Here is a 56,687-nt window from a genome sequence, read left to right on the forward strand (position 1 = left end):
GGGAGCGGCGCTTTCTGGTGTTGCTGGGCATCATCTGCCTGGCGTTGATCGGCGGGGCGCTGTACATGCAGGTGGTGCTCGGCGAGGCGCCGTGCCCGCTGTGCATTCTGCAGCGCTACGCTTTGCTGTTGATCGCGATCTTTGCCTTTATCGGCGCCGCCATGCGCACCAAGGGCGCCATCACGTTTTTCGAAGGCCTGGTGGTCCTCAGCGCCTTGGGTGGGGTGGCCGCCGCCGGGCATCATGTGTACACCCAGTTCTTCCCGCAGGTCAGTTGCGGCGTCGATGTGCTGCAACCGATTGTCGACGATCTGCCGCTGGCCAAGGTTTTCCCCTTGGGCTTCCAGGTCGATGGCTTCTGCAGCACGCCTTACCCGCCGATCCTGGGTCTGTCCCTGGCCCAATGGGCGCTGGTGGCATTTGTGCTGACCGTGATCCTGGTGCCGCTGGGCATCTATCGCAATCGTCGACGCAACGCCTGAACCGATGGTTGAAAACGCCCCGTTCTTCTTCACCGAAGGCCGGGGCTTTTTTTGCAGCTGGCCTTTTGTGAAGACGACGTGACGTCGGACAATTTTAGGTGCGCACAGTGTGCGACATGTTGTCACACGGAAGTCGCCGCAGGACGTTTCTGACCCGCCACAGCCTCGCTTAAATTTGCACCAAACCGCCAAAATGTGCTGTCACTTCATCGTTTGGCCGACGCCAAGAATCACGCGCGGCGCGCAGCATTGGGTGATGTCCGAATGCCTTGTTTTATGGGGACTTGCAACGGTTTACCAAACCCTTGCACAGGGTAAGGGCTGTGGCGGTTTGCCCTATAACACGGCAATTTTTGTGGTTTTTGTGGCGAATTGAACGCGATAAGATCCCCGACCTTTGCAATTTTGGTGAAGGATTATTGCTGCTTTCGATAAAAATTATTTCTTTATAAGACATGGTTTATACATCGCTAGCTAACTACAATCGCCCGCACTGAATGTCCGGTGCTGTTCAATATTTGAGCATTGGAGCGGTCGAGGGGCAGATGGATGGCTCTGTGCGACCCCAGGTTCCGGCAGCCTTTCAACTATCCGCACCAAATGGAATTGGTCTGTAACAAGGCCTTTAGCCACGAAATCGAATAAGAACTCACCGCAGGTTCGCAAATCGTCCAGTGATGGCGTGCGAGCAGGCTCTTATTCAATCGAAGAGAAATGCCAACCCTTGGCAGGGTGAAGTGTTGGCGATCAAAACCCAACTGCATTGCGCAAGCTGCTTTAGAGGTCGTGAGATGAGTAAAAACAGGTACCCCCGATTACTAGGCTTTTTGCCGCTGCTTGGCATGATGTTAATGCTGGGAGGCTGCAAGTGGACCTTGCTCGACCCAAAAGGACAGGTCGGTCTGGATGAACGAAACCTGATCATCACCGCCACCCTGCTGATGCTGCTGGTCGTGGTCCCTGTGATCATCATGACCTTCGCCTTCGCCTGGAAATACCGCGCGTCGAACACCAGCGCCACCTACGCGCCGAAGTGGTCGCACTCCACCAAGATCGAAATCGCGGTGTGGCTGGTTCCGATCCTCATCATCATTGCCCTGGGTTATGTGACCTACAAGTCCACCCACGCGCTGGACCCGTACCGTCCGCTGGAATCGGATGCCAAGCCGATCAATATCGAAGTGGTCGCGCTGGACTGGAAGTGGCTGTTCATCTACCCGGACCTGGGTATCGCCACGGTTAACCAGATCCGCTTCCCGGAGCACACTCCGCTGAACTTCAAGATCACCTCCGACGCCGTGATGAACTCGTTCTTCATCCCAGCCCTGGGCGGCCAGATCTACGCGATGGCAGGCATGCAGACCAAGCTGCACCTGATCGCCAACCAGAAAGCTGAAATGGAAGGCATCTCCGCCAACTACAGCGGCGCTGGCTTTACCGGCATGAAATTCAAAGCGATCTCGACGAGCCAGGAAGACTTCAACGCCTGGGTAGCCGAAGTCAAGGCCGCACCTAAACAGCTTGATCAAGCTGAATACGACGCCCTGGCCAAACCAAGCCAGAACAACCCTGTCGCGCTGTACTCCTCGTACGAGCCGAACCTGTTTCAGAAAATCGTCGACAAGTACGAAGGTATGAAGCCAGGCAAGCCGGTCAAGCACGAGAAGAAAGAAGTGGCCGTGGTTGAAGGTTCTGAGACGGGCGCGCATTCAACTGCTGGGGCAGAGGAGTAAACGATGTTTGGTAAATTAAGTTGGGATGCGGTCCCGTTCCACGAGCCGATCGTAATGGTGACCATCGCCATGATCGCGTTGGGTGGTCTGGCACTGTTCGCGGGTATCACTTACTTCAAGAAGTGGACCTACCTGTGGACCGAGTGGTTGACCTCGGTCGACCACAAGAAAATCGGCGTGATGTACATCATCGTCGCCATGGTCATGCTGCTGCGCGGTTTTGCCGACGCCATTATGATGCGTACCCAGTTGGCCATGGCCACCGAGGGTTCGCCTGGCTACCTGCCACCTGAACACTATGACCAGATCTTCACCGCCCACGGTGTGATCATGATCATCTTCATGGCGATGCCATTCTTCACCGGCCTGATGAACCTGGCAGTGCCGCTGCAGATCGGCGCGCGTGACGTGGCCTACCCGTTCCTGAACTCCCTGAGCTTCTGGCTGCTGGTTTCCGGCGTGGTGCTGATCAACGTGTCCCTGGGCGTCGGCGAATTCGCCAAGACCGGTTGGGTTGCTTATCCGCCGCTGTCGGGCATTCAGTACAGCCCTGGCGTGGGGGTGGACTACTACATCTGGGCTCTACAGTTATCAGGGCTCGGGACGACGCTTACGGGGGTCAACTTCCTGGCCACCGTCCTGAAAATGCGCGCCCCTGGCATGAAACTGATGGACATGCCGATCTTCACCTGGACCTGCACCTGGGCCAACGTCCTGATCGTGGCTTCGTTCCCGATCCTGGCCGCTACCATGGCGCTGCTGTCGCTTGACCGTTACCTGGATTTCCACATTTTCACCAATGAACTTGGTGGCAATCCAATGATGTACGTGAACCTGTTCTGGGCATGGGGTCACCCTGAGGTGTACATCCTGATCCTGCCAGCGTTCGGTATCTTCTCCGAAGTGATCTCGACCTTTACCGGCAAGCGCCTGTTCGGTCACCACTCGATGGTCTACGCATCGGGCGCAATTTCGGTACTGGGCTTCATGGTGTGGCTGCACCACTTCTTCACCATGGGTTCGGGGGCCAGCGTCAACGCCTTCTTCGGCCTGGCGACGATGCTGATTTCCATCCCGACGGGGGTGAAGCTATTCAACTGGCTGTTCACCATCTACCACGGTCGTCTGCGCATGACCAGCCAGGTTCTGTGGACCCTGGGCTTTATGGTGACCTTCGCCATCGGCGGCATGACCGGCGTACTGCTGGCCATCCCGGGTGCTGACTTCGTGCTGCACAACAGCCTGTTCGTGATCGCGCACTTCCACAACGTGATCATCGGTGGTGCGGTATTCGGTTACATCGCCGGTTTCAGCTTCTACTTCCCGAAAGCGTTCGGCTTCAAGCTGCACGAAGGTTGGGGCAAGGCTGCATTCTGGTTCTGGATCTCGGGCTTCTTCGTCGCGTTCATGCCGCTCTATGCACTGGGCTTCATGGGCATGACCCGTCGTCTGAACGCCACCACCAACCCTGAGTGGGTGCCGTACCTGTACGTCGCCATGTTCGGTGCGGTGATGATTGCGGTGGGTATCGCCTGCCAGCTGATCCAGCTGTATGTCAGCGTGCGTGATCGCAAGCAGAACATGTGCGAATCCGGCGACCCATGGAACGGCCACACCCTGGAATGGTCGACCTCGTCGCCACCACCGTTCTACAACTTCGCCGTGATCCCGACTGCGAACACCATCGATGCGTTCACCGAAGCCAAGGAAGACGGTACTGCGTACCAGAAGCCTAAGCACTACGAACCGATCCACATGCCAAGCAACACCGCCACTGGCGTGGTGATGGGTGGGCTGTTGACCGTATTCGGTTTCGCGATGATCTGGCACATCTGGTGGCTGGCGATCGTGAGCCTGGTGGGTACCATCGGTTACTTCATCGTCCACGCCGCACGTGATGATCAAGGCTACATGGTGCCGGTCGAAACGATCGAACGCATCGAAGCCGAGCAGCACGCTCGCCTGGTCGCCGAGAAGAAAATCCCGGCCAACCGTGTAGAAACCTCGTTGGAACAGGCTTAAACCATGTCGAACTTAGTGACCAATGCTGGACACGCCCATGTCGATGACCATGGGCACGATGACCATCACCACGACTCGGGGCCAATGACCGTCTTCGGTTTCTGGCTCTACCTGATGACCGACTGCATCTTGTTTGCGTCGATCTTCGCGGTGTACGCGGTACTGGTAAACAACGTAGCGGGTGGCCCGTCGGGCCACGACATCTTCGAACTGCCTTACGTGCTCGGCGAAACCGCCTTGCTGTTGTTCAGTTCGATCACCTACGGCTTCGCCATGTTGGCCTTCTACAAGGGCAACAAGAAAGGCGTACTGAGCTGGTTGGCCCTGACCTTCCTGTTCGGCCTGGGCTTTATCGGCATGGAGATCAACGAGTTCCACCTGCTGATCTCCGAAGGCTACGGTCCGCACCGCAGCGGTTTCCTGTCGGCGTTCTTCACGCTGGTCGGCACCCACGGTCTGCACGTCTCGGCCGGTCTGCTGTGGATGGCGGTGATGATGTATCAGGTCAATAAGCACGGCCTGACCAACACCAACAAGACTCGCCTGAGCTGCCTGAGCCTGTTCTGGCACTTCCTGGATGTGGTCTGGATCTGCGTATTCACCGTCGTCTACTTGATGGGGACTCTGTAATGGCTAATGCACACTCCCATGACAGCCACGATGCAAGCCACGGCAGCGTAAAGTCTTACGCGATCGGCTTCATCCTGTCGGTCATCCTGACCCTGATCCCGTTCGGCCTGGTGATGTACCCCACCCTGCCGAAGTCGATCACGTTGATGATTGTCCTGGCGTTCGCGGTTATCCAGGTGCTGGTGCACCTGGTGTACTTCCTGCACCTGGACCGCTCCGAAGCCCAGCGCGAGAACGTGATTGCGTTCGTGTTCGCCGGCCTGGTGATCGTTCTGCTGGTTGGCCTGTCGCTGTGGATCATGTTCAGCATCCACACCTACATGATGGCGAAGTGAGGTAAGACCCGATGTCGCTTAAGCACTTTATCCAAATCACCAAACCGGGGATCATTTTCGGTAACGTGCTTTCTGTGGCGGGCGGTTTCTTCCTGGCCTCCAAGGGACATGTCGATCTGGCCATCTTCCTGGCTGCAATGATCGGCACGTCCCTGGTGGTAGCTTCCGGTTGTGTGTTCAACAACTGCATCGACCGTGACATCGATATCAAGATGGAACGCACCAAGAATCGCGTGCTGGTCCAGGGCCTTATCTCCCTGAAGCTGGCGCTGATTTTCGCGACCGTCCTGGGTGTTGCGGGCGTGGTGTTGCTGTACAAGGTGGCCAACCCGTTGGCGGCGCTGTTTGCCGTGATCGGCTTTGTCATCTACGTCGGCCTCTACAGCCTGTACCTCAAGCGCAAGTCGGTTCACGGCACGCTGGTGGGCAGTCTATCGGGGGCGATGCCGCCGGTGATTGGTTATGTGGCTGTAACCAATAGCTTCGACATGGCCGCGCTGGTGCTGCTGGTGATGTTCAGCCTGTGGCAGATGCCGCATTCCTACGCCATCGCGATTTTCCGCTTCAATGACTACCTGGCTGCGTCGATTCCGGTCCTGCCGGTAAAACGCGGCATCCAGGTGGCCAAGAAACACATCCTGCTCTACATCCTGGCCTTCCTTGTGGCGACCTTGATGTTGACCTTCAGTGGCTACGCCGGCATGAGCTACCTCGCCGTCGCCGCCGCCATGGGCATGTACTGGTTGTACATGGCCTGGACCGGCTACAAGGCGGTGGATGACACCGTCTGGGCGCGTAAGCTGTTCGTGTTCTCGATCTTCACCATCACCGCGCTGAGCGTGATGATGTCCCTGGATTTCCAAGTGCCGAAAGAGCTGTTGCTGACCTACGCCCACTGAGTGGTCCGAGCAGTAAAAGGCCCCGCCTTCGCAAGAAGCGCGGGGTTTTTTATGGCATGGCCTTTAAACTATCCCCCATTCCACGCATCCAGGAAGCACAGCGATGAGTAAAAAAGCCGTAATGGTGTTCAGCGGCGGGCAGGACTCGACGACCTGCCTGATCCAGGCACTGGCGCTGTATGACGAAGTGCACTGCATTACGTTCGATTATGGCCAGCGCCATGTCGCCGAAATCGAAGTGGCCCGCCGGCTCGCCACGCAATTGGGCGCCACGGTGCACAAAGTGATGGATGTGTCCTTGCTCAACGAGTTGGCCATCAGCAGCCTGACTCGCGACAACATTCCGGTGCCCAGCGTGAACAGCTCCGGCGATGGCCTGCCGAGCACTTTTGTGCCAGGGCGCAATATTCTGTTCCTGACTTTGGCGGCGATTTACGCGTATCAGGTCAAGGCCGAGACCGTCATTACCGGGGTGTGCGAAACCGACTTCTCGGGCTACCCCGACTGTCGCGATGAGTTCGTCAAAGCCCTGAATCAGGCGCTCAAGCTGGGCATGGAGTACGACGTACGCCTGGACACCCCGCTGATGTGGCTGAACAAAGCCGAAACCTGGGCGCTGGCCGATTACCACCACCAACTCGAGCTGGTGCGCGAACAGACGCTGACCTGCTACAACGGCGTGATCGGCACGGGCTGCGGCCAATGCGATGCCTGCAATCTGCGCGCCCGAGGCTTGAATGACTACCTGCAGAACAAGGCGCAGGTCATGCACAGCCTCAAGCACAAGTTACAGCTCCAATAGGCCCGATCCGGCTCCGTTGCGGGAGAGGGCGCCCACGGCTCCCTCGACCGGCGCCCCCCAGTGATGCGCGGTTATCGCGCGCCGGGTTAAATCTGCCCACGCTTATCTCGTCATACCCCTCTGTACGCACTGTGCGAATCCATCACCCGCCTACAAGGAGTAGTCACCATGGTCAGCGTGAGTCGTCGATCCCTTCTCGCCTTGAGCGCCGCCCTGCCATTGCTGGGACGCCTGGACTGGGCGCTCGCCGCGACGCCGCAGGCCAAGGCCGATAAGGTCCGGCTCAACTACAACGAAAGCCCCTACGGTCCGGCCCTGGCCGCCCGCGAAGCCATGCAGCGTGGCATCGCCACTACCGGGCGCTACCCCTACAACCACATGTACGCCCTGGCGGCGCTGTTCGCACGGCAGCAGGGCATTGCCGAAGAACAGGTGGCGGTGTTCTCAGGTTCCATGGCGGCGTTGCGTTATGCGGTGCTGGCGTTCACCGGCGATACCCGTGGGTTGGTGATGGCCACGCCGTCCTATGAAGTACCACGCCAGGCCGCCGAAGCGCACAAGGCGCCGGTGCGGGAGGTGAGCCTCGACGCCCATCATGCCCACGATATCCGCGCCATGCTCGCCGCCGACCCTCAGGCCGGCATGCTTTATCTGTGCAACCCCAACAACCCTACCGGCACCCTCACCCCGACCCAGGCCATCCGCGACGCGTTGGCGAATAAACCCAAAGGCAGCGTGCTGGTAGTGGACGAAGCCTATATCGACTTCGCCGACGCCCCCAGCGTGGTCAGCTGGGTCAAGGACCACGACGACCTGCTGGTGCTGCGCACCTTCTCGAAGATCTACGGCATGGCCGGCGCACGCCTGGGCCTGGCCATCGGCCACCCGGCGCTGCTGGAGCGGCTGGCGGTGTTTGGCGGCGACAATGTGCCGGCGGGTCCCTCGCTGCTTGGCGGCCTTGCCAGCCTGGAAGACGTCAAAGTGCTGCCCCAGCGCAAGGCGCTCAATGCGCGGTTGCGCGATGAAACCGTGGCTTGGCTCAAGGGCCGTGGCTACACCTGCACCGCCTCGCAGAGCAACTGCTTCATGATCGACGTCAGGCAGCCCGCGCAGCAGGTGATCGAAAAGCTCGCCGCCGAGGGCGTGCTGATCGGCCGGGTGTGGCAGAACTGGCCGCAATGGGTGCGGGTGACGGTGGGGAGCAAGCAGGAGATGGCGCGCTTTCGCGAGGTGTTTGCCGCGCGGGTCTAGCGCAAGCCCCACGAGGGAAGGGCGGTGCTCCTTCCCTCACTGAGGTGAAGGGTTATTGCTGCGCGATGCTGTACCCATCAAACGCCGTCTTCTGCTGCAGGGCGCTCACCACGTTTTTGCGGGTGACCGGCAACTCGGCGCCGTTGTTGTCGGTGAACGACTCGCTTTGCAGCTCGGCCTCGTCCCCTTCCCCCACAAAGCTGAACCCCAGGAACTCGAACGCTTCACGGTCCACGTTCAGTCTGGAGCGGGGCGTGCGCAGTGGCAGGGTGACGCTGGCGCCGTCCTTGCTGATCACGAACACGTCGGCGTCTTTCTTGGCGCGTGCCGCCTTGCCCTTGCCGGCGCTCGGGTTGCTGATGGCCTGGTGCGTCTGGTTCAACACCTTGAGGGCCAGGCCGTAGACCAGCTCCTGGAACTCGGGATCGTCCTTGAAGCTGGACAGGATGCGGCTGATGGAGAATTTGCTGCTCAAGTCTTCCAAGGCCAGGTTGTCGGCGGCTTCGGCGTCCTTGAGTTGTTTGAGCTGGCCCATCAGGTCGTAGGCCTTGTCGTCGTCGAACGCGTCGTGGGCCTGGCGGATGGCGACGCGCAGTTCGCGGATCTGGTCGCTCTCCTTGGAGGTGTGGAACGCATCCAGCACCATCTCGCTGATGGATTTGGCCGCTGGCACATGCTGTGAAAGATTGATGGCGTTTTCGTATTCAGCTTTGGAGGCCAAGGCGGCCACGGATTCTGCGGTGTAGGAATCGGACATTAAAATTTCACTACTTCAATAAACGAGGACAAAAAAGCGTCGCGCATTTTCAAGGGGTGGGGGAGTCAGGTCAAGGCAGCACAACGCCGTTATCGCGACGAAAGGCTGCCGACCGTGTGGGATCAATCCAATTGCTTGAAGCAGGCTTCAAGGACAGTCAGCCCTTCCTCCAGCACGTGCGGCTCAGTGGTCAGCGGTGCCAGCAGGCGGATGATGTGCCGCGCTTTGCCGCTGGGCATCAGCAGCAGCCCGGCGTCCCGCGCCAGGCCGAGCAGTTGCGTCAATTGCCGGGGCGCCGGTGTGCCGTCGACGTTGGCCAGTTCGATACCGCGCATGGCGCCGATGCCGGTCAGGCGCCCGAGGTAGGGCGACAGCGCTTGCGCACGCCAGGCGCTGTAGCGGCTCACAATCGCCGCCTCCTGCTGCGCGCCCCAGGCCTGCAGATGTGCGTCCGTCATCACCTCCAGGGTGGCGAGCGCCGCCGCGCAGGCGATGGGGTTGCCGGAGTACGTGCCGCCCAGGCCGCCCTTGGGCAGGTTGTCCATCAGTGCCTTGCGTCCGACCACCGCCCCCAGCGGCACGCCACCGGCGATGCTTTTACCCAGCAGAATCAGGTCCGGTTCGATGCCCAGGCGCGTAAAGGCAAAGCGCTGGCCGGTGCGGCCAAACCCGGATTGGATTTCGTCAGCGATCAACAGAATCCGCTTCTCATCGCAGAAACGTCGCAGGGCCTGGGCGAACTCGCGGTCCAGAGCCAGGAAACCACCCTCGCCCTGCACCGGCTCGATGATGAAACAGGCGACATCATCCACGTCGATTTCCACGCTGAACAGGCGGTCCATGGCCTTCAGCGCTTCGGCGCAGGTCACGCCGTTGTCGGCGCTGGGGTAGGGCAGGTGATACACAGGGCCAGGCAATACGCCGACTTTTTGCTTGTAGGGCGCCACCTTGCCATTGAGGTTCAAAGTCGCCAGCGTGCGGCCGTGGAATGCCCCGTCGAATGCGATCACGGCGCTGCGGCCGGTGGCTCCGCGCACGATCTTCAAGGCGTTCTCCGCAGCTTCCGCACCGCTGTTGGTGAGCATGCCGCTGACCGGGTAGCTCACCGGGATGAACTCACTCAGGCGCGCCATCAGCTCAATGTAAGGCGTGTGCGGCGCGGCGTTGAAGGCGTAGTGCGTGAGTCTGGTCGCCTGCTCGCGAATCGCCTCCACCACGTGCGGGTGGCAATGGCCGAGGTTAAGCACGCCGATACCGCCGACAAAGTCGATATAGCGTTTGCCCGTGGTGTCCCACACTTCGGCGTTCCTGCCGTGGCTGAGGCTGATGGGGTGGACGATGGAAATCGACTGGCTGATGCTGGCGTGGCTCATGAATCCGGGACTCGACAAAGGCGGGTGTTTTTTATCTAAGCCGCCAGCCCGGGTCTGTCGCAAACGAAATAAAGTCTTCGGGTCATTCCAAATCGGAAGGAGCCCTGCCGCGCGGCGGCGTTAGGTCGATACCCCGTCCTTCCCTGCAGCCTTGGCGCGATACAACGCCTGGTCGGCACGCTCCATCAGCGCCGCAGGCGACTCATCCAGCTGACGCTCGGCCACGCCCAGGCTCAGGGTGATGACGAAGTCGGCGGGTGCCGTGATCGCACGCACCTGGCGGCGGATCTGCTCGGCCTGTGCCGTGGCGGTGACCAGCGTGCTGTCGGGCAGGGTCATCATGAACTCATCGCCGCCCCAGCGAGCCAGCAGGTCGCCGGGGCGGGTGCAGCGTTCCAGGCATTGCGCTACGCGCACCAGCGTCTGGTCGCCCACGCTGTGGCCATAGCGATCGTTGATCGGTTTGAAACCGTCGATGTCCATTGCGATCAGGCACAGCGGCCGGCGAAAACGCTGGGCGCGCTCGCATTCGCGCAGCAGGGTTTTTTCCAGGCGATAGCGGTTGGCGACCAGGGTCAGGGCATCGCGTTCGGCCAGGGCGCGGTTTTCATCCAACTGCAATTGCAGTTGCTGATTGACCCGCGACAGCTCCTGCGTGCGCTCGGCCACCAGCGCTTCCAGAGACTGGTTGCGCTGTTGCAGTTGAACGACTGAATACTTGCGTGCCTGAATGTCCCGATGCGCCCCGATCATCCGTGCCACCGAGCCGTCGTCGTTACGGGCGATGACATAGCCGCGGTCTTCGATCCACAGGTAGCTGCCATCTTTTCGACGGCAGCGGTATTCGGCCTGGTAGTAGGGAGCCCGGCGGTTGATGTAGTCATCGAACAGGGTCATCACCTGGGCGTAATCATCCGGGTGGATCACGTTTTCCCACGTGAACAGCGTATTTTCCAAGGCGTTGCGTGGGTGACCGAGCATTTCGTACCAGCCTGGGCTGCGGTAGACGAACCCGGTGTTGGCATTCCAGTCCCATATCCCGTCGCTGACCAGTTCCAGAATGGTGTGCAGCATATCGGCGTTGAGGTGTGAGAAATCCTGATGCTGGGGGTTGCCGCCTGACCTGTCGTCCACGTGCTGCTCCTTGCCTGGGGCCGCGCGCTACTGCTCAGGCGCCACCATCCTGGTGCGAGGCTTACCATTCGCGTTGTGTTGAAAGATCGCGTCCGGTTGGCCCTGTTCGTTGAAAAATACCTGCCCTATGCCCGCCGAATTCCATAACCGTTCGCCGGCCTCGGCATGTTCCGGAATATAGGGCACCACCTGCATGGTGCGCCGACGAGTGAACCCGTTGAGCGGCGAGCGGGGTGAGTATAGCCAGCGGTTGAGACGGTCGAACCATTCCAGCAGGCGCGGTGGAAATTCATTCTTGATGCCGCTGCTGGTGATCTGCCAGATGCGCGGGCCGGCGTTGCGATGACGGATCAACACCGAATACACGAACGAATAGTGCACATCGCCCGACAGAATCACGTAGTTACCCGGCGTGCGCGAGTGGCGGAAAATATTGAGGATCACTTGGGCCGCACCCCGATGTGCCATCCAGTTTTCCGCGTCCACCAGCAAGGGGTGGCCGCACCAACTGAAGACTTTCTGCACCGTCTCGATCAACTTCACACCGAAGATCGGCGCGGGCGAGACGATGATCGCCGAGGGATGGTCCAGCAATGCCTGTTGCAGCTCGCTCAAGGCTTCCCAATCCAGCAGGCCGGAGGGTTGTTTGAGGGTGAACTCGCTGCGCCAACGCCGGGTGCGGGTGTCGAGCACAATCAGGGCGGGCGTGGTGGGCAGTACGTAATGCCATTGTTGGAAGTTGAACAACTGCGCGAGCAAGGCATCCTGCGCGGTGGCATCGAGGTGGTTGTCGTGCACCGCAGCGGCGAGGCTCCGGGTTTGCTGCAACAGGCCGGCGAAGGCGTCCGGGTGGTTGCCCCAGCCCTGGCACAGCAGGTAAGCGAGCAGCGCATTGCCGATGATGCGCTTGGAAAACGGGTGCCCGTAGGCGGTCTCTTCCCACTGGGCACTGAGGTTCCAGTCGTCGGTGATGTCGTGATCGTCGAAGATCATCAAGGTGGACAAGTGCGCGAGGACCCGCGCAACCCCAGGCAAGCCACTGCAAAATCGCTCGATCTGCAGGCGTTCGCGGGCATAGCGCGCCAGGTCGTGCGCACTTAACTGCGGCGGTTGGGGAGCGATCAGGCCCCAGGGCGTAGGCGACCACACCAGCAGGTACATGGCCATGACTTCGGCGAAAGTCACCAGATGGTTGTCGGCGCTGCTACTGGTGAAAATCGGTTTTTTCACCCCGCCGAAAAAGCGCTCGCGCAGGGTCTCGTTGCTGTCCAGTGCCGGCAGCAGGTCCGCGCGGTGATAGTAGCTGGCGCGATGCCCGTAGAGGCTGGCGCTGTCGTCCACCACCGCACCGTCCAAATACTCGTCGAACAACCCCAGCCGCGCAGTCAGGGCATGGATCGCCCGCAGCATTGGCCCGGCCACGTCGTCGGCGTACACCTGATCGCCGCTCATTATGAGCAGGGCCGGGCGTTCATCCGGTGCGCGCGCATCGGCAAGCAGGCGATCGACGCAGAGCAAACCGTCGTCGGCGTGATGATGGGGTTTACGGCAGGAGCCATGCACCAATTGGTGGAGGCGGCTGTGCAGGATGAAATTCGGCGATAGTGCCTCGCCATACACCAGGTGCGATGCCCAGTGGGCGATGCCGAGGCCGTCAACCAGCAAGTCGTAGTCGATGACCACGTCCTGGGGTAACGCCTGGTCCAGCGGCACATCGATCAGGTGGACGAAGGCGTGGCGCCCTATGGGCACGACCTGACACTGGCCTTGATCCAGCGGGATGTGCAGGACCTGGTCGGCCCACTGCAGCGTCAGGCTCAGGTCCAGCATGCGGCTGCCTGCCAGCCACAGCACCAGCCGCCGAGGCTCCAGGCGACGCAGTAAAGGGCCGGCGAGCACGGCGGGCAGGTTATCGGGGGGCAGCATCCAGGGAAACACTCCAGCCAGGCTTGAACCGGCAAGGTTAGCGCAGGAAATGTCAGCGTTTTGTTAAAGCAGAGGGGGGACGCAGGGCCGCATATTGCCCTGCGTACACCGGTTTAGAGCAGGTTGCCCTTGCCCAGGCTGTCCAACGTGCCCTGGCGGCGTCGGGAGGTGCGTGAGGAACCGTCGCACGCCTCAGGCACAAGGGTTGATAGGCGCTCATCAAGGCTGCGTTTTTTACGCGGCAGGCCTGCTGCCTCGTCTTGCTGCGCGGTGGGGTAATGAGCGTTGCCAAATGTGGAATGAATGGTGCCGAGCATAGTCACTCTCCTTCTGTCAGTGGGTGAGCCTCGCGATCGCGAAGCCGGACCCAACTTAGAGAGAAACGAGGCGGTGAATATATAAACGCCTCGTGGCAGAGTGTGACTGCGCACCCTTGAACCCACGCATTGGCCTGCTCAGGTATGCGAATCGCCGATCACTTTCGGCACCGTGAACCGGAACTCGCTGCCACGCCCCACTTCGCTTTCAGCCACGATCTCGCCGCCGTGGGCCTGGACAATGCCCTGGGTGATATACAGCCCCAGTCCACTGCCGGTGGGATTGTTTTCGGTCTGTGTCCAGTAACGATCGAACACATAAGGCAACTGTTCGGGGGCAATGCCTTCGCCGGAGTCGCGCACCGAAAATACGATTTCCTCGCCGTTGCTCATGGCACTGATGCCGATATTGCCCTGGCGCGGGGTGAATTTGATGGCGTTGCCGATCAGGTTAGACAGCACCTGGAACAAACGCTCCGGGTCGCCATTGATCTGCAGGCCCGGCTCGGCGTTGAACGACAGGTCAATGCCTTTTTCCATGGCCAACGGCGCAAGCAAGGAGTAGGCCTCCTCGAACATCTGGCTCACATCCAGCGCCACCGGCTTGACCACGTAGCGCCCGGCCTCGATTTTGGAGGTGTCGAGCAGGTCTTCCAGCAGCACATTCATGCGCCCGGCTGCCTGTTGCATGGTGTCGATGGCCGTGGAAATTCGCCGCGAAGTGTGTGGGCCCTCGGAGCTGAAGGCTTTTTGCATCATGCCGCAGAGCATGGAGATGACCGTCATGGGATTGCGCAGGTCGTGGGACACCACCGCCACCAGGTCATCACGGGCGCGCACGGCCTGTTGCTCACGCTTGACCTGGCGAGCCAGGTCGTTCTCAAGCGCTGAGCGACGCAGGTCATTGGCGGCGAACAGGTCGCCATGGCTCCATTTAGTCGAGATACCGGCCATCTCCACTTTCCAGATCTCAAAAGACGTGCGCGGACGCAGGCGCATACCGGCGTCGGAGTTTTCCAGGTCCAGCGGTTTTTTCGGGTCGCCGCTCCAGTTGATGTTTTCTTTGACTTCGGGGCGGAACCACAGCACGCCGTTGTCCACCGGCTTGGGCAGGGCCATGGCCAAGACTCCGCTGGCCACCTGCTGGAACTCGGCCGCCGGCGGGTACACCGCCGCCAGGTTATGGCTGGCAAACACCGGCTCGCCGCTTGCCTGCAGCCATTTGTGCAAGGCACGGATCTGTGCCGGCTCCGGGCAATTGCCGTAGCGGTGCAGCTGTTTGTCTTCGATGATCGCCACGCCGCCCGCCAGAGTGAGGTCCATCAGCACTTGCGGCTGTTGGGCCAGGCCGTCGAACACATTGTTGTCCGTGGCTTTCATCGCCTTGTCCAGCCGCGCCAGGGCTTCGACTTTTTCTTCGCGCTGGTGGCTCAGGTCCAGGGCTTCCATGGCGCTGATCTGCAACGAAAGCACCTGGCCGATGGTCTGGCAGGCGGTACGCAGCTCGTTCGGCACCAGCAGCGGCGTGCGATTGCCGCAACTGATCAGCCCCCACAGCTTGTCGCCCTTCATCAGCGAGATGCTCATGGAAGACAACACGCCCATGTTCTTCATGTATTGGCAGTGAATCGGCGACACGCTGCGCAGGGTGGCGAAGCTCAAGTCCAGCGGCTCTCCGGTGTCCGGGCGCAGCTTGGGTACCAGAGGCACCGGCTCATAATCGGCGTTCGGGATAATGCGCAACCAGTTGGTGCGGTACAGCTCGCGGGCCTGCTCGGGGATGTCAGACGCGGGGAAGAACAGCCCGTTGAACAGTTCCATGGATGGTGCGGATGCTTCGGCGATTACCTGGCCGTGACCTTCTTCTTCGAAGCGATAAATGAGTACGCGGTCGTAACCGGTCATGGCCTGGATTTCGGTCACGCTGATGTCGTACAGCGCCGCCAGGGTTTTTGCCGACTGCAAGCGGCGCAGCATCTTGCCCAAATCACTGGTGCGACCGTTCAGGGCGCGTGGCTGGAAATCCTTGAGACGCGGTTCGAATTCCAGGACCAGCACGTTTTGATGGCGGTGCAGCAAGCCTTCGAATTGCGCGCCGTTAAGCGTGACGTGCAACGGCGGCGCATCGACAAAGGTGTTGTGTTCAGCCATGGCCTGCACGGCCTGGGCATGCTCGGCGCCGAGCAGGCTGTGCAGCGGCTGGCCCAACAGCGTTTCGGGTGCGTGGTTGAACAGCGTGGCGACGTTGGCGCTGGCCTGGATGATCTTCAGGTCCGGCTCAGACAAGGTCAGCAGCACACCATGAGGCTGGATCGCCCCTGGGAAACGAATGGGTTCGTCAGCGCAGTTGGCGAGCAGCTCTTCAAAATCGTCGGGTTTCATAGCAGTACCTCCTGGCTGTCGAGCCATCGCTCGAAGCAGCTGAATGTCGAACGCGCGGCGTCAACCGCGCGCTGTCGGGCCTTGGCGTCCAGCGCCTGGTTGCCCAGATAGTCGAGAAAATCTTTCCAGCGTCGGCCCGTCTCGGCGCCGTACACATCCAGAAACGCGCCACCGTTATCGGCGTCGATGCCCAGGCGACGAGCCATTTCCCGGCGCAGCACCTGGCCGCCCAGGGTTGCGCCTTCGAGTACGTAGAGCGTGCCGAGACAGGCCGCCGGGGTATCCAGGCGAGGCAGCGCGGTGCAATACGGCAGGGCGTGGATGGCGGCGTCGTTCAGGCCCAATGCGTGCAGATCAGAAAGCAGTGTCGGGGTTTTCACACGCGAGGCGGCATCAAATCCGTTAGGAATACGGGCGCTGGCATACAGCGCCGCTTCCATCGGCGCGTAAAACCCGTGATAGGCCTGCAGCAGGCGCTGATACCAGTCGGCGTCGAGGCGCTCGGAAAAAAACGGCATGCGCTTCTCCAGCGCCACATGCAGCAGGGCAGTGCCTGTGCGTAACGCGTCAAGCAAGGAGGGCGCACCAACGTCATGGGCCTGAGAAAGCATGCAATAAGCTCGAACTGTGGGCCTGCCGGCCATGAATGACGCGTGGAAATGGGCGACGATTCTACACAAGTCATGGCCATTGACTGTACGCGCAAGGCGAAAAGCCTGACCAGCGGATCAGAAGAGTCGCTCCCTGCCTCATGACTGACCGTAAGGCGTACCGGTAAGTTCGGTTTAGGTGATATTGCAACGCTATCAGTGCAGCGACGAACCCTGCTGGGTCAGCGCCGTTTGCACACATTCGATCAGATGCTCGGTGCTCCATGGCTTGGGCAGGAAACGCACGGAACCGCCCAGTTCTTCCGCCATTTTTGTATTACCCGACGTCAGTACCACGCGCACCGAAGGCCACCGATGGGCAACCACGCGGCTCAAGTCATAACCATTGAGCAACCCTGGCATTTGAATATCGCTGACTATCAGGTCCACAGGGTCGTTCTCGCGTTCGAGGTAAATCATCCCTTCATCGGCTGAAGGAAACGACGTCACAATCGCGCCGAAATCCTCCAGCACATCCACCATCAACGCCCGAATGATTTCGTCGTCTTCCAATACTAAAATCGATGGCTGAGCCATGATCCTTACTCCACCATCAGGGTTCAGTTAGGTGGAGTGGAGCGCAGCGGTATAGGTTCGATTGGATGTGTCCCAAGCGATGGGTGGTCGTCCAGGGCGTCTAGGTTGGGGGTTCATGCCGAGGCAATTGCAGCACAGCGATAATCCGGATGGGTGTGCATGGCTGACAAACAGGCATAATCGCTTGCAACCGCCGATGTGGAGTCGCCCATGAAGTACGCCTTTCTGACCCTCGCCCTGATCCTCAACAGCGCCCCGGCCTTCGCCGCCGGGGATGCCGAAGCCGGCGGCAGACTCTTCACGAAAACCTGCGGCGGCTGCCACAGCATCGGCGAAGGCGCGCGTGGCGGTTTCGGCCCACAGCTCAATGGCATCATCGGCCGCCCCGCCGGCACCACTGAGGACTACCAGTACTCCGACGCGATGAAAAACTCCGGCGTGGTCTGGACCCGCGAAAAACTCGCCGCGTACATCGAGAACCCCAAGAAGGTGGTAAGCGGTACGCGGATGATTTTCTGGGGCATCAGCGATCAGGAGAAGATAGAAAATATCCTGGCGTATCTTGAGACGTTTCAGCCCAAGTAGGCATTTGTGCGGTCACACCGTGGGTGCGGGTGTTGACGGAGCGGTAGAGGAGGGTTTTTTTCATCGTCGTCCTTGGGCTGCTTTATAAGTGGCAATGAGCTGAGTAAGTAAAAACGTCAACATTGCGCATCGCACGCCAAATACAGCGATGCATTTCGTGGAAGCATCAACGAGGTGTGCTTACTGCGGTCAAGCGCGCTCGCACAAGAGCGCTGTTACTGGACCGCTTTGAGGTAATGCCTGAGTGCGTCGAGCGGGGCGTCGAGCTCCTCCAGTGTCGAGGCTTTTCGGGTGTCGACGGCCAATCGTTCCAACTCCCGTCCCAACACCGTCTCCTTTCCGCCCAGCGCCACCAGCGCCTGCGCCACGCATTCGTCCAGCTTAGTTTGAATCGCACGAAGATCACCCTGGCGCATCAGCAGACCGAACACTTCACGCTCATACGTAGCCATCACCGGGTCGTCGCGCACTATCGGGCTGCCGTCGTCGGTTTCGTGCACCAGCTTGAGGGCGAAGAGCGCAACAGCTTCCAGCGTCAATTCCATGGTGGGGCTTCCTCGGTGTTCGGGCGGAGCGCGATGATCACTGTTCTGACGCTGAAAAAAAAGATCCAGACGTTTGAGTGACACGGCCTCCAAGGAACGATATTAATTAGCCATGTTCCAAACCGCCGTGCCAAGCTCGCGCAGCCATAAATGGACCGGTGCGAAGTTGAACCGGCGCACTTCATTCACTTACAGGGACGCAAATACTCATGCAGTCATCCTCCACTCCTGCTTCGTCCGACACGGGCGAGCTGATCGCGAGCTTTCGCCACGGCAAGGGTTTTCTGATTTTCAGCCTGATATTCGGCGTGGCGCTGTTGGCGCTCGCCGCGTTCGTGCTGTACCTGGGCACGATCCTGCCGCCGGGCAATGAAGGCCCTGTCGGCATTACGACGTCACGGGGCATGACGATGAACTTCAGCAGCGCGCAATCGGTGATCAACTTCACCAGTGGCCTTCTGGCCATTCTTGGGCTGTGCGTGTTCGGCCTCTACGCTTGGCACAAGAAATTGCGCAGTACCTCTTACGAGGTGTACGAGCATGGCATTGCGCGCATCAACCAAGGCCAGCGCGAATACACTCCGTTTGTAGAGATCCAGGACCTGTACCTGTTCAGCTCCGGGCAAACGGTGATGACGGGCTTGATCACTAACCTGGCCTACCGCCGCACGGCCGCCGAGCCCTTCCATCGCGTGATTGAAAGTCTCAAGGGCTTCCAGGAATTCCAGCAGATGGTGCGCGAGCTGCACGTACGTGCGCGCATGCCGGGTGTGCTGAGCACGCTGGAATCGGGCGAGGCGGTGAGGTTCAATTGCATCAGCTCCGGGCAGGTGTGGGGCAAGCGCATGAGCGGCAATTTCCTCAAGATCACCACGGCGCCCATCCTGGTGAGTGCGCAGTGCCTGGAATACCAGGGGAGCAAGGTGCCGATGTCGACACTGCGCAGCGTCGACCTCAACGCCTGGACCGAAAAAGTGGTGGTCAAGGACGAAAACGGCAAGTCGGTCCTGTCGACCATCGCCACCGGCATCCTCAGCCACGACCTGTTCCTGCATACGCTCGACGCAGTGTTTACCAAAGAGGCTCAAGCGCGCGAGTTGGCGTAAGCCAGTCGCGTGGTCATTGATTGTGAATAAAGGGATTAAACGATGATTTATCGTGGTGCAGGCTGGCTGACGTTGTTCACTCCGGTGGCGATGATTTTATTGCTGATGTGGTTGTGGCCCGACCCCAGCGTCAAGCCCGGCAACACCTCCTTGATGCAACTGTTGGTGGGCGCGGGGATCGGCTCGGCCATCAACGCCGTGCTGGGTTTTGTGCTGAATCGGGAGGTTCATGAAGATGGCGTGCGCCACCACTTCTTTTTCCTGCCCATGCAGTGGCCGGCGCTGGTGTTAATGGTCGTCTGCGTGGTGATTGCGCTGTTCAAGTAAAATTACCGGCCGCTCGGTAAGGGCGGTCGGGTTTCAACTGGTTCGAGGCTCACGCGATACGTGGTGTCACGATCAGGTCCGCTCCCGCCGCTCGGTAGTGCCAGCCCGGCACGCTTGCGACGTGGAGCAACGCCGCATGGCCCGCCTTACCTAGAAATTCGCCAGCATCATTACAGTGAGTAAACCTGCGTTAAATGCTTGCCGTCACTCTTCAACTTGCTCTAACCAGGTTTTGAATTCGAGGGTTTGATCGTCGTGAGTTAAGGCCGCAAGCCCAGGGCGAGCAGCGTGCCAGGGCTTTCAAGCCGCAGGTAGACGATGACACCGATCATCATCACGCAGAACAGCCATTGCAACCTACTCAGGCCGGCGATCCGATAAATCGCCTGCAGCGGCCTGCGCCAGCGGTATTCGCGTTCGGCGGGCACAGCACTTTCCGGCTGCAACACGCCAATCAGCCCGGTGATCGCATAAGTGCCCAGCCCGAGCCACCCGAGCCATTGCCAAATCACAAAGCCAAGCCCCAGTAACGGACCGCTGTTACGAATCAGCAAATCGCGACGGTCCGAGGTCAGGTTGTGGCGCACACACCAGCGGCTGAGGCGTTGGTCGACGTCATGCAGGCTTTGCGCAATGGCCGCCCAGTAGGTGAGCAGCCATTTGCCGACCTGCGCCATCACGTAACCGCCGAGCGTATACAACGGTAGCATCAGCAGCAGGGGAACCAGGCTGGACTCGCTGGAAAGTTGGCTGAGCGCCAGGCAGATTGCCAAAACACAGGCCGCGCGTTTGACGCCATGGCGCAACGGGCGATGGCCGACAAGTTCTTGCCAGAACCATGAATTGTGATTGGGAAACAGCCCCAGCAGATCGCCAAAGTGCGTGGAGAATGCCGTTGACAACTGCTCACACGCCAACCAATCGGCCTCGCCGAAGGTCGCCGCCAGCTGCGCTTGCCGTGCAGGCTCCGCCGACATCAGAAACAACGCCGCCGCGTTGGCCGCCGCGCTGGGGTGTAGCTCACGTTGCTGCGCCAGGGTCTGCAGCTGGTGCAACCAATCCTGTTGCTCGCAGCGCCTGACCAAGGCTCGCCACTGCGCCGTGTCGATAGGGACGGACGCGCCTTCAGCGTCCCAGGCGAACAGCCGGCACACGCGCTGGAAGAGTTGCGGCGACCAACGCTCATGGCTCATGAACAAGTTCAGCACGTGCACCTGCAATCCCTGGCGATGCTCGAAATCCAGCAACCAGCCCTGCCGACTGGCACGCTCCAGATGCGAATAGAAAAACGCCTGCTCGCCCGGCTTCATCAGTTGTTCAAGCGCGTCGTACAGCGCTGTGGTCAACGCATGTACCAACCGCTGATGGGGGAAGCCACCGCTGTTGATCTGCTGCCACGGGGTGAGCCATTGACGCTGCTCCACGCCCCAGGTCAGCAACCCCAAATGCCCGCTCGGCGCATCGACACAACGCTGGAACAACATCTGTTCGAACTCGGCGGCACAACCTTGAGCCTGGGCTCGGGACCAGTAGTCGTCCACACGGGAGTCGTCGAAGTCGGATAACAGTGCGAAGGCGTGTTCCAGGGAGGAGGGCGTCGGGCCGGGCGCAAGGTGCGTGGCAAACCGCGACGACATCATGTCCTCGGTTTGAACGGGGGCGGATGCTCTGGCGCGTACGCTGTTGAGTGCCTGCTCGTAAGCCTCGCGTAGGCGCTGGAAGGCGACGGGGTCGTCATCCGGGCGCGTTAGCTTGAGTAACTTGGCGTAGTGGTGTTTGAGGGTGCGCTCGTCGGTGTGCGGGGGCAGGTTGAGGAACTGCCAGCAGTCGGGGGTGGGCATGCACACGGTCGTCATTGAGGCTGGGGTGAGTGATGATAGCGGGTCGGGGTGTGGCGAGGCTTTATGTATCTACACAAATCCTAAGGGCTGGCACATCACTCTGTAGTGAGCAGGCTTGCCCCGCGCTGGGCTGCGCAGCGGCCCTAAAACTACACGCTGAGTACTAACAGAAAAATCCCGGTGCCTTTAATTGGGGCTGCTTCGCAGCCCAGCGCAGGGCAAGCCTGCTCACCACAAAACCTTAGTTTCTCGGGTAATGTTTTCAGCGCAGATGTCTGGGTAGGCTATGGTAGTCGCAGGCAAGCCAGCTCACGCAGTGGATCGTGTTTTCGGCTGGCGTGAGCGGTGAATCGGCCGGCCCGCACTTTTCGACAGGCGAAAAAAAAGACCTTGAATTTCAAGGTCTTTTTTTAAGATGGTGCCCCGAGGGAGACTCGAACTCCCACTCCTTTCGAAAACGGATTTTGAATCCGCCGCGTCTACCAATTCCGCCATCAGGGCTCAATGGCGGCGAAGTATAGAGAGGTGATTACCGTTGGTCAATCACGTTTCATGGTCAATTTTGACTATTTCCGCTAGACTTCCCGGCCCTGCTAGACGAACCCCATCATGCGCGTTGCTGACTTTACTTTTGAGCTCCCTGATTCGCTGATCGCTCGCCACCCGTTGGCCGAGCGTCGCGCCAGTCGACTGCTGACCCTGGACGGGCCGAGCGGTGCCCTCGCACACCGTCAATTCACTGATTTGCTTGAGCATTTACGCCCGGGCGATTTGATGGTGTTCAACAATACCCGGGTGATTCCGGCGCGGCTGTTCGGCCAGAAAGCCTCCGGCGGCAAGCTGGAAATTCTGGTGGAAAGGGTGCTGGACAGCCATCGCGTGCTGGCCCATGTGCGCTCCAGCAAGTCGCCGAAACCAGGGTCGAGCATCTTGATCGATGGGGGTGGCGAAGCCGAGATGGTGGCGCGTCATGATGCCTTGTTCGAGCTCAAGTTCGCCGAGGAGGTCTTGCCGTTGCTGGAGCGCGTCGGCCATATGCCGTTGCCTCCTTATATAGACCGCCCGGATGACGACGCCGACCGCGAGCGCTACCAGACCGTGTACTCCCAGCGCCTGGGTGCGGTGGCCGCGCCGACCGCCGGGCTGCATTTCGACCAGCCGCTGCTTGAGGCGATCGCCGCCAAGGGCGTCGAGACCGCCTATGTCACCCTGCACGTGGGGGCCGGCACGTTTCAGCCGGTGCGTGTGGAGAACATCGAAGACCATCACATGCACAGCGAGTGGCTGGAGGTCAGCCAGGACGTGGTGGACGCAGTCAATGCGTGCAAAGCGCGCGGCGGGCGGGTGGTCGCGGTCGGCACCACCAGCGTGCGCTCCCTGGAAAGCGCGGCGCGCGATGGCGTGCTCAAGCCGTTCAGCGGCGACACGGATATCTTCATTTACCCAGGCCGGCCGTTCCATGTGGTCGATTGCCTGGTCACCAACTTCCATTTGCCGGAATCCACGCTGTTGATGCTGGTGTCGGCATTTGCCGGTTACCCCGAGACCATGGCCGCCTACCAGGCCGCCATCGCCAATGAGTACCGTTTTTTCAGCTACGGTGATGCGATGTTCATCACCCGTAACCCGGCGCCGCGCGGCCCGGAGGAACAACTATGAGTCGTATGTCGTTTGAATTGCTGGCCACCGACGGCAAGGCCCGTCGCGGCCGCCTGACCTTCCCGCGCGGCACCGTGGAGACCCCGGCGTTCATGCCGGTCGGCACCTATGGCACCGTCAAGGGCATGCTGCCGCGCGACATCGTCGCCACCGGCGCCGAGATCATCCTCGGCAATACCTTCCACCTGTGGCTGCGCCCGGGCACGGAAGTGATCAAGAAGCATGGCGACCTGCATGATTTCATGAAGTGGCAAGGTCCGATCCTCACCGACTCCGGTGGCTTCCAGGTGTTCAGCCTGGGCGCCATGCGCAAGATCAAGGAGGAGGGCGTGACCTTCGCCTCTCCGGTCGACGGTTCCAAGGTGTTCATGGGCCCGGAAGAGTCGATGCAGGTGCAGCGCGACCTGGGCTCCGACATCGTGATGATTTTCGACGAATGCACTCCGTACCCGGCCGATGAAGATGTCGCGCGGGTGTCCATGGAGTTGTCGCTGCGTTGGGCCCAGCGCTCGAAGAACGCCCATGGCGACAATACGGCGGCGCTGTTCGGTATCGTCCAAGGTGGCATGCATGAAAGCCTGCGCAAGCGTTCGCTGGAAGGCCTCGACAAGATCGGTTTCGACGGCCTGGCCATTGGCGGTCTATCGGTGGGCGAGCCCAAGCACGAGATGATCAAGGTGCTGGATTACCTGCCGGGCCTGATGCCGGCTGACAAACCTCGTTACCTTATGGGCGTTGGCAAACCGGAGGATCTGGTAGAGGGTGTGCGCCGCGGTGTGGACATGTTCGATTGCGTGATGCCAACCCGTAATGCCCGCAATGGGCATCTGTTCATCGATACAGGCGTGCTGAAGATCCGTAACGCGTTCCATCGCCATGATGATTCGCCGCTGGATCCCACCTGTGACTGCTACACCTGCCAGAACTTCTCCCGTGCTTATCTGCACCACCTGGACAAGTGCGGGGAAATGCTGGGTAGCATGTTGAATACCATCCACAATTTGCGCCATTACCAAGTCCTGATGGCTGGTTTGCGCGAGGCTATTCAACAGGGTACATTGGCCGCCTTCGTCGATGCCTTCTATGCCAAGCGCGGGCTCCCTGTGCCGCCCTTGGACTGAGTTTCCCGACCCTAAGATTCACTATTTGCAACTGGAGTGCTAAATGAGCTTTTTTATCTCTAACGCCATGGCCGACGCCGCTGCGCCTGCCGCCGCGGGCCCTATGGGCGGTGGTTTCGAGTGGATTTTCCTGGTCGGCTTTCTGGTCATCTTCTACCTGATGATCTGGCGTCCACAGGCCAAGCGCGCCAAAGAGCAGAAGAACCTGCTGGGCAGCCTGCAGAAAGGCGACGAAGTCGTGACCACCGGCGGTATCGCCGGCAAGATCACCAAAGTGTCCGATGCTTTCGTGGTACTGGAAGTCTCCGATACCGTGGAAATGAAGTTCCAGAAGGGCGCCATCGCCGCCACGCTGCCTAAAGGCACGCTCAAAGCGATCTAAGTAACAACCTTTACCAATCGACGGGGCGCGCAAGGCGCCCCGCGTTATAAGCGGGCGGCGTGATGCTGAACAAATACCCTCTGTGGAAATACGTACTGATCCTGGCGGTGCTGGCGATCGGTTTTATTTATTCCGCTCCCAATCTCTACCCTGATGACCCGGCGATCCAGATCACTGGCGCCAGCACTTCGCTGCAGGTCAATCAGGCTGATCTGGACCGTGCGAGCAAGGCGCTCACCGACGCGGGTATCCAGGTCAAGGCGGCAACATTGGCGGCTGGTGCGAAGGGCGGCTTGCTGCGCCTGACCAAGCAGGAAGACCAATTGCCGGCCAAGGATGTCGTGCGCAAGGTCATGGGTGACGATTATGTAGTCGCGCTCAACCTGGCACAGACCACCCCGCAATGGTTGCGCAGCATTGGCGCGCACCCGATGAAGCTGGGCCTGGACTTGTCCGGTGGTGTGCACTTCCTGCTGGAAGTCGACATGGACAAAGCCCTCGACGCGCGCCTGAAGGTCTACGAAGGCGACGTGAAGAGCCTGCTGCGCAAAGAGAAGCTGCGTTATCGCAGCCTGCCGCAGCTCAACGGTGCCATCCAGCTGGGCTTCTCCGACGAGGCTTCCCGCGAACAGGCCCGTGCGCTGATCCGCAAGAACTTCAACGATTTCGACATCGTACCGGCTGACCTGAATGGCCAGGCTGTACTGCGTCTGGCGATGAGCCCGGCCAAGATCGCGGAAATCCGCGAATACTCCATCAAGCAGAACCTGACCACGGTGCGTAACCGCGTCAACGAGCTGGGTGTGGCCGAGCCGATCGTGCAGCGCCAGGGCGCCAACCGTATCGTGGTTGAGCTGCCGGGCGTGCAGGACACCGCTGAAGCCAAGCGTATCCTGGGCAAGACCGCCAACCTGGAATTCCGCCTGGCCGCCGAGCCGGGTGCTTCGCGCGCCACTTCCGAAGAGTTCGAGTTCCGCGAGGGCAACCGTCCTCCAGCGCTGATCGAGCGTGGCTTGATCATCACCGGTGACCAGGTGACCGATGCCAAGGCCGGTTTCGGCGAGCACGGTACTCCTGAAGTGAACATCCGCCTGGATGGCCACGGCGGCGAACTGATGAGCCGCGCCACGCGCAGCAACGTCGGCCGCAGCATGGCGGTGATCTTCATCGAGCAACGTCCGATCACCACCTACACCAAGCAAATGGTCAACGGCGTCGAGAAAGACGTGCCGGTGCAGTCGTTCAAAGAAGAGAAGAAGATCATCAGCCTGGCGACCATCCAGTCGCCGCTGGGTGCTCAGTTCCGCATCACTGGCCTGAACGGCCAGGGCGAATCGTCCGAGCTGGCGCTGCTGCTGCGCGCCGGTGGCCTGGCGGCGCCGATGTACTTCGCCGAAGAACGTACCATCGGCCCGAGCCTGGGTGCGGACAACATCACCAAGGGTATCGACGCGGCCTTGTGGGGCATGCTGTTCGTGTCGCTGTTCATCATCGCCATCTACCGCTTCTTCGGCATCATTGCCACCGTGGCCCTGGCGGGCAACATGGTGATGCTGCTGGCGCTGATGTCGCTGCTGGGGGCTACGCTGACTCTGCCAGGCATCGCCGGTATCGTACTCACCATGGGTATGGCGGTGGACGCCAACGTGCTGATCTTCTCGCGTATTCGTGAAGAGATCGCCGCCGGCATGACCGTGCAGCGCGCAATCAACGAAGGCTTCGGCCGGGCATTTACCGCGATTCTCGACTCCAACCTGACCACCTTGCTGGTCGGCGGGATTCTCTTTGCCATGGGCACCGGCCCGGTCAAAGGTTTTGCGGTGACCATGTCCCTGGGTATCTTTACCTCGATGTTCACGGCCATCATGGTGACCCGCGCAATGGTCAACCTGATCTTTGGCGGGCGTGACTTCAAGAAGTTGTGGATTTAAGGGGCTGCCATGTTACGTACAATCAACTTCATGGGCGTTCGCAACATTGCGTTCGGCGCCACAGTGCTCCTTACCGTTCTGGCATTGTTCAGCTGGTTCCATAAGGGGCTGAACTACGGGCTGGACTTCACCGGCGGTACGCTCATCGAGCTGACCTACGAGAAGCCGGCCGACGTTACCCTGGTGCGCAACGAGCTGGTCAAGGCCGGTTATCACGAAGCCATCGTGCAGAACTTCGGTGCCACCACCGACCTGCTGGTGCGCATGCCTGGCGAAGACCCGCAACTGGGTCATCAGGTCGCCGAGGCCTTGCAGAAGGTCGGTGGCGATAACCCGGCGTCGGTAAAGCGCGTCGAGTTCGTGGGGCCGCAGGTCGGTGAAGAGCTGCGCGACCAGGGCGGCCTCGGCATGCTGATGGCGCTGGTCGGCATCATGATCTACCTGGCGTTCCGCTTTCAGTGGAAGTTCGGTGTCGGCGCCATCGTGTCGCTGATCCACGACGTGATCGTGACCGTGGGTATCCTGGCCTATTTCCAGATTACCTTCGACCTGACCGTGCTGGCGGCGGTGCTGGCAATCATCGGTTACTCCCTTAACGACACCATCGTGGTATTCGACCGGGTTCGCGAGAACTTCCGCGTACTGCGCAAGGCGTCGTTGATCGAGAACATCAACATCTCCACCACCCAGACCCTGTTGCGGACCATGGCGACGTCGATCTCCACCTTGCTGGCGATCGCGGCGTTGATGATCTTCGGTGGCGACAACCTGTGGGGCTTTTCCCTGGCGCTGTTCATCGGCGTTCTGGCGGGCACCTACTCATCGATCTACATCGCCAACGTGGTGCTGATCTGGCTGAACCTCAACAGCGAAGACCTGATCCCTCCGACCACCACAGGCAAGGAGGTCGACGACCGTCCTTGATGGGCGCTTGTTGATCGCTGTTACAAAGAAGGCGCGAGTATTGAACTCGCGCCTTTTTTTTTGCTCCAAGGCTGGGTATAGCGCGGACCTTTCGGTCCGTTTGTGATGGTCAGGAGGTTCAACGTGAACAAGTCGTTACTGGTTGGTGCGGTATTGGGTGCTGTCGGTGTGACTGCCGGGGGTGCTGTCGCCACCTACAGCCTGGTAAAAAGCGGCCCTGAGTATGCGCAAGTACTGGCGGTGCAGCCGGTCAAGACCCAGATCAAAACCCCGCGTGAGGTCTGCAAGGACGTCACCGTGACCCGGCAGCGTCCGGTGCAGGATCAGCATCAAATTGCCGGTACCGTCGTAGGCGCCCTCGCAGGCGGCCTGTTGGGTAACCAGATCGGCGGCGGCAACGGTAAGAAACTGGCCACCGTGGCCGGCGCGGTCGGTGGCGGTTACGCCGGCAACAAGGTGCAGGAAGGTATGCAGAACCGCGATACCTACACCACCACGCAAACCCGCTGTAACACCGTCAACGACATCAGCGATAAGGTCGTAGGCTATGACGTGCGGTACACCTTGGATGGCAAGGAAGGTTCGGTGCGTATGGATCGTGATCCAGGCGGCCAGATTCCAGTCGACAAGGAAGGGCGTCTCGTCCTCGGTCAAAACCAGCAGTAATACTGGCCTGGGCGCAGATTCAAAAGGTCTGTGCGTTCAAAATGTGGGAGGGGCTTGCGCTCTCCCGCATTTGATTTGTGGCGCTGCTGGTATTTCGGCTCGCACCAAATCCCAGGCATAAAAAAGCACCCCGAAGGGTGCTTTTTTTGTGCTCGTTCGCTTAGCGCTTCAGCGACGCCGGCAGATGCGGCTGGATCGCCGTCAGTACTGCCTTGAAGCATTTGGTGTTCCCGGCAACCACGTGGCCTTTTTCCAGGAAATCGTGACCGCCGGTGAAGTCGCTCACCAGGCCGCCGGCTTCCTGAATCAACAGGGCGCCTGCCGCCATGTCCCACTCGGACAGGCCCGACTCCCAGAACGCATCAAAACGACCGGCAGCCACGTAGGCCAGGTCCAGGCTTGCCGCGCCGGCGCGACGGATGCCGGCGGTCTGGCCAACCAGGGCGCGGAACATGCCCAGGTAGTTTTCCAGGTTGTCCATCTGGTCGTCGCGGAATGGGAAGCCAGTGCCCAGAAGAGCGCCGTCCAGGCTGGTGCGACCGCTGACGCGCAGACGACGACCGTTCAGTTGAGCGCCACGGCCACGGCTGGCGGTGAATTCTTCCTGGCGAACCGGGTCGAGTACCACCGCGTGCTCAAGGCGACCACGGTATTTGCAGGCAATGCTCACGGCAAAGTGCGGGATGCCACGCAGAAAGTTGGTGGTGCCATCCAGTGGGTCGATGATCCACAGATAGTCTTCGCCTTCGCCGCTGCCTTTGTGCAAACCGGTTTCTTCGCCGAGGATGCCGTGGGTAGGGTAGGCCTTGCGCAGTGCGTCGATGATTTTCTGTTCGGCGGCGCGATCCACCTCGGATACATAATCCTTGGCGTCTTTTTCGTCGACCTTGATGGTATCCAGGCGCTCGATGGAGCGGAAGATCAATTCACTGGCGCTGCGGGCGGCGCGCAGCGCGATATTCAGCATGGGCTGCATGGATGTGTCACCTAAGGTTGTTAAAGAAAGCCGGGCATTCTAGCAGAAACTTTGTTCAGGTGAAGGACGACGTTCGCTTTCATGGCATAACCTTAGGCTGTTCTGTAAGATTTGCTCCCCTTTCCTGTGTCCGAGAGCGCCTCCCTTGCTGCAAAACATTCGTGTCGTCTTGGTCAATACCAGTCATCCCGGCAACATCGGTGGGGTGGCGCGAGCCATGAAGAACATGGGGCTGACGCGCCTGGTGCTGGTCGAGCCGCGTGTGTTCCCGCACCACGAGGCCGATGCGCGCGCCTCCGGCGCCAATGACATCCTGGAAAAGGCCCAGGTGGTCGCCACCCTGGAAGACGCCTTGGTTGGCTGCAACCTGGTGCTCGGCACCAGTGCGCGCGACCGCCGCATCCCCTGGCCGCTGCTGGACCCGCGTGAGTGCGGTACCAAGGTGGTGGAAGAAGCGGCCGGTGGCGCCGAAATCGCTTTGGTGTTCGGCCGTGAAGACTCCGGCCTGACCAATGAGGAGCTGCAGCGATGTCACTTCCATGTGCACATTCCATCAGACCCTGAATTCAGTTCGCTGAACCTCGGGGCGGCGGTGCAGGTGTTGAGTTACGAAGTGCGCATGGCCTGGCTGGCCGCTGAGGGTCAGCCGAGCAAGGTCGAGAAGGATGAAGTGGCGTCCACCAAAAGTGGCGAGCTGGCCACCATGGATGAGCTGGAGCGGTTCTATGAGCACCTGGAGCACACCCTGGTCACCATCGAATTCCTCGATCCTGAAAAGCCGCGGCACTTGATGGCCCGCCTGCGTCGCCTGTACGGGCGCAGCTCGATCAGTCGAGCGGAAATGAATATATTGCGTGGCATCCTCACGGAAACCCAGAAAGCGGCCCGTGGCGAGCTCCTTAAGCGGAAGGATTAAAAATGTTCGAGCGTCTGCGAGAAGATATCCAGAGTGTTTTCCACCGTGATCCGGCGGCGCGCAACGCCTTTGAAGTACTGACCTGCTACCCGGGCATGCACGCGATCTGGATCCATCGCCTGTCCGGTGCCTTGTGGAATATGGGCTGGAAATGGCTGGCGCGCCTGGTATCGAATTTCGGTCGCTGGCTCACCGGGATCGAGATTCACCCTGGAGCCAAGGTGGGACGCCGCTTCTTTATTGATCACGGCATGGGCATTGTCATCGGTGAAACCGCCGAGATCGGCGATGACGTGACGCTTTACCAGGGCGTCACTCTGGGGGGTACCAGCTGGAACAAGGGCAAGCGCCACCCCACGCTGGGCGATGGCGTGGTAGTTGGGGCGGGCGCCAAGGTGCTTGGCCCGTTTACCGTCGGCGCGGGGGCTAAAGTGGGTTCCAATGCGGTGGTGACTAAAGCGGTGCCGCCGGGTGCCACAGTGGTCGGTATCCCGGGGCGCATCATCGTCAAGCCGGAAGTCGGCGACGAGCAGGAGGCCAAGCGTAAGGCTATGGCCGAGAAAATCGGCTTCGACGCCTACGGTGTCAGCGAAGACATGCCCGACCCAGTGGCGCGCGCCATCGGCCAGTTGCTCGACCACCTGCAAGCGGTGGACGGCAAGCTGGACGGTATGTGCGGTGCGCTGAAGGAGCTGGGCAGCAGCTACTGTGCGAAAGAGCTGCCTGAACTGCGCGAAGAAGACTTCGCCGAGATCAAGAGTGAGCCTGCCACCAAGGCTGGCTGAGATCTTACATTCGCGGCAAGTTCAATGTAGGAGGGGGCATGCCCCTCCCACATTTGATCTCCATTGGTCTCGATATCGAGCCATCGCCCGGCTGCCGCTGTTCGTCCCCACCCCATCCTGCTATGATTCGCGCGCCCTTTTTACGGGTAATCCTGACTAAAGTACTAGGTCTTATAGTTGACTTAAATACTCGGGAATCGCATACTTGCTCCCATTCTGAAACACCTTGGTACTTGTCCATGAGACTGACTACAAAAGGCCGATACGCGGTAACCGCCATGCTTGATCTGGCTTTGCACGCGCAAACCGGGCCGGTGTCCCTGGCCGATATCTCCGAGCGCCAAGGCATTTCCCTGTCCTACCTTGAGCAGCTGTTCGCCAAATTGCGCCGCAGCAATCTGGTCTCAAGCGTACGTGGGCCAGGCGGTGGCTACCAGTTGTCCCGCGATATGCAGGGTATCCAGGTAGCCCAGGTGATCGACGCGGTCAACGAATCGGTCGATGCCACCAAATGCCAGGGGTTGGGTGACTGCCATGCCGGCGACACCTGCCTCACGCACCATCTGTGGTGTGACTTGAGCCTGCAGATCCATGAGTTTTTGAGTGGTATCAGCTTGGCTGATCTTGTGACTCGCCGTGAGGTGCAAGAAGTAGCCCAGCGTCAGGACCAGCGCCGTTGCAACACCAAGGCGCCGCGTCTGGACAAGATTGAAGCGTCCGCCGTCGAGTGACAGCCGCAGAGCTAACGGCACGCCAGCCAGCCTGATTTAGGAGAAAGTCCATGAAATTGCCGATTTACCTTGATTACTCAGCGACCACCCCGGTTGATCCGCGTGTCGCGCAAAAGATGAGCGAATGCCTGCTGGTTGACGGAAACTTCGGCAACCCGGCCTCCCGTTCCCACGTATTCGGCTGGAAGGCCGAGGAAGCGGTCGAGAACGCTCGTCGCCAGGTTGCCGACCTGGTTGGCGCAGACCCGCGTGAAATCGTCTGGACCTCCGGTGCCACCGAGTCCGACAACCTGGCAATCAAGGGCGCGGCGCATTTCTACGCGAGCAAAGGCAAGCACCTGATCACCACCAAGATTGAGCACAAGGCTGTCCTCGACACCATGCGCCAACTGGAGCGTGAAGGTTTCGAGGTGACTTACCTTGAGCCGACCACCGACGGTATCGTCACCCCGGCCATGATCGAAGCCGCGCTGCGTGAAGACACCATCCTGGTTTCCGTGATTCACGTGAACAACGAAATCGGCACCATTAACGATATCGCAGCCATTGGCGAGCTGACGCGCTCCAAAGGCATTCTGCTGCACGTCGACGCTGCTCAGTCCACCGGCAAGGTCGACATCGACCTGTCGAAGCTGAAAGTCGATCTGATGTCGTTCTCCGCTCATAAGACCTACGGTCCCAAAGGTATCGGTGCGCTCTACGTAAGCCGCAAGCCGCGCGTACGTATCGAAGCCACCATGCACGGCGGCGGTCACGAGCGCGGCATGCGTTCGGGCACCCTGGCGACCCACCAGATCGTCGGCATGGGTGAAGCCTTCCGTGTGGCCAAGGAAGACATGGCTGCCGAAAACGTGCGCATCAAGGCCTTGAGCGACCGCTTCTACAAGCAGGTCGAAAACCTCGAGGAGTTGTATGTCAACGGCAGCATGACCGCCCGCGTCCCGCACAACCTGAATTTGAGCTTCAACTATGTCGAAGGCGAGTCGCTGATCATGGCGCTCAAGGACCTGGCGGTTTCTTCTGGTTCTGCCTGCACCTCGGCTTCGCTTGAGCCTTCGTACGTACTGCGCGCCCTGGGCCGCAATGACGAACTGGCGCACAGCTCGATCCGCTTTACGTTCGGCCGTTTCACCACCGAAGAGCAAGTCGACTACGCCGCGCAGAAAGTCTGCGAAGCCGTCAACAAACTGCGTACTTTGTCGCCGCTGTGGGACATGTACAAAGACGGTGTCGACATTTCCAAGATCGAGTGGGCGGCACACTAACTATAGAAGCCGCCACCCAGGCTCTGTAGGAACGTGGCGCATACCGCAGGCGTTTCTACAGGGTTCCAGAGCGGCCCTGATGAGTGAGGATTCAGTACCATGGCTTACAGTGAAAAGGTCATCGACCACTACGAAAACCCCCGCAACGTCGGCAAGATGGACGCGGAAGACCCGGATGTAGGCACCGGCATGGTCGGCGCTCCGGCGTGCGGCGATGTCATGCGCCTGCAGATCAAGGTTAACGATGCCGGCGTCATCGAAGACGCCAAGTTCAAGACCTACGGTTGCGGTTCGGCCATCGCCTCCAGCTCCCTGGCGACTGAATGGATGAAAGGCAAGACCCTGGATGAGGCTGTAACCATCAGCAACACTCAGCTGGCCGAAGAACTGGCCTTGCCGCCCGTGAAAATTCACTGCTCGGTACTCGCTGAAGACGCCATCAAGGCGGCCGTTCGCGACTACAAGCAGAAGAAAGGCTTGATCTAAGCATTTGGCGACGAGTAAGGAGTCAACGATGGCTATCAGCATGACAGAAGCGGCTGCGCGGCACGTGCGACGCTCCCTGGATGGGCGCGGTAAAGGTGAGGGGATTCGTCTGGGTGTTCGCACCACGGGCTGTTCCGGCCTTGCCTACGTGCTGGAGTTTGTCGACGAGGTGGTTGAGGAAGATCAGGTGTTCGAGAGTCACGGCGAGAAAGTGATTATCGACCCCAAGAGCCTGACCTACCTGGACGGCACCGAACTCGATTTCGTCAAGGAAGGGTTGAACGAAGGTTTCAAGTTCAACAACCCCAACGTCCGCGGTGAATGTGGCTGCGGCGAAAGCTTCAACATCTGAGGCTATTCGTGGGTACTCCTTGTCATTTCGCTTTATTCGAGTTGCAGCCGAGCTTTCGGCTGGACCTTGAGCAGCTTGCCACGCGCTACCGAGAGTTGGCACGTGGGGTGCATCCGGACCGCTTTGCCGACGCTTCCGAGCGCGAGCAACGCCTGGCGCTGGAGCAATCGGCCAGCCTCAACGAAGCCTATCAGACCCTCAAGAGTCCGCCGAAACGCGCGCGCTATCTGCTCGCGATGAACGGTGGCGAGTTGCCCTTGGAAGTCACGGTGCACGATCCCGACTTCCTGATGCAGCAGATGCAGTGGCGCGAAGAGCTCGAAGAGTTGCAGGACGAAGCCGATCTGGCGGGTGTCGCGGTCTTCAAGCGTCGTCTGAAAACGGCCCAGGAAGAGCTCAACGAAAGCTTCGCAGCCTGTTGGGATGATGCAGCGCAACGTGAACAGGCCGAACGCCTGATGCGGCGCATGCAGTTCCTCGACAAGCTCTCCTACGAAGTGCGCCAGCTAGAAGAGCGCCTCGACGATTAACCCAGCGCTGCCCCGTTGCACGCCTGATTGACAGATAAGACCTGATTACCATGGCTCTACTGCAGATCGCCGAACCCGGCCAAAGCCCTCAACCGCACCAGCGACGCCTGGCGGTGGGGATTGACCTGGGCACCACCAATTCCCTGGTTGCTGCCTTGCGCAGCGGCCTGTCCGAGCCGTTGCCCGATGCCGATGGCCAGGTGATCCTGCCGTCTGCCGTGCGTTACCACGCCGATCGCGTCGAGGTCGGCGAATCCGCCAAGCTCGCGGCCTCGGCCGACCCGCTCAATACCGTGCTGTCGGTCAAGCGCCTGATGGGCCGTGGTCTGTCCGATGTGAAACAATTGGGTGACCAACTGCCTTATCGGTTTGTTGGCGGTGAGTCCCATATGCCATTCATCGACACCGTCCAGGGGCCGAAGAGCCCGGTGGAAGTGTCGGCAGAAATCCTCAAGGTACTGCGCCAGCGCGCGGAAACAACCCTGGGCGGCGAGTTGGTCGGCGCGGTGATCACCGTGCCCGCGTACTTCGATGACGCGCAGCGTCAGGCCACCAAGGATGCGGCGAAGTTGGCCGGTCTCACTGTGCTGCGTTTGCTCAATGAGCCGACCGCGGCGGCCGTTGCCTATGGCCTGGACCAGCACGCCGAAGGCTTGGTCGCCATTTATGACCTGGGCGGCGGCACCTTTGATATCTCGATCCTGCGTCTGACCGGCGGTGTCTTCGAAGTGCTGGCCACCGGCGGCGACAGTGCCCTGGGCGGCGATGACTTTGATCACGCGATTGCGGGCTGGATCATCACCAGCGCTGGCTTGTCCGCCGATCTCGATCCAGGCGCGCAACGCAACCTGTTGCAAACGGCCTGTGCGGCAAAAGAAGCGTTGACTGACGCCGCATCCGTTGAAGTTTCCTACGGCGCCTGGTCGGCTCAACTGACTCGCGAGGCCTTCGATGCGCTGATCGAGCCGATGGTTGCCCGCAGCCTCAAGGCTTGCCGCCGCGCCGTACGTGATTCTGGTATCGAGCTCGAAGACGTGGGCGCAGTGGTGATGGTTGGCGGCTCCACCCGCGTTCCACGGGTCCGTGACGCCGTAGCAGAGGCGTTTGGCCGCCAGCCACTGACCGAAATCGACCCGGACCAGGTGGTCGCCATCGGCGCCGCCATCCAGGCCGATACCCTGGCAGGCAACAAGCGCGATGGCGGCGAATTGCTGCTGCTTGACGTGATTCCGTTGTCGCTGGGCCTGGAAACGATGGGTGGGCTGATGGAAAAGGTGATTCCGCGCAACACCACCATCCCCGTCGCCCGCGCCCAAGATTTCACCACGTACAAAGACGGCCAGACGGCCATGATGATTCACGTGCTCCAAGGCGAGCGCGAACTGATCAGCGACTGCCGCTCCCTGGCGCGCTTCGAATTGCGCGGCATTCCGGCGATGGTCGCCGGAGCTGCCAAGATTCGCGTGACCTTCCAGGTCGACGCCGATGGCCTGCTGAACGTGGCCGCGCGCGAACTGGGATCGGGCGTTGAAGCCAGTATCCAGGTCAAACCGTCCTACGGCCTCACCGACGGCGAAATCGCCAAGATGCTCAAGGATTCGTTCCAGCACGCCGGCGACGACAAGGTCGCCCGTGTGCTGCGCGAGCAGCAAGTGGATGCCCAGCGCCTGCTTGAAGCGGTGCAGGGGGCGCTGGACGCCGATGGCGAGCGCCTGCTGGACGCCGAAGAGCGCATGGTCATCGACCTGCAGATGCAGGAACTGGCCGAACTGATGAAGGGTAACGATGGTTATGCCATCGAGCAGCAGACCAAGCGTCTGTCGCAAGTCACCGATGCCTTTGCCGCCCGCCGTATGGATCAGACGGTCAAAGCCGCGCTGGCGGGCCGCAACCTGAATGAAATTGAGGAATAACTGATGCCGCAGGTCACTTTTCTACCGCACGCCGAGCATTGCCCGGACGGCATGGTCGTGGAGGCTGAGACCGGCAAGTCCCTTCTCGATGTCGCGCATGACAACCATATCGAGATCGAAAGTGCCTGTGGTGGTGTCAACGCGTGCACCACCTGCCACTGCATCATTCGTAAAGGTTTTGATAGCCTCAACGAGGCCGGTGACCTGGAAGAAGACTATCTTGACAGGGCGTGGGGCCTTGAACCGACATCGCGCTTGAGCTGCCAGGCAAAAGTGGGAACTGACGACCTCACCGTGGAAATCCCGAAATATTCGCTCAACCATGCGGCCGAAGCACCGCATTGATTCAAGGAAATGTCATGAGCCTGAAATGGGTTGATGTACAAGAAATCGCTATACAACTTGCTGAAGCTCACCCTGAGGTCAATCCTCTAACGGTCAACTTCGTCAAGTTGCGCAATTTGGTGTTGGAGCTGCCTGACTTTGACGACGTCCCGGACCGGGGCGGCGAAAAGGTTCTGGAGGCGATTCAAGGCCTGTGGATCGAAGAAGCAGACTGAGTCGCCTTTTTACGCAGTTAGGCAATACCCAATAACCCGCGTATAATTCGCGGGTTTAATTTTTCGTAAATTACCGTTTCTGGAGTTACACCATGGCTGTTCAACGTACTTTCTCCATCATCAAGCCTGACGCTGTTGCAAAAAACGTCATCGGCGAGATCACCACTCGTTTCGAAAAAGCCGGCCTGAAGGTTGTAGCCTCCAAGCTCAAGCAACTGTCCAAGGCTGAAGCTGAAGGCTTCTACGCTGAACACAAAGAGCGTGGTTTCTTCGGCGACCTGGTTGCTTTCATGATCTCCGGTCCAGTTGTCGTCCAGGTTCTGGAAGGCGAAAACGCTATCGCTCTGAACCGTGAGCTGATGGGCGCTACCAACCCTAAAGAAGCTGCTGCCGGTACCATCCGCGCCGATTTCGCTGAATCCATCGACGCCAACGCCGTACACGGTTCGGACTCCGAAGCCGCTGCTGCTCGCGAAATCTCGTACTTCTTCGCCGCTACCGAAGTAACCACTCGCTAAGCATCGGCTTAAGAGTGAAGGTGAATCCATGACTACATCGACTGTAAAAACCAACCTGCTGGGTCTGACTCAACAGGAAATGGAAAAATTCTTCGACTCAATCGGGGAGAAGCGTTTCCGTGCCGGTCAGGTAATGAAGTGGATTCACCACTTTGGCGTCGACGATTTCGACGCCATGACGAACGTCAGCAAAGCCTTGCGCGACAAGCTCAAGGCCATTGCCGAGGTGCGTGGTCCCGAAGTTGTCAGCGAGGACATTTCCAGCGACGGCACCCGTAAGTGGGTGGTGCGCGTGGCGTCCGGCAGCTGCGTCGAGACCGTTTATATCCCCCAGGGCAAGCGCGGCACACTGTGCGTTTCGTCCCAGGCAGGCTGTGCCCTGGATTGCAGTTTCTGCTCCACCGGCAAGCAAGGTTTCAATAGCAACCTCACCGCCGCCGAAGTGATCGGACAGGTGTGGATTGCCAACAAATCCTTTGGCAGCGTCCCGGCGACCGTCGACCGTGCCATCACCAACGTGGTGATGATGGGCATGGGTGAGCCGCTGCTGAACTTCGACAATGTCGTCTCGGCCATGCATTTGATGATGGACGACCTGGGCTACGGCATCTCCAAGCGCCGTGTGACCCTCTCGACCTCCGGCGTGGTGCCGATGATCGATGAGCTGTCCAAGCACATCGACGTTTCCCTGGCGTTGTCGCTGCACGCACCTAATGACGCATTGCGTAACCAATTGGTGCCGATCAACAAGAAGTATCCGCTTAAGATGCTGCTCGAATCCTGTCAGCGCTACATGTCGTCCCTGGGCGAAAAGCGCGTGCTGACCATCGAGTACACCTTGCTCAAGGACATCAACGACAAGGTCGAACACGCCGTCGAGATGATCGAGCTGCTTAAGAACATCCCGTGCAAGATCAACCTGATTCCGTTCAACCCGTTTCCCCATTCTGGCTACGAGCGGCCGAGCAACAACGCCATCCGTCGTTTCCAGGATCAACTGCACCAGGCCGGCTTCAATGTCACCGTACGCACCACCCGTGGTGAAGACATCGACGCCGCCTGTGGCCAATTGGTAGGACAGGTGCTGGATCGCACCCGACGCAGCGAACGTTATATCGCGGTACGCGAGCTGAGCGCCGCCGACGATATGCCGCAAAGCGCTGTGAATCGAACCTGAGAGAGGATCTCTATGCCCTTGCGCCTTGCGCTGCTTCTGTTGATTTTCGGTCTTGCGGCCGGGTGTGTTTCATCGGGCCATGACAGCCCGTTGCAAACCGGCAAGGGCCGTGATGAAGCGCGAGTCGCTTATGTACAGCTGGGGTTGGGCTACTTGCGCCAGGGCATGAGCGAGCAAGCCAAGGTGCCGTTGAGAAGGGCCTTGGAGCTGGACGACAACGATGCCGACGCCAACGCCGCGCTCGCACTGGTGTTTCAGGCCCAGGCCGAGCCGGAACTGGCCGACGGGTATTTCCACAAGGCATTGGCTGCTCGTCCTGCCGACCCGCGGCTACTGAACAACTACGGCAGCTTCCTGTTCGAGCAGAAACGCTATGAGCAAGCTGCGCGTTATTTTCAGCAAGCGAGTGCCGATACCCTCTATCCTGAACGTTCGCGGGTGTTCGAAAACCTTGGAGTCGCCTCGATGCGCCTCGGCCAGCGTGAAAACGCTCGCCAGCACCTGGAAAAAGCCCTGCATTTGAACGCCCTTCAGCCCCGTGCCTTGCTTGAAATGGCTGAGTTGTCCTACGAAGACAGGCATTATGTGCCGGCGCGTGACTATTACGAGCGTTTTAGCCTGCTCAGCGGGCAAAATGCACGTAGTCTATTGCTCGGCGTGCGCCTGGCGACGGTTCATGAAGAACGCGACACGGCCGCACGATTTGGCCAGCAACTCGAACGACTCTATCCCGGTACCCCGGAATATCAGCAATACCTGTCGGAGCAATGATGAAAGCGGCGCACCCGGAAGTTGTAGCAGCTAATCGCGTAAACCCAGGCGAGACCTTGCGTCAGGCCCGCGAAAGCAATGGTTGGTCGCTGGCGGAAGTGGCCCTCAAGCTCAATTTGACCACAACGTCCCTGGCCAACCTGGAAGCCGGCGCGTTCGATAAGCTGCCAGGGCACACCTTTGCCCGTGGCTATATCCGCGCTTATGCCAAATTGCTGGGCATCGACCAGGCCGTGCTGGTCCAGGAATTCGATCAGTTTACCGGTACCGACTCTCAGGGCAGCAGCGTGCATGGCCTGGGGCGAATCGAAGAGCCGGTGCGCGTTTCCCACACTATTTTGCGAATTGTCAGCCTGTTGCTGCTGATCGCCGTTATCGGCGGTGGTTTTGTCTGGTGGCAGGACCAAACATCCCAGCGCACCAAGGACATGACCAGTAATGCCATGGAGCACGTCGAAGTCGAAAGCGCCGACGGCACCACCCAGATTCATCCGTTGGACGAGCCGGAAGACCAGGCCGTTGTAGAAGGGCAGGGCGTCGCTGAGGCGCCGCCCGCCACTGAGCAACCCGCGCCGCAAACCACCCCGGCCCCTGCTGCAAACGCCCCGGCGCCCGCGCCGGCGAACTCCGCGACGCCGGCTGCGCCGACGGTACAGGCCCATGTTCCCGCTGCTCCGGTACAGGCCCCGGCAACGACCGCGCCCGTCGCTCCTGCAGCCCCGGCGATTTCACCGCCCACCACGCCTGCGCTGATTGCCGGTGACGGGCGAGTACAGATCACCTTCATCGCTGATTGCTGGACGCAGATCACCGATGGCAATGGCAAAGTGCTGTTTAGCGGTCTCAAGCGTAAGGGAGATACGCTTGACCAGGGCGGCAAGCCTCCTTTGACGCTGCGTCTGGGCTATGCCCGTGGCGCGCAAGTGGCCTACAACGGCCAGCCTGTGGACGTGGCGCCGTTCACCAGTGGCGAGACCGCTCGCCTCAAGTTGGGACAATAGTCATGCACGGCGAATCTCCAATCAAACGTCGCGTATCGCGCAAGATCTGGGTCGGCTCGGTGCCGGTGGGCGGCGATGCTCCCATCGCGGTGCAGAGCATGACCAACAGCGACACCAATGACGTGGCCGCCACGGTTGCCCAGATCAACCGCCTTGAAGCCGCCGGCGTTGACATCGTTCGCGTGTCGGTGCCGGACATGGACGCCGCCGAGGCGTTCGGCCGTATCAAGCAACTGGTCAAGGTGCCGTTGGTGGCCGACATCCACTTTGACTACCGCATTGCGTTGCGCGTCGCCGAATTGGGTGTGGATTGCCTGCGCATCAACCCAGGCAACATCGGCCGCGAAGACCGTGTGCGCGCGGTGGTGGATGCTGCGCGTGATCGTGGCATCCCGATCCGTATCGGCGTCAACGCCGGTTCCCTGGAAAAAGACCTGCAGAAGAAGTACGGCGAGCCCACCCCGGCGGCCCTGGTTGAATCGGCGCTGCGCCATGTCGAGCACCTGGAACGCCTGAATTTCCAGGACTTCAAGGTCAGCGTAAAAGCCTCCGACGTGTTCATGGCGGTAGAAGCCTACCGTTTGCTGGCCAAGGAAATTGTACAGCCGCTGCACCTGGGTATCACCGAAGCGGGCGGTTTGCGCTCAGGCACAGTGAAATCTGCGGTGGGTCTCGGTATGCTGCTCGCCGAAGGGATTGGCGATACTATCCGCATCTCCCTGGCGGCAGACCCGGTAGAGGAAGTGAAGGTCGGCTACGACATTCTCAAGTCCCTGCATTTGCGTTCCCGTGGCATCAACTTCATCGCTTGCCCAAGTTGCTCGCGGCAGAATTTCGACGTTGTGAAAACCATGAACGATCTGGAAGGGCGTCTCGAAGACTTGCTGGTTCCGCTGGATGTGGCGGTGATCGGTTGTGTGGTCAACGGACCTGGCGAAGCCAAGGAAGCGCATATCGGCTTGACCGGTGGTACACCGAACCTGATTTACATCGACGGCAAGCCGTCGCAGAAGTTAACGAATGACAATCTGGTGGATGAGCTCGAAAGGCTGATTCGCCAGAAAGCGGCCGAGAAGGTCGCGGCTGACGCAGCGCTGATCGCGCGCGGCTAAGAACGAATTTAAGGATTTGATGTGAGCAAGTCTCTGCAAGCCATTCGTGGCATGAACGACATCCTGCCCGACCAGACGCCGCTGTGGCGCTACGTCGAAGGGACCGTCGCGCGCCTGCTGGATAACTACGGTTACAAGCAGATCCGCATGCCGATCGTGGAATTCACCGAGCTGTTCAAGCGCTCCATCGGTGAAGTCACCGACATCGTCGAAAAAGAGATGTACACCTTTGAAGACCGCAACGGTGACTCCCTGACCCTGCGTCCGGAAGGCACGGCCGCGTGCGTGCGCGCGGTGCTCGAACATGGTCTCACTGGTGGCGGCCAGCCGCAGAAACTGTGGTACATCGGCCCGATGTTCCGTCACGAGCGCCCGCAGAAAGGCCGTTATCGTCAGTTTCACCAGATCGGCCTTGAAGTGTTCAACCTCGATGGCCCCGACATCGACGCCGAGCTGATCGTGCTGACCTGGCGCCTGTGGGGCATGCTGGGGATTCGCGATGCGGTCAAGCTTGAACTCAACAGCCTGGGCACCAGCGAGTCCCGGGGCCGCTACCGCGAAGCCCTGGTCGAGTTCCTGTCTGCGCGCCTGGATCAGTTGGACGAAGACAGCCAGCGCCGCCTGAAAACCAACCCGCTGCGTGTGCTGGACACCAAAAACGCCGATACCCAGGCAGTTCTGGTCGATGCGCCGAAAATGGCCGATTACCTGGACGACGAATCCCGCACGCACTTCGAGGGGCTCAAGGCTCGCCTGGATGCGGCCGGTATTCCCTACGTGATCAACCCTAAGCTGGTACGCGGCCTGGACTACTACAGCAAGACCGTATTCGAATGGGTCACCGACAAGCTCGGTGCCCAGGGTACCGTGTGCGCCGGTGGACGTTACGATGGCCTGGTCGAGCAGATGGGCGGCAAGCCGACTACCGGCGTAGGTTTTGCCATGGGCATCGAGCGGCTGATCCTGATGCTGGAAACCCTGGAGCAGGTGCCGGAAGACATTTCGCGGCAGGTGGACGTGTACCTGTGCGCCTTCGGCGAGGCTGCCGAACTGGCGGCCCTGACCCTGAGCGAAAAGGTGCGCGATCAGTTGCCCAACCTGCGTCTGCAGATCAACGCCGGCGCCGGCAGCTTCAAGAGCCAGTTCAAGAAAGCCGACAAGAGCGGTGCGTTGTACGCATTGATCCTGGGCGACGACGAACTGGCCCAGCAAGTGATAGGTTTCAAACCCCTGCGTGGTCAGGGTGAGCAACAGAACATTGCCTTTGATGCGCTCGCTGCGCACTTGGCCACCTGCGTCGTGCAGGGTTGAAGCTGTCGAACAGCCGAATTTAGCGATTAAAGGAGTATTGGGGTGTCGAGTACTGATGATGAGCAGTTGGCCGAGTTCAAGGACTGGTGGCAGCGTAATGGCAAGCCCCTGGTTACCGGCGGCCTGCTGGCTTTAGTGGTGGTGTTCGGCTGGCAAGCCTGGACCAAGTATCAGGCCAACCAGTCCCAAGGCGCCTCGATTCTCTATCAGCAATTGCTGGAAACCTCCCTGACGCCGGACGGCAAGCCTGATCAGGCTCGAGTCATCTACCTGGCCGGTAAGCTCAAGAGCGACTTCGGCGGTAGTACCTATGCCCAGTACGGCAGCCTGTTCGTCGCGAAGGTTGCGGTGGATGCCGGCAAGCTGGATGAGGCAGCCACCGAGCTGAAAGCCATCGTCGACAAGCCGACCAACCCGACCCTGGGTGAAATCGCACGTCAGCGCCTGGCTCAGGTGATGGCGGCACAGAACAAGCCTGACGATGCACTTAAACTGCTCGACGGCGATGCAGACAAGGCATTTGTAGCCACTCGCGAAGAGCTCAAGGGCGACCTGCTGGTCCAATTGGGTCGTACCGACGAAGCGAATGCTGCGTACCAGAAAGCCAAGGCGGCGCTGTCTGATGAAGCGGCGGTCGGTGGCTTACAAATCAAGCTCGACGACTTGGCCAAAGGGGATGCGTGACGTGATCCGTTGGAAACATGCAGCATTGCTGGCTCTGGCCGTTCTGGCCGCGGGTTGCAGCAGCAACAGCAAGAAAGAATTGCCTCCGGCCGAGCTGACCAGCTTCAAGGAAGAAGTGGTCCTGCAAAAGCAGTGGAGCCGCTCCATCGGTGACGGCCAGGGTGAAACCTACAACATGCTGGTGCCGGCCATCGACGGTGCAAACATCGTGGCCGCGGACGTCACCGGCGTGGTGATCTCCATGGATCGCATGAACGGCGACGTGAAGTGGAAGAAAGACCTCGAACTGCCGGTATCCGGTGCGGTCGGCGTGGGCTATGGCCTGGTGATGCTCGGCACGCTCAAGGGCGAAGTCGTGGCCCTGGACTCCAGCACCGGTGAAGAGAAATGGCGCGCTCGCGTGACCAGTGAAGTGCTCGCACCGCCTGCCACCAATGGTGACGTGGTGGTTGTACAGACCCAGGACGACCGTGTGATTGGCCTGGACGCCAGCACTGGCGAACAGCGCTGGTTGTACGACAGCACCCCGGCGGTGCTGACGCTGCGCGGTACCAGTGGTCCGATTGTGACCAACAATCTGGCCGTGGTAGGCCTGTCGACCGGTAAAGTGGTCGCCCTCGATACCCAGAACGGCGTACCGGCCTGGGAAACCCGTGTGGCGATTCCTCAAGGTCGTTCCGAGCTGGACCGCGTCGTGGACATCGATGGTGGCTTGCTGCTGTCGGGTGAAACACTCTATGTCGCCACTTATCAGGGCCGTGTCGCGGCGCTGGACCTGCAGAGCGGTCGTGTGAACTGGCAGCGTGATGCTTCCAGCTACGCCGGTGTTGCGCAAGGGTTTGGCAGCGTTTACGTCAGCCTGGCGTCGGGCACCGTTGAAAGTGTCGACGAGCGCACCACCACCGCACTCTGGAGCAATGACTCGCTGGCTCGCCGCCAGCTGTCGGCACCGGAAGTGTTCTCCAGCTACGTAGCGGTCGGCGACTTCGAAGGCTATCTGCACCTGCTGAGCCAGGTGGACGGTCGCTTTGTCGGTCGCGAGCGTATCGACAGCGACGGCCTGCGTGCGCGTCCGCTGGTGGTGGGTAACATGCTTTATGTGTATGGCAACAGCGGCAAGCTGGAAGCCCTGACCATCAAGTAAAGGTTTGACTATGCTTGGGGTTACCCCCAGGCGGCCCTGCTTCGGCAGGGCATGCGGCATATCAAATGCCGCCCCGAGCACCAGCCGCTGCCCTGCAGCGGCTTTTGTATTTTCTGAAATAACGAAGTGGAGAGCCGCATGGTTCCCGTAATCGCCCTGGTGGGCCGACCTAACGTCGGCAAGTCCACCTTGTTCAACCGCCTGACCAGGACTCGCGACGCCATTGTCGGCGACTTGTCCGGTCTGACCCGTGATCGCCAATACGGTGAGGCAAAGTGGCAAGGGCGCTCCTACATTATTGTCGACACCGGTGGTATCTCCGGTGACGAGCATGGCATGGACGAAAAAATGGCCGAGCAGTCGCTGCTGGCCATCGAAGAAGCCGATGTCGTGTTGTTCCTGGTGGATGCCCGTGCGGGCTACACCGCTGCCGACCAGATGATCGGCGAGCACCTGCGCAAGCGCAATAAACGCTCCTACTTGATCGCCAACAAGATCGACAACATCGATCCTGAGCAGGCCCGTGCCGAGTTCAGCCCTATGGGTCTGGGCGATGCGATCCCGATCGCCGGCGCCCACGGTCGCGGTATCACCCAGATGCTGGAAATCGCTCTGCGCGATTTTCCCAAGGATGATGTCGAGGAAGAAGACGGCGAAGAAGAGATTGTTGCAGAAGGCGAGGAAGCCAAGCGCATTCCTGGTCCGAGCGAAAAAGACGGTATCAAGATCGCCATCATCGGTCGCCCTAACGTCGGCAAGTCGACTCTGGTCAACAGGATGCTCGGCGAAGACCGCGTCATCGTCTACGACCAGCCCGGCACCACTCGCGACAGTATCTACATCCCGTTCGAGCGTAACGACGAGAAGTACACGCTGATCGACACCGCCGGTGTGCGCAAGCGCGGCAAGATCCACGAGGAAGTTGAAAAGTTCTCCGTGGTCAAGACCCTGCAGGCCATCAAGGACGCCAACGTGGTGATCTTTGTGATGGACGCCCGTGAAGGCGTGGTGGACCACGACCTGAACCTGCTGGGTTTTGCCCTGGAGGCCGGTCGTGCTCTGGTTATCGCAATCAACAAGTGGGACGGCATGACGCCGAGCGAGCGCGATTTCGTCAAGATCGAGCTGCAGCGTCGCCTGTTCTTCGTTGAGTTCGCGGATATTCACTTCATCTCGGCGTTGCACGGCACCGGCGTGGGTAACCTTTACGCCTCCGTCCAGAACTCGTTCAAATCTGCGGTCACTCGCTGGCCGACCAACCGTCTGACCCAGATCCTGGAAGATGCGGTAGGCGAGCATGCGCCGCCGATGGTCAACAACCGCCGGATCAAGCTGCGTTATGCCCACTTGGGGGGTGCCAACCCGCCGATTATCGTGATCCACGGTAACCAGATCGAGAAGGTGCCCAAGTCGTACGTGCGTTACCTGGAGAACACCTACCGTCGGGTCTTGAAACTGGTTGGTACGCCGATTCGCATCGAGTTCAAGGGCGGCGAGAACCCATACGAAGGCAACAAGAACACACTGACTGACCGTCAGGTGAACAAGAAGCGTCGTTTGATGACTCACCACAAGAAAGCCGACAAAAAGCGCCGCGACAAGCGCTGATATCGACTTCGCAGAAAGGGCTCTTGATGAGCCCTTTTTTGTGCGCGTCGGTTTGTGCCTTGACCCCATGGGGTTCGCAGCTTAAAACTTGGGACTTATCCGCAGGGGCCTAAGATGATCATCAGCAAACTGCCAACGGTCGGCACGACCATTTTCACCACCATGTCGCAACTCGCCGCCGAAACGGGCGCGCTCAACCTGTCCCAGGGTTTTCCCGATTTCAATGCGCCTCAAGGCCTGCTCGACGCGGTGGGCAGGCACGTGGGGGCCGGGCACAACCAATATTCTCCCATGACTGGCCTGCCAGCCCTGCGCCAGCAAGTGGTCGCCAAGATCGCCCGCAGCTATGGCGCCACGGTCGATCCTGACACTGAGGTCACCATCACACCCGGGGCCACCGCGGCGATCTTCTGCGCGATTCAGGCGGTGATTCGCAACGGCGATGAAGTCATTGTGTTCGACCCGTGCTACGACAGCTACGTGCCCTCTGTGGAACTGGCCGGCGGCCGGTGCGTGCGGGTGCAATTGAACCTGCAGGGCTTTGCACTCGACTTTGAGCGGATCAAGGCCGCACTCTCGCCACGCACGCGGATGATCATCCTCAACACCCCGCATAACCCAACCGGTGCGCTGATCAGCCGCGCTGAGCTGGACCAATTGGCTGAATTAATCCGCGACCGCGATATCTACCTGCTCAGCGACGAAGTCTACGAGCATTTGGTATTTGATGGCGCGGCCCACGTCAGCGTGCTGGCTCACAAAGAGCTGTATGCGCGCGCCTTCGTGATCAGCTCATTCGGCAAGACCTACCACGTGACCGGCTGGAAAACCGGCTATGTGGTAGCGCCACCCGACCTCACGGCCGAGTTGCGCAAAGTGCATCAGTACGTCAATTTCTGCTGCGTGACGCCGTTGCAATTCGCGCTGGCCGACTTTATGGCCGATCATCCAGAGCATGTCGACGAATTGCCGGGGTTCTATCAGGCCAAGCGCGACCTGTTCTGCGATCTGCTGGCACCGTCGCGTTTCACCTTTACCCGGGTGGCCGGAACCTACTTCCAGCTGGTGGATTACTCCCGGATACGCCCCGACCTGGACGACGTCGCCATGTCCCTGTGGATGACCCGCGAGCATGGCGTGGCGAGCATACCTATCTCGGTGTTCTACCAGAACCCGCCCAAAGAGCAGCGCCTGGTGCGCCTGTGCTTTGCCAAACGCGAGGAGACGCTGCGCCATGCAGCTGAAAAACTATGCGTGATCTGACCGCACTGCCCGATCTGAATATCGCCCTGGTCCAGACCACCTTGGCCTGGCATGACCGCCAGGCCAACCTTGAGCATTTCGAGCCGCTGCTGGCGCAGGCCGGCAGTGCCGATCTGATCGTACTGCCGGAGATGTTCACCACCGGTTTTTCCATGGATTCGCACGCCCTCGCCGAGCCGGAAAACGGCCCCACTCAGCGCTGGTTGCAAGCCCAGGCGGCGAAACACAACGCGGTGATTACCGGCAGCGTGATTATCCAGGCGGCTGACGGCAGCCATCGTAACCGCCTGCTGTGGGTGCGGCCGGATGGTGAAGTGCTGCACTACGATAAGCGTCATCTGTTCCGTATGGCCGGTGAGCACAATCACTACACGCCCGGCGAGCGCCAGGTGCAGTTCGAGTTGAAGGGCTGGCGTATTCGCCCATTGATTTGCTACGACTTGCGCTTCCCGGTGTGGAGCCGCGACGCCCAGGACACTGACTTGCTGCTGTACACCGCCAATTGGCCGGGAGCGCGGCGTCAGCACTGGAATCGATTATTGCCGGCGCGGGCCATCGAAAACCTGTGTTACGTGGCGGCGGTGAATCGAGTGGGTACCGACGGCAAAGGCTTCGCCTACACCGGCGATAGCCAGGTATTGGACTTCCAGGGCGAGACTCTGCTCAGTGCGGGAGAGGCTGACGGGGTGTTTGAGGTGAAGCTGGATGCGGCGGAGTTGGCCGCATATCGCACCCGGTTTCCGGCGAACCTGGATGCCGATAGTTTTCAGTTCGTCTGACCGACCGCTATCGGGGGCAAGCCCCCTCCCACAGGTTGAGCTGTGAACCGTTCAAAATGTGGAAGAGGGCTTGCCCCTGATGAGTCCCCGGCAATCAACCCAAATTTGCCACTCAATAAAAAGGCCCCTGGATTCACACCCAGGGGCCTTCAGCACTCAGCGGCCATCGTTTACGCCGCTTTTGCTTCCTGCTGGCTCAACGAGCGGTTCAGCGCACTGAACACCGCCTTGAAGCTGGCCGTGGTGATGTTCTCATCGATGCCCACGCCATGCACCGGGCGTTCGCCGTTCACACGCAGTTCGATGTAGGCCGCCGCCTTGGCGTTGGTGCCTGCGCCGATTGCATGTTCGTTGTAGTCCATGATTTCCACGCCAATCGGCAGACCAGCCACCAGGGCTTCCAGTGCGCCGTTGCCCTTGCCCTTCCAGTGCAGGTTGGTTTCGCCCTGGCCTTTGCCCGAGACTTCCACTTCGACAAAGCTGTTGCCGTTTTCTTCCTGCAGGCGATGGCTGACCAACGCATACGGCGTGTTGGCTTGCAGGTATTCACGTTGCAGCAAGGCGTAGATCTGCGGTGCGGTCATCTCCAGGCCCACGCGATCGGTTTCGGCCTGTACCACCTGGCTGAACTCGATCTGCATGCGGCGTGGCAGGCTGATGTCGTATTCCTGCTCCAGCAGGTAAGCAATACCGCCTTTGCCCGACTGGCTGTTTACGCGAATCACCGCCTCGTAGCTGCGGCCGATGTCGGCCGGGTCAATCGGCAAATACGGCACTTCCCACAGGGCGTCGTCTTTCTGCTGGGCGAAGCCCTTGCGGATTGCGTCCTGGTGAGAGCCGGAGAACGCGGTGTGCACCAGATCGCCAACGTACGGGTGGCGTGGATGTACCTGGATCTGATTGCACTCCTCAACGACTTTGCGTACGCCGTCGATGTCGGAGAAGTCCAGTTGCGGATCGAGTCCCTGGGTGTACATGTTCAAGGCCACCGTGACCAGGTCGACGTTACCGGTCCGCTCGCCGTTGCCGAACAGGCAGCCTTCGACACGATCCGCGCCAGCCATCAGGCCCAGCTCGGTAGCCGCCACGCCGGTGCCACGGTCGTTATGGGTGTGCAGGCTGATGATCACGCTGTCGCGACGATTGATATGGCGACCGAACCATTCGATCTGGTCGGCATAGATGTTCGGCGTGGCGCATTCCACGGTAGCCGGCAGGTTGAGGATCACCTTGTGCTCCGGCGTCGGGTTCCACACCTCGATCACGGCATCGCAGACTTCTTTGGCAAACTCCAGTTCGGTGGCGCTGAACGTCTCGGGGGAATACTCGAACGTCCACTGGGTTTCCGGCTGCTGGGCGGCGTATTTGACGAACAGCTTGGCGGCATTGACCGCAATCGCCTTGACTCCGTCCTTGTCCTGGTTGAACACGATGCGGCGGAACGACGGCGAGGTGGCGTTGTACAAATGCACGATGGCTTTCTTGGCCCCGCGCAGGGATTCGAAGGTGCGCGCGATCAAGTCTTCACGGCCCTGGGTCAGCACCTGGATGGTGGTGTCCTCGGGGATATGGTTGTCTTCGATCAGGGTGCGCACGAAATCGAAGTCGGTCTGCGAAGCGGCTGGGAACGATGCCTCGATTTCCTTGACGCCCACGGCGACCAGCGTCTTCCAGAAGCGCAGCTTTTTCACTGCATCCATCGGTTCGATCAGCGACTGGTTGCCATCACGCAGATCGGAGCTGCACCAGATCGGTGCGGCAGTGATGGTTTTCGACGGCCAGGTGCGGTCCGAAAGATCGATGGTCGGGAACGCGCGGTATTTCGAAGACGGGTCTTTGAGCATGCTCATCGGGAAATCCTTTGTGTCGGGGCCGAAAAGAGGCGGCCTGCCGTGGAACTGTTATTGGAGATAAAGCACAAGACGAGGCAGATCGATTCAGCCCGGCAGTCGTGCGCTGACAAGGCACAGGCTGCGGTGCTGGCGGAGCTGGATGAGGGTGTGAGAGGTTTTCATAGGCTCAACCCTAACCGTCGAGGTGAATGATGGCAAGCAGTCGAAAAAAATTGATAGAAGTTCTTCGATTGAGGATGAATGCGAGATTTTATGGTTGTAATAATTGAATGATCTGGTTTTTATTGCGCGCCGATTATCATGCGCGCAATCGATGCCCTCAAGGCTGGAACGCGCCGATAAAGATCGCCGGGTCCACCCGCGCGTCGTTCAGGCTGACGTTCCAGTGCATGTGAGGCCCGGTCGCGCGGCCGGTTGATCCGACTTTGCCCACCACCGCACCTCGCACCAGTTGCTGGCCGACCTTCACGTCCACCGCCGACATGTGGCAGAACATGCTGATAAAACCTTGGCCGTGATCGACGAACACCGTATTGCCATTGAAGAAGTAATTGCCCACCAGGATCACCTTGCCATTGGCCGGTGTCTTGATCGGCGTACCGGCGGGCACCGCGAAGTCCAGGCCCGAATGCGGGTTGCGCTCCTCGCCGTTGAAAAAGCGGCGCACGCCGAACTTGCTCGACAATGGACCGTTGACCGGCTTGTCCAGTATCAAATTGCTCGGCAGGTTCGGGCTGAAGCTGCGGTAAGCCTTGATCTGCACCGCAAGCTCGGCTTCGATCCGCTTGAGCTGCGCCGGGGCAGGGTTGACCTGGCTTTTGTTTTTCAAGGTGATGCGCTGTTCCGGGTACTTTTTATAGCCGACGATAAACGGCAGGCTGCGTCCGCCGCTGCTGATGCGCTCGTTGCCGGGCTTGACCGTCAGCGGGATGCCGACAATCGCCAGCCAGCTGTCCTGTTCCTTGATCACCAGCACCGGTTTGCCTTGATACGTGGCTTTGGGCGCCGCTGCCGAAGGGCCCAGTTCGACCACCGCGACGCCCCCCGGCACCGGCTTGTTCAGGGTGCGGCTGATGTAACTGTCGGCGTGGGCGTTAAAGGCGAGGCACAGCAGCATCAACAGGCTAAAAAGACGTGGCATCGATCAATCCAATAGCGAAAGGGTAACGGGTGTCAGGTGGTTGTCTTCCACCCGCACTTGCAATTGGCCTTCACCGAGCCTGGCGGTGAGGCGTTGGCCGGTGTGGGTTTGCGCGGCGCTGCGAATGGCTTGGCCGCGCTCATCCAGGAGGATGCTGTAACCACGGCCCAGGGTGGCCAGCGGGCTGACCACCTGCAGCGTTTGCACCTGGCTTTGCAGCTGCAGGCGACGCGCCTTGAGGCCTTCGCGCATGGCGCGCGGCAAGCGTTCGGCGAGGCTGTCCAGGCGCTGGCGCAACAGGGCCAGTTGGCGCCCCGGATGCTGGCCGGCGAGGCGGGTTTCCAGGCGCATCAAGCGCTCGCGACGGGTGTTGAGGCTGCGCTCGAAAGCGCGGCGCAGGCGCATGTCCAGATCGTCCAGGCGTTGGGCCTGCTGGCGCAGGCGTTCGCCGGGGTGACGCAGGCGGCGGGCCATACCCTCGAAACGCAAGCGGTCGTGCCGCAGGCGGTTGCGCATCAGCATCACCAGGCGCCGGTGCAGGTTTTCGACCTGGCGTACCAGATGGCTTGAATCCGGTGCCAGCAATTCGGCGGCAGCGGATGGTGTGGGCGCGCGTACGTCAGCCACGAAGTCGCTGATCGACACATCGGTCTCATGGCCGACGGCGCTGACAATCGGTGTGACACAGGCATCCACCGCGCGGGCCACGGCTTCTTCGTTAAAGCACCAGAGATCTTCCAGCGAACCGCCGCCACGGGCCAGGATCAGTGCGTCGAAGCCGCGTGCATCGGCCAGCTTCAGCGCCCGCACAATCTGCGGGATCGCTTCGCGGCCCTGCACGGCGGTGGGGATCAACGTCAGTTGCACCTGCGGCGCTCGGCGGCGGAATACGCTGATGATGTCGCGGATCACCGCACCGGTGGGCGAGCTGATAATGCCGATGCGCTGCGGGTGCGCCGGCAGCGGCACTTTGCGCTCGGCGCTGAACAGGCCTTCGGCGCTGAGTTTTTCCTTCAGCGCGTCGAAAGCCAGGCGCAGCGCGCCGTCACCGGCGGGCTCCACGGTGTCGAGAATCAATTGGTAGTCGCCACGGCCTTCGAACAACGAGACCTTGCCGCGCACCTTCACCGCCAGGCCGTCCTTCAATGCCTGGCGTACCCGTGCGGCGTTACTGCGAAACAACGCGCAACGCACCTGGGCGCCACTGTCCTTGAGGGTGAAATACACATGGCCGGAGGCCGGGCGGGCGAGGTTGGAGATCTCACCTTCGACCCAGATATTGGTGAACACATCTTCCAGCAACACCCGCGCGCGGCCGTTGAGCTGGCTGACTGTCAGGACTTCGCGGTCCAGGCCCAGGCGGGCAAACGGGTCTTTAATCATGGCAGGAGGTCTTTAATCATGGACGGCAGTTTATAGGCATTCGTGCAGCGTTTGGCAGAATTGCTCAACCAGCGCGCTCGGCGCCTGATGGCAGGCCAGAGCCACGGTGCTGAGGCTGTCCGGCTCGGCCAGGGTTAAAAAGTGCAGGTTGGCGGGGGCAATGTCCTGCATGGATTTTGGTAACAGGGCAATACCGAACCCGGCCTGGATCAACTGCAACTGCGTGGTCTTGCGCGACATCACCCGAGCCGCCTTGGGGAAAAATCCTGCGCGCATGCACAGTTCGGCTGACAGATAACTCAGACCACCGCGTTGCGGATGGGGGATTGAGATAAACGCCTCATCCCGCAACCGCGCCAGCTCAATGGGCGCATCACAGCCCGCCAGCGCATGGCCCGCCGGCACCGCCAGCATCAAGGGCTCGCTGTATAAAGGCGCTACGCGCACACCTTCGCGCTGGCGCAACACCGGCAAGCGCAGCAGGCCAATGTCCAGGCGTCCGTCGGCGATCTCTGCCAATTGCGCCTCGGAGGACATCTTGACGATATCCACCGACGCCCCAGGGCAGCGTTCCAGCCAGGTACTGATGCCGCGCAGCAGCGCTCCGCTCATCGGCACGGTGCTCGAGTGGCTCAGACGCAGTGTGCCGACCTGGCCGTTGCCGATCTGGGTCGCCACTTCACCGGCCTTGTGCAGTTCGCTCAGCAAGTTGCGCGCTCGCGGATAGAAGGCCGCGCCCGCTGCCGTCAGCTTTGGCTGGCGCGCCGTGCGCTCGAACAGCGGCGTCTGCAGTTGGGTCTCCAGCACCTTGATCTGTCGGCTCAAGGCCGACTGCGCGACGAACAGGCGTTCGGCCGCGGCACTGAAGCTGCCGCTGTCGGCGATTTCAACGAAGTAGCGCAATTGGCGGGTGGAAATCACACGTCATGCCTTTTTGAGATGACTGAAAGGTTTTGAAGATATTAGTCGCAACGCTCGCCGATGGCTAAAGTGAACGCCATCTCTTGCGAGGAATCTCCCATGGGCCCGGTCGAGCTGATGAGTCAGTGGTCGTTCAGCGGTTTGGAGTGGTTGGTCATCGGCCTGGGCGTGGCGGTTGCCTATATCGTGTTCGGCATCGCCGGCTTTGGCACGGCGCTGGTAGCCGGGCCGGTACTGATTGTGTTCATGCCGCTGTCGAAGATCATCCCGCTGTTGGTGCTGCTGGACTTTGTCGCGGCGTTTGGCGGTTTGCTGCAAACCCGACGCGATGTGAGCAAGCCTGAGTTACTGCGCCTGCTGCCGTGCATGGCCATCGGGTGCACACTGGGCGTGGTGTTTTTGCTCAATCTGCATTCCGACCTGCTTTTACTGTTGATGGGGGTGTTTATTAGCGCCTACGCCCTCTACAGCCTGGCGATCAAGGCGCGCCCGACACAGTTGGCGACGGGCTGGTCGATTCCGATGGGCACGGTCGGCGGGCTGTTCGGTGCGCTGTTTGGCAGCGGCGGTTTTTTGTATGCGATCTATCTCAACAGTCGTTTGCCCAAGGACGCGGCGCGCGCCACCCAGAGCGCGTTGATCAGTTGCAGCACTGTGGTGCGCCTGAGCCTGTTCCTGGTGGCCGGGGTGTATGCGGACTTACCGTTGTTGCTATTGGCGGTGTGCTTGTTACCGGCGATGGCATTGGGGTTGTGGACGGGGCGCAGACTGACGATGCGTCTGTCACGGGACGCGTTCGTGCGGTTGGTGACGTGGCTGGTGCTGGCCAGCGGCATTGCGTTGATTGGTCGGTATTTGAGTACTTGACCTGATTTGTTCAGGGATTAAGCTGCCGTCCTCCCGGGCGTCATCGCGGGCAAGCCCGGCTCCCACCTCGGAATGCAATCAACTGTGGGAGCCGGCCTTGCCCGCGATGAGGCCAGAAGCCACACCGCAGGACTCCCATGAACTCCCAAAGCATCCTTGTTCCGAAAATCTCCACTTTGCCCGTGCACGAGCCCCGCGCCCGGGCGATTGTGCGCTGGCTGGTGCGCAAGAACATCGTCAAGGAAGAACTGACCACCTGTGGCCGCACCGGCAACCGCATGGGTTATGCCCTGGCCGATGGAGCGCGTGCCGTGGTGCTGTACCCAGAAGCACTGCCGTTCAACGAGCCGGTCAATGGCCTGGAGATCATCTACAAACGTTGTATCTACACGCCCGCCAAGGGCTTTCTTGGAGAAGCCGGCTGCCCTGAATGCCGTCGTGAGGTAGGGGAGGCGCTGTTCGAGAGCCTGGAAGACTGGATGCCCGGCCATACCGACAACTTCACTTGCCCTCTGTGCGGGCATGAAGATGACATCAACGGGTTTCTGTTCCTGCAGGAATGCGGATTTTCCAACCTGGGTTTCATCTTCAATAACTGGGCCGAAGCAGGCTTCAAGCAGAGTTTTATCGACGAGTTTGCCGATTGGCTGGACCAGAAGATCAGCTGGGTCAAGGTCGAGCTTTAATCCATCTATCAGTATTACCAAGTTTGTCAGAGTTTTACATTGAGCCGGGCAGGGTGCATGTATATAATGGCGCGCTTCCATTTTCCCGCTCGGGAGCCCCCGCGATGCTGCGTATCAGCCAAGAAGCTCTGACATTCGACGACATTCTCCTAGTGCCCGGTTATTCCGAGGTGCTTCCTAACGAAGTCAGTCTCAAGACCCGCCTAACCCGTGGCATCGAGCTGAATATTCCCCTGGTTTCCGCTGCCATGGACACCGTCACCGAAGCCCGTCTGGCCATCGCCATGGCTCAGGAAGGCGGCATCGGCATCATCCACAAGAACATGACCATCGAGCAGCAGGCTGCCGAAGTGCGCAAGGTCAAGCGTTACGAAGCCGGTGTGGTGAAGGATCCGATCACCATCGAAGCCGACGCTACCGTGCGTGACCTGTTCGACCTGACCCGCCTGCACAACATCTCCGGCGTTCCGGTACTGCACGATGGCGACCTGGTCGGCATCGTCACTTCCCGTGACGTGCGTTTCGAGAACCGTCTTGAAGTCACCGTCCGCGAAGTGATGACCCCGAAAGAGCGCCTCGTGACTGTCAAGGAAGGCGCCGACAAGAACGACGTGCGCGAACTGCTGCACAAGCACCGCATCGAGCGCGTGCTGATCGTCGACGACAAATTCGCCCTCAAAGGCATGATGACCGTCAACGACATCGAGAAAGCCAAGGCTTACCCACTGGCCAGCAAGGATGACCAAGGTCGTCTGCGGGTCGGCGCCGCCGTCGGCACCGGTAAAGACACCGGCGACCGCGTTGCAGCCCTGGTCGCTGCCGGTGTCGACGTAGTCGTGGTGGACACCGCCCACGGTCACTCCAAAGGCGTGATCGACCGCGTGCGCTGGGTCAAACAGAATTTCCCTGACGTGCAGGTGATCGGCGGCAACATCGCCACCGGCGCTGCCGCCAAGGCCCTGGCCGAAGCTGGCGCCGACGCCGTCAAGGTCGGTATCGGCCCTGGCTCGATCTGCACCACCCGTATCGTTGCCGGTGTAGGCGTGCCGCAGATCAGCGCCATCGCCAACGTCGCCGCTGCCCTTGAAGGCACCGGCGTGCCGTTGATCGCCGACGGCGGCATCCGTTTCTCCGGTGACCTGTCCAAGGCCATCGTAGCCGGTGCTTCCTGCGTGATGATGGGCTCGATGTTCGCCGGTACTGAAGAAGCGCCGGGCGAAATCGAGCTGTTCCAGGGGCGCTCGTACAAGGCTTACCGTGGCATGGGTTCGCTGGGCGCCATGTCCCAGGCGCAAGGTTCTTCCGACCGTTACTTCCAGGACTCCTCGGCAGGCGCCGAGAAGCTCGTACCGGAAGGCATCGAAGGCCGTGTGCCGTACAAGGGCACCCTGAGCGCCATCATCCATCAACTGATGGGTGGCCTGCGCTCCTCGATGGGCTACACCGGCAGCGCCGACATCGAAGAAATGCGCACCAAGCCAGAGTTTGTACGGATCACCGGCGCCGGCATGGCTGAATCCCATGTCCACGACGTGCAGATCACCAAGGAAGCGCCAAACTATCGGGTCGGCTGATGCCGACAGCTATAAGCCACAAGTTATAAGCTGCAAGCGGGGCTGTATTCGTACAGCTACCGC

General features: G+C 60.2%; 56 protein-coding genes, 1 tRNA gene and 1 pseudogene (1 of these 58 running past the window's edge). 41 read left to right on the forward strand and 17 right to left on the reverse strand.

All coding sequences use genetic code 11. The annotated features are described in order from the left end of the window. On the forward strand, positions 1-482 hold the 3' portion of the coding sequence (locus OSC50_RS03530) for a disulfide bond formation protein B (RefSeq protein ID WP_181078739.1). 25 nt of this gene lie to the left of the window's left edge; the window shows 482 of its 507 coding nt (coding positions 26-507); its start codon lies beyond the left edge, outside the window; the stop codon is at positions 480-482. Between the two features lie 474 nt (positions 483-956). Here the strand turns inward: OSC50_RS03530 and OSC50_RS26045 are convergent. Next, positions 957-1,246 (reverse strand): annotated as a pseudogene (locus OSC50_RS26045) (hypothetical protein). A 27-nt stretch (positions 1,247-1,273) separates the two neighbouring features. On the opposite strand from OSC50_RS26045, the gene cyoA reads away from it, so the two are divergent. The 7 genes from cyoA to ptaA all read left to right on the forward strand — a co-directional run bounded on the left by cyoA (position 1,274) and on the right by ptaA (position 8,154). After that, entirely contained in the window at positions 1,274-2,215 is a 942-nt protein-coding gene (gene cyoA / locus OSC50_RS03535) for a ubiquinol oxidase subunit II (protein WP_181078737.1), read from the forward strand. A gap of 3 nt (positions 2,216-2,218) precedes the next feature. Then, positions 2,219-4,237 (forward strand): cytochrome o ubiquinol oxidase subunit I, encoded by a 2,019-nt coding sequence (gene cyoB, locus OSC50_RS03540; protein WP_181078735.1) that lies wholly within the window; start codon positions 2,219-2,221, stop codon positions 4,235-4,237. 3 nt (positions 4,238-4,240) lie between these two features. Further along, the gene (locus tag OSC50_RS03545; protein WP_024077337.1) at positions 4,241-4,867 is read left to right on the forward strand and encodes a cytochrome o ubiquinol oxidase subunit III; all 627 of its coding nucleotides are present in this window, start codon (positions 4,241-4,243) and stop codon (positions 4,865-4,867) included. After that, complete coding sequence (gene cyoD, locus OSC50_RS03550) at positions 4,867-5,202, forward strand: cytochrome o ubiquinol oxidase subunit IV (protein ID WP_003176003.1); 336 nt, start codon at positions 4,867-4,869, stop codon at positions 5,200-5,202. Before OSC50_RS03545 ends, cyoD begins: the two co-directional genes overlap by 1 nt. Positions 5,203-5,213: 11 nt before the next feature. Next, the gene (gene cyoE, locus OSC50_RS03555; protein ID WP_003176002.1) at positions 5,214-6,101 is read left to right on the forward strand and encodes a heme o synthase; all 888 of its coding nucleotides are present in this window, start codon (positions 5,214-5,216) and stop codon (positions 6,099-6,101) included. Between the two features lie 103 nt (positions 6,102-6,204). Further along, positions 6,205-6,903 (forward strand): 7-cyano-7-deazaguanine synthase QueC, encoded by a 699-nt coding sequence (gene queC / locus OSC50_RS03560; RefSeq protein WP_253509301.1) that lies wholly within the window; start codon positions 6,205-6,207, stop codon positions 6,901-6,903. A 168-nt stretch (positions 6,904-7,071) separates the two neighbouring features. Continuing rightward, a complete protein-coding gene (gene ptaA, locus OSC50_RS03565) occupies positions 7,072-8,154 on the forward strand; it encodes a pyoverdine biosynthesis transaminase PtaA (protein WP_266246667.1) in 1,083 nt (360 codons plus the stop codon). A 52-nt stretch (positions 8,155-8,206) separates the two neighbouring features. Here ptaA and OSC50_RS03570 read toward each other — a convergent pair whose 3' ends face one another. The 8 genes from OSC50_RS03570 to OSC50_RS03605 all read right to left on the reverse strand — a co-directional run bounded on the left by OSC50_RS03570 (position 8,207) and on the right by OSC50_RS03605 (position 17,230). Next, positions 8,207-8,911: a hypothetical protein gene (locus tag OSC50_RS03570; RefSeq protein WP_181078730.1), complete on the reverse strand. Its 705-nt coding sequence runs from the start codon at positions 8,909-8,911 to the stop codon at positions 8,207-8,209. Positions 8,912-9,033: 122 nt separating this feature from the next. Further along, entirely contained in the window at positions 9,034-10,284 is a 1,251-nt protein-coding gene (locus tag OSC50_RS03575; RefSeq protein ID WP_181078728.1) for a 2-aminoadipate transaminase, read from the reverse strand. Between the two features lie 120 nt (positions 10,285-10,404). After that, the gene (locus OSC50_RS03580) at positions 10,405-11,418 is read right to left on the reverse strand and encodes a sensor domain-containing diguanylate cyclase (protein WP_277527603.1); all 1,014 of its coding nucleotides are present in this window, start codon (positions 11,416-11,418) and stop codon (positions 10,405-10,407) included. A gap of 27 nt (positions 11,419-11,445) precedes the next feature. Next, positions 11,446-13,344: a metallophosphoesterase family protein gene (locus OSC50_RS03585; RefSeq protein WP_253509295.1), complete on the reverse strand. Its 1,899-nt coding sequence runs from the start codon at positions 13,342-13,344 to the stop codon at positions 11,446-11,448. Positions 13,345-13,457: 113 nt separating this feature from the next. After that, on the reverse strand, positions 13,458-13,661 hold the full coding sequence (locus OSC50_RS03590) for a hypothetical protein (RefSeq protein ID WP_253509294.1): 204 nt from the start codon (positions 13,659-13,661) through the stop codon (positions 13,458-13,460). A 138-nt stretch (positions 13,662-13,799) separates the two neighbouring features. Continuing rightward, complete coding sequence (locus OSC50_RS03595) at positions 13,800-16,043, reverse strand: ATP-binding protein (protein ID WP_266246664.1); 2,244 nt, start codon at positions 16,041-16,043, stop codon at positions 13,800-13,802. Continuing rightward, the gene (locus tag OSC50_RS03600) at positions 16,040-16,654 is read right to left on the reverse strand and encodes a biliverdin-producing heme oxygenase (protein WP_181078696.1); all 615 of its coding nucleotides are present in this window, start codon (positions 16,652-16,654) and stop codon (positions 16,040-16,042) included. Before OSC50_RS03600 ends, OSC50_RS03595 begins: the two co-directional genes overlap by 4 nt. Before the next feature lie 195 nt (positions 16,655-16,849). Continuing rightward, on the reverse strand, positions 16,850-17,230 hold the full coding sequence (locus tag OSC50_RS03605; RefSeq protein ID WP_181078694.1) for a response regulator: 381 nt from the start codon (positions 17,228-17,230) through the stop codon (positions 16,850-16,852). Between the two features lie 210 nt (positions 17,231-17,440). Between OSC50_RS03605 and OSC50_RS03610 the strand changes: the two genes are divergently transcribed. After that, positions 17,441-17,815, forward strand: coding sequence for a c-type cytochrome (locus OSC50_RS03610; protein WP_181078692.1), 375 nt, complete (start codon positions 17,441-17,443; stop codon positions 17,813-17,815). Between the two features lie 215 nt (positions 17,816-18,030). Here the strand turns inward: OSC50_RS03610 and OSC50_RS03615 are convergent, their stop codons facing one another. Next, on the reverse strand, positions 18,031-18,360 hold the full coding sequence (locus tag OSC50_RS03615; RefSeq protein ID WP_181078690.1) for a hypothetical protein: 330 nt from the start codon (positions 18,358-18,360) through the stop codon (positions 18,031-18,033). A gap of 209 nt (positions 18,361-18,569) precedes the next feature. Between OSC50_RS03615 and OSC50_RS03620 the strand changes: the two genes are divergently transcribed. Continuing rightward, positions 18,570-19,466, forward strand: coding sequence for a hypothetical protein (locus OSC50_RS03620; protein WP_253509290.1), 897 nt, complete (start codon positions 18,570-18,572; stop codon positions 19,464-19,466). A gap of 42 nt (positions 19,467-19,508) precedes the next feature. Then, complete coding sequence (locus OSC50_RS03625; RefSeq protein ID WP_181078687.1) at positions 19,509-19,793, forward strand: hypothetical protein; 285 nt, start codon at positions 19,509-19,511, stop codon at positions 19,791-19,793. Between the two features lie 260 nt (positions 19,794-20,053). Here OSC50_RS03625 and OSC50_RS03630 read toward each other — a convergent pair whose 3' ends face one another. Together OSC50_RS03630 and OSC50_RS03635 are read right to left on the reverse strand one after the other, a co-directional pair. Continuing rightward, positions 20,054-21,634 (reverse strand): J domain-containing protein, encoded by a 1,581-nt coding sequence (locus OSC50_RS03630; RefSeq protein ID WP_266246662.1) that lies wholly within the window; start codon positions 21,632-21,634, stop codon positions 20,054-20,056. Positions 21,635-22,050: 416 nt separating this feature from the next. Further along, positions 22,051-22,135, reverse strand: a tRNA-Leu gene (locus tag OSC50_RS03635). A gap of 108 nt (positions 22,136-22,243) precedes the next feature. On the opposite strand from OSC50_RS03635, the gene queA reads away from it, so the two are divergent. The 6 genes from queA (at position 22,244) to OSC50_RS03665 (ending at position 28,317) form a co-directional block, all read left to right on the forward strand. Next, complete coding sequence (gene queA / locus OSC50_RS03640; RefSeq protein WP_266246660.1) at positions 22,244-23,293, forward strand: tRNA preQ1(34) S-adenosylmethionine ribosyltransferase-isomerase QueA; 1,050 nt, start codon at positions 22,244-22,246, stop codon at positions 23,291-23,293. 5 nt (positions 23,294-23,298) lie between these two features. Further along, positions 23,299-24,414 (forward strand): tRNA guanosine(34) transglycosylase Tgt, encoded by a 1,116-nt coding sequence (gene tgt / locus OSC50_RS03645; protein WP_010565220.1) that lies wholly within the window; start codon positions 23,299-23,301, stop codon positions 24,412-24,414. A 43-nt stretch (positions 24,415-24,457) separates the two neighbouring features. Beyond that, positions 24,458-24,796, forward strand: a complete 339-nt coding sequence (gene yajC / locus OSC50_RS03650) for a preprotein translocase subunit YajC (RefSeq protein WP_003175975.1) — start codon at positions 24,458-24,460, stop codon at positions 24,794-24,796. Positions 24,797-24,858: 62 nt separating this feature from the next. Further along, positions 24,859-26,727, forward strand: a complete 1,869-nt coding sequence (secD, locus tag OSC50_RS03655; protein ID WP_253509284.1) for a protein translocase subunit SecD — start codon at positions 24,859-24,861, stop codon at positions 26,725-26,727. A gap of 9 nt (positions 26,728-26,736) precedes the next feature. Beyond that, complete coding sequence (secF, locus tag OSC50_RS03660) at positions 26,737-27,651, forward strand: protein translocase subunit SecF (RefSeq protein WP_181078675.1); 915 nt, start codon at positions 26,737-26,739, stop codon at positions 27,649-27,651. Positions 27,652-27,774: 123 nt separating this feature from the next. Then, positions 27,775-28,317: a glycine zipper 2TM domain-containing protein gene (locus OSC50_RS03665; protein WP_034100446.1), complete on the forward strand. Its 543-nt coding sequence runs from the start codon at positions 27,775-27,777 to the stop codon at positions 28,315-28,317. A gap of 160 nt (positions 28,318-28,477) precedes the next feature. Here OSC50_RS03665 and suhB read toward each other — a convergent pair whose 3' ends face one another. Then, entirely contained in the window at positions 28,478-29,293 is an 816-nt protein-coding gene (gene suhB, locus OSC50_RS03670; RefSeq protein WP_003175971.1) for a type III secretion system regulator SuhB, read from the reverse strand. A 145-nt stretch (positions 29,294-29,438) separates the two neighbouring features. Here suhB and trmJ point away from each other — a divergent pair, with 145 nt between their 5' ends. From trmJ to OSC50_RS03775, 21 genes are all read left to right on the forward strand, one after another. Further along, complete coding sequence (trmJ, locus tag OSC50_RS03675; protein ID WP_253509282.1) at positions 29,439-30,209, forward strand: tRNA (cytosine(32)/uridine(32)-2'-O)-methyltransferase TrmJ; 771 nt, start codon at positions 29,439-29,441, stop codon at positions 30,207-30,209. A 2-nt stretch (positions 30,210-30,211) separates the two neighbouring features. Further along, a complete protein-coding gene (gene cysE / locus OSC50_RS03680) occupies positions 30,212-30,994 on the forward strand; it encodes a serine O-acetyltransferase (protein WP_181078672.1) in 783 nt (260 codons plus the stop codon). A gap of 239 nt (positions 30,995-31,233) precedes the next feature. Further along, a complete protein-coding gene (iscR, locus tag OSC50_RS03685) occupies positions 31,234-31,725 on the forward strand; it encodes a Fe-S cluster assembly transcriptional regulator IscR (protein WP_003194020.1) in 492 nt (163 codons plus the stop codon). 50 nt (positions 31,726-31,775) lie between these two features. Continuing rightward, the gene (locus OSC50_RS03690; protein WP_181078668.1) at positions 31,776-32,990 is read left to right on the forward strand and encodes an IscS subfamily cysteine desulfurase; all 1,215 of its coding nucleotides are present in this window, start codon (positions 31,776-31,778) and stop codon (positions 32,988-32,990) included. A gap of 99 nt (positions 32,991-33,089) precedes the next feature. Continuing rightward, entirely contained in the window at positions 33,090-33,476 is a 387-nt protein-coding gene (gene iscU / locus OSC50_RS03695) for a Fe-S cluster assembly scaffold IscU (protein ID WP_028617851.1), read from the forward strand. Between the two features lie 28 nt (positions 33,477-33,504). Further along, on the forward strand, positions 33,505-33,828 hold the full coding sequence (gene iscA, locus OSC50_RS03700; protein ID WP_048722793.1) for an iron-sulfur cluster assembly protein IscA: 324 nt from the start codon (positions 33,505-33,507) through the stop codon (positions 33,826-33,828). 8 nt (positions 33,829-33,836) lie between these two features. Continuing rightward, positions 33,837-34,358 carry a co-chaperone HscB gene (gene hscB / locus OSC50_RS03705; RefSeq protein WP_266246650.1) on the forward strand — a complete coding sequence of 174 codons (522 nt, stop codon included), beginning with the start codon at positions 33,837-33,839 and terminating at the stop codon, positions 34,356-34,358. Positions 34,359-34,408: 50 nt separating this feature from the next. Then, positions 34,409-36,271: a Fe-S protein assembly chaperone HscA gene (hscA, locus tag OSC50_RS03710; RefSeq protein ID WP_181078664.1), complete on the forward strand. Its 1,863-nt coding sequence runs from the start codon at positions 34,409-34,411 to the stop codon at positions 36,269-36,271. Positions 36,272-36,274: 3 nt separating this feature from the next. Continuing rightward, the gene (gene fdx / locus OSC50_RS03715) at positions 36,275-36,616 is read left to right on the forward strand and encodes an ISC system 2Fe-2S type ferredoxin (RefSeq protein WP_266246649.1); all 342 of its coding nucleotides are present in this window, start codon (positions 36,275-36,277) and stop codon (positions 36,614-36,616) included. Positions 36,617-36,630: 14 nt separating this feature from the next. Next, the gene (gene iscX / locus OSC50_RS03720; RefSeq protein WP_034100428.1) at positions 36,631-36,831 is read left to right on the forward strand and encodes a Fe-S cluster assembly protein IscX; all 201 of its coding nucleotides are present in this window, start codon (positions 36,631-36,633) and stop codon (positions 36,829-36,831) included. A 92-nt stretch (positions 36,832-36,923) separates the two neighbouring features. Continuing rightward, positions 36,924-37,349 carry a nucleoside-diphosphate kinase gene (ndk, locus tag OSC50_RS03725; protein ID WP_034100426.1) on the forward strand — a complete coding sequence of 142 codons (426 nt, stop codon included), beginning with the start codon at positions 36,924-36,926 and terminating at the stop codon, positions 37,347-37,349. Between the two features lie 28 nt (positions 37,350-37,377). Continuing rightward, entirely contained in the window at positions 37,378-38,526 is a 1,149-nt protein-coding gene (rlmN, locus tag OSC50_RS03730) for a dual-specificity RNA methyltransferase RlmN (protein ID WP_034100424.1), read from the forward strand. A 12-nt stretch (positions 38,527-38,538) separates the two neighbouring features. Then, the gene (pilW, locus tag OSC50_RS03735) at positions 38,539-39,297 is read left to right on the forward strand and encodes a type IV pilus biogenesis/stability protein PilW (protein ID WP_253509276.1); all 759 of its coding nucleotides are present in this window, start codon (positions 38,539-38,541) and stop codon (positions 39,295-39,297) included. Further along, positions 39,297-40,298 carry a RodZ domain-containing protein gene (locus OSC50_RS03740; RefSeq protein ID WP_181078661.1) on the forward strand — a complete coding sequence of 334 codons (1,002 nt, stop codon included), beginning with the start codon at positions 39,297-39,299 and terminating at the stop codon, positions 40,296-40,298. The genes pilW and OSC50_RS03740 overlap by 1 nt, the downstream gene beginning before the upstream one ends. 2 nt (positions 40,299-40,300) lie before the next feature. Continuing rightward, positions 40,301-41,410, forward strand: a complete 1,110-nt coding sequence (gene ispG / locus OSC50_RS03745) for a flavodoxin-dependent (E)-4-hydroxy-3-methylbut-2-enyl-diphosphate synthase (RefSeq protein WP_181078659.1) — start codon at positions 40,301-40,303, stop codon at positions 41,408-41,410. A gap of 21 nt (positions 41,411-41,431) precedes the next feature. Beyond that, positions 41,432-42,721 (forward strand): histidine--tRNA ligase, encoded by a 1,290-nt coding sequence (gene hisS / locus OSC50_RS03750; RefSeq protein ID WP_253509274.1) that lies wholly within the window; start codon positions 41,432-41,434, stop codon positions 42,719-42,721. Between the two features lie 42 nt (positions 42,722-42,763). Further along, positions 42,764-43,405 carry a YfgM family protein gene (locus OSC50_RS03755; protein ID WP_181078655.1) on the forward strand — a complete coding sequence of 214 codons (642 nt, stop codon included), beginning with the start codon at positions 42,764-42,766 and terminating at the stop codon, positions 43,403-43,405. Further along, on the forward strand, positions 43,398-44,549 hold the full coding sequence (gene bamB, locus OSC50_RS03760) for an outer membrane protein assembly factor BamB (RefSeq protein WP_181078653.1): 1,152 nt from the start codon (positions 43,398-43,400) through the stop codon (positions 44,547-44,549). The genes OSC50_RS03755 and bamB overlap by 8 nt, the downstream gene beginning before the upstream one ends. 138 nt (positions 44,550-44,687) lie before the next feature. After that, entirely contained in the window at positions 44,688-46,157 is a 1,470-nt protein-coding gene (der, locus tag OSC50_RS03765) for a ribosome biogenesis GTPase Der (RefSeq protein ID WP_181078651.1), read from the forward strand. 114 nt (positions 46,158-46,271) lie between these two features. Then, positions 46,272-47,420: a pyridoxal phosphate-dependent aminotransferase gene (locus OSC50_RS03770; protein ID WP_266246644.1), complete on the forward strand. Its 1,149-nt coding sequence runs from the start codon at positions 46,272-46,274 to the stop codon at positions 47,418-47,420. Further along, the gene (locus OSC50_RS03775; RefSeq protein WP_181078647.1) at positions 47,408-48,199 is read left to right on the forward strand and encodes an amidohydrolase; all 792 of its coding nucleotides are present in this window, start codon (positions 47,408-47,410) and stop codon (positions 48,197-48,199) included. Before OSC50_RS03770 ends, OSC50_RS03775 begins: the two co-directional genes overlap by 13 nt. A gap of 170 nt (positions 48,200-48,369) precedes the next feature. Here the strand turns inward: OSC50_RS03775 and leuA are convergent, their stop codons facing one another. The 4 genes from leuA to OSC50_RS03795 form a co-directional block, all read right to left on the reverse strand. Beyond that, positions 48,370-50,049 (reverse strand): 2-isopropylmalate synthase, encoded by a 1,680-nt coding sequence (gene leuA / locus OSC50_RS03780; protein ID WP_266246642.1) that lies wholly within the window; start codon positions 50,047-50,049, stop codon positions 48,370-48,372. Positions 50,050-50,371: 322 nt separating this feature from the next. Further along, positions 50,372-51,193, reverse strand: a complete 822-nt coding sequence (locus OSC50_RS03785) for a peptidoglycan DD-metalloendopeptidase family protein (RefSeq protein ID WP_181078644.1) — start codon at positions 51,191-51,193, stop codon at positions 50,372-50,374. Between the two features lie 3 nt (positions 51,194-51,196). Next, the gene (xseA, locus tag OSC50_RS03790; RefSeq protein WP_266246640.1) at positions 51,197-52,576 is read right to left on the reverse strand and encodes an exodeoxyribonuclease VII large subunit; all 1,380 of its coding nucleotides are present in this window, start codon (positions 52,574-52,576) and stop codon (positions 51,197-51,199) included. A 30-nt stretch (positions 52,577-52,606) separates the two neighbouring features. Beyond that, positions 52,607-53,497: a LysR family transcriptional regulator gene (locus OSC50_RS03795; protein WP_266246638.1), complete on the reverse strand. Its 891-nt coding sequence runs from the start codon at positions 53,495-53,497 to the stop codon at positions 52,607-52,609. 99 nt (positions 53,498-53,596) lie between these two features. Here OSC50_RS03795 and OSC50_RS03800 point away from each other — a divergent pair, with 99 nt between their 5' ends. From OSC50_RS03800 to guaB, 3 genes are all read left to right on the forward strand, one after another. Then, the gene (locus OSC50_RS03800; protein WP_266246637.1) at positions 53,597-54,364 is read left to right on the forward strand and encodes a sulfite exporter TauE/SafE family protein; all 768 of its coding nucleotides are present in this window, start codon (positions 53,597-53,599) and stop codon (positions 54,362-54,364) included. A 137-nt stretch (positions 54,365-54,501) separates the two neighbouring features. Next, a complete protein-coding gene (locus OSC50_RS03805; RefSeq protein WP_034100393.1) occupies positions 54,502-55,050 on the forward strand; it encodes a hypothetical protein in 549 nt (182 codons plus the stop codon). Between the two features lie 104 nt (positions 55,051-55,154). Continuing rightward, positions 55,155-56,624, forward strand: coding sequence for an IMP dehydrogenase (guaB, locus tag OSC50_RS03810; protein ID WP_003209646.1), 1,470 nt, complete (start codon positions 55,155-55,157; stop codon positions 56,622-56,624). Positions 56,625-56,687: the final 63 nt, after the last annotated feature.

The organism is Pseudomonas quebecensis (assembly GCF_026410085.1).
GTDB lineage: Bacteria > Pseudomonadota > Gammaproteobacteria > Pseudomonadales > Pseudomonadaceae > Aquipseudomonas > Aquipseudomonas quebecensis.

Bases quoted from the DNA above. Each gene is read 5' to 3' on its own strand.
- cyoA (WP_181078737.1), top strand. From the start codon at position 1,274: ATGAGTAAAAACAGGTACCCCCGATTACTAGGCTTTTTGCCGCTGCTT.
- cyoB (WP_181078735.1), top strand. From the start codon at position 2,219: ATGTTTGGTAAATTAAGTTGGGATGCGGTCCCGTTCCACGAGCCGATC.
- OSC50_RS03545 (WP_024077337.1), top strand. From the start codon at position 4,241: ATGTCGAACTTAGTGACCAATGCTGGACACGCCCATGTCGATGACCAT.
- cyoD (WP_003176003.1), top strand. From the start codon at position 4,867: ATGGCTAATGCACACTCCCATGACAGCCACGATGCAAGCCACGGCAGC.
- cyoE (WP_003176002.1), top strand. From the start codon at position 5,214: ATGTCGCTTAAGCACTTTATCCAAATCACCAAACCGGGGATCATTTTC.
- queC (WP_253509301.1), top strand. From the start codon at position 6,205: ATGAGTAAAAAAGCCGTAATGGTGTTCAGCGGCGGGCAGGACTCGACG.
- ptaA (WP_266246667.1), top strand. From the start codon at position 7,072: ATGGTCAGCGTGAGTCGTCGATCCCTTCTCGCCTTGAGCGCCGCCCTG.
- OSC50_RS03570 (WP_181078730.1), bottom strand. From the start codon at position 8,911: ATGTCCGATTCCTACACCGCAGAATCCGTGGCCGCCTTGGCCTCCAAA.
- OSC50_RS03575 (WP_181078728.1), bottom strand. From the start codon at position 10,284: ATGAGCCACGCCAGCATCAGCCAGTCGATTTCCATCGTCCACCCCATC.
- OSC50_RS03585 (WP_253509295.1), bottom strand. From the start codon at position 13,344: ATGCTGCCCCCCGATAACCTGCCCGCCGTGCTCGCCGGCCCTTTACTG.
- OSC50_RS03590 (WP_253509294.1), bottom strand. From the start codon at position 13,661: ATGCTCGGCACCATTCATTCCACATTTGGCAACGCTCATTACCCCACC.
- OSC50_RS03595 (WP_266246664.1), bottom strand. From the start codon at position 16,043: ATGAAACCCGACGATTTTGAAGAGCTGCTCGCCAACTGCGCTGACGAA.
- OSC50_RS03600 (WP_181078696.1), bottom strand. From the start codon at position 16,654: ATGCTTTCTCAGGCCCATGACGTTGGTGCGCCCTCCTTGCTTGACGCG.
- OSC50_RS03605 (WP_181078694.1), bottom strand. From the start codon at position 17,230: ATGGCTCAGCCATCGATTTTAGTATTGGAAGACGACGAAATCATTCGG.
- OSC50_RS03610 (WP_181078692.1), top strand. From the start codon at position 17,441: ATGAAGTACGCCTTTCTGACCCTCGCCCTGATCCTCAACAGCGCCCCG.
- OSC50_RS03615 (WP_181078690.1), bottom strand. From the start codon at position 18,360: ATGGAATTGACGCTGGAAGCTGTTGCGCTCTTCGCCCTCAAGCTGGTG.
- OSC50_RS03620 (WP_253509290.1), top strand. From the start codon at position 18,570: ATGCAGTCATCCTCCACTCCTGCTTCGTCCGACACGGGCGAGCTGATC.
- OSC50_RS03625 (WP_181078687.1), top strand. From the start codon at position 19,509: ATGATTTATCGTGGTGCAGGCTGGCTGACGTTGTTCACTCCGGTGGCG.
- OSC50_RS03630 (WP_266246662.1), bottom strand. From the start codon at position 21,634: ATGCCCACCCCCGACTGCTGGCAGTTCCTCAACCTGCCCCCGCACACC.
- queA (WP_266246660.1), top strand. From the start codon at position 22,244: ATGCGCGTTGCTGACTTTACTTTTGAGCTCCCTGATTCGCTGATCGCT.
- tgt (WP_010565220.1), top strand. From the start codon at position 23,299: ATGTCGTTTGAATTGCTGGCCACCGACGGCAAGGCCCGTCGCGGCCGC.
- yajC (WP_003175975.1), top strand. From the start codon at position 24,458: ATGAGCTTTTTTATCTCTAACGCCATGGCCGACGCCGCTGCGCCTGCC.
- secD (WP_253509284.1), top strand. From the start codon at position 24,859: ATGCTGAACAAATACCCTCTGTGGAAATACGTACTGATCCTGGCGGTG.
- secF (WP_181078675.1), top strand. From the start codon at position 26,737: ATGTTACGTACAATCAACTTCATGGGCGTTCGCAACATTGCGTTCGGC.
- suhB (WP_003175971.1), bottom strand. From the start codon at position 29,293: ATGCAGCCCATGCTGAATATCGCGCTGCGCGCCGCCCGCAGCGCCAGT.
- cysE (WP_181078672.1), top strand. From the start codon at position 30,212: ATGTTCGAGCGTCTGCGAGAAGATATCCAGAGTGTTTTCCACCGTGAT.
- iscR (WP_003194020.1), top strand. From the start codon at position 31,234: ATGAGACTGACTACAAAAGGCCGATACGCGGTAACCGCCATGCTTGAT.
- OSC50_RS03690 (WP_181078668.1), top strand. From the start codon at position 31,776: ATGAAATTGCCGATTTACCTTGATTACTCAGCGACCACCCCGGTTGAT.
- iscU (WP_028617851.1), top strand. From the start codon at position 33,090: ATGGCTTACAGTGAAAAGGTCATCGACCACTACGAAAACCCCCGCAAC.
- iscA (WP_048722793.1), top strand. From the start codon at position 33,505: ATGGCTATCAGCATGACAGAAGCGGCTGCGCGGCACGTGCGACGCTCC.
- hscA (WP_181078664.1), top strand. From the start codon at position 34,409: ATGGCTCTACTGCAGATCGCCGAACCCGGCCAAAGCCCTCAACCGCAC.
- fdx (WP_266246649.1), top strand. From the start codon at position 36,275: ATGCCGCAGGTCACTTTTCTACCGCACGCCGAGCATTGCCCGGACGGC.
- iscX (WP_034100428.1), top strand. From the start codon at position 36,631: ATGAGCCTGAAATGGGTTGATGTACAAGAAATCGCTATACAACTTGCT.
- ndk (WP_034100426.1), top strand. From the start codon at position 36,924: ATGGCTGTTCAACGTACTTTCTCCATCATCAAGCCTGACGCTGTTGCA.
- rlmN (WP_034100424.1), top strand. From the start codon at position 37,378: ATGACTACATCGACTGTAAAAACCAACCTGCTGGGTCTGACTCAACAG.
- pilW (WP_253509276.1), top strand. From the start codon at position 38,539: ATGCCCTTGCGCCTTGCGCTGCTTCTGTTGATTTTCGGTCTTGCGGCC.
- OSC50_RS03740 (WP_181078661.1), top strand. From the start codon at position 39,297: ATGAAAGCGGCGCACCCGGAAGTTGTAGCAGCTAATCGCGTAAACCCA.
- ispG (WP_181078659.1), top strand. From the start codon at position 40,301: ATGCACGGCGAATCTCCAATCAAACGTCGCGTATCGCGCAAGATCTGG.
- bamB (WP_181078653.1), top strand. From the start codon at position 43,398: ATGCGTGACGTGATCCGTTGGAAACATGCAGCATTGCTGGCTCTGGCC.
- der (WP_181078651.1), top strand. From the start codon at position 44,688: ATGGTTCCCGTAATCGCCCTGGTGGGCCGACCTAACGTCGGCAAGTCC.
- OSC50_RS03770 (WP_266246644.1), top strand. From the start codon at position 46,272: ATGATCATCAGCAAACTGCCAACGGTCGGCACGACCATTTTCACCACC.
- OSC50_RS03775 (WP_181078647.1), top strand. From the start codon at position 47,408: ATGCGTGATCTGACCGCACTGCCCGATCTGAATATCGCCCTGGTCCAG.
- leuA (WP_266246642.1), bottom strand. From the start codon at position 50,049: ATGAGCATGCTCAAAGACCCGTCTTCGAAATACCGCGCGTTCCCGACC.
- OSC50_RS03785 (WP_181078644.1), bottom strand. From the start codon at position 51,193: ATGCCACGTCTTTTTAGCCTGTTGATGCTGCTGTGCCTCGCCTTTAAC.
- xseA (WP_266246640.1), bottom strand. From the start codon at position 52,576: ATGATTAAAGACCCGTTTGCCCGCCTGGGCCTGGACCGCGAAGTCCTG.
- OSC50_RS03800 (WP_266246637.1), top strand. From the start codon at position 53,597: ATGGGCCCGGTCGAGCTGATGAGTCAGTGGTCGTTCAGCGGTTTGGAG.
- OSC50_RS03805 (WP_034100393.1), top strand. From the start codon at position 54,502: ATGAACTCCCAAAGCATCCTTGTTCCGAAAATCTCCACTTTGCCCGTG.
- guaB (WP_003209646.1), top strand. From the start codon at position 55,155: ATGCTGCGTATCAGCCAAGAAGCTCTGACATTCGACGACATTCTCCTA.